Consider the following 52,695-nt stretch of genomic DNA (forward strand, 5'->3'; position numbering starts at 1 on the left):
CTCCTCCCAGGACGACGGGAACGTGCTGGCCCTGGAGCTGTACCGCAAGGGGTTCGCGGAGGGCAGGCCAGGCGTCGCGAGCGCGATCGCGGTGTTCCTGCTGCTCCTGGTGATCCCGGTGATGCTGTTCAACATGCGCAGGCTCAGGCGGGAGGTACGGCGATGACGGCGACCGCCGAAAGCACCGGCGGGGCGACGGCGGCCCGCGCGGCGGGGCCGGCCCGGACCTCGCTCGCGTCGAGGATCACCGGGCGGCTGGGCGGCGGACTGGTCCGCTTCCTCCTCGTCCTGGTCGCCCTGTTCTGGCTGGTGCCGACCTTCGGGCTGCTCCTGTCCTCGCTGCGCTCGCCGCAGGACATGAGCGCGAGCGGCTGGTGGACGGTGCTGCGCGAACCGTCGCGGCTGACCTTCGGCAGCTACCGCAGGCTGCTGGAGAACGGCGACATCACCCACTCGCTGCTGAACACCGTGCTGATCACGGTTCCGGCGACCGTCCTGGTCGTGGTGATCGGCTCGCTGGCGGGGTACGCGTTCGCGTGGATGGAGTTCCCGGGCCGGGACTGGTGGTTCCTCGGCGTGGTCAGCCTGCTCGTGGTGCCGGTGCAGGTGGCGCTCATCCCGATCGCCGAACTGTTCGGGAAGATCGGCCTGTTCGGGTCGATCCCGGGGGTGATCCTGTTCCACGTCGGCTTCGGACTGCCGTTCGCGGTGTTCCTGCTGCGGAACTTCTTCGCGGAGATCCCCCGCGAGCTGCTGGAGGCGGCCAGGCTGGACGGCGCGGGCGAACTGCGCCTGTTCGCACGGGTGGTGATGCCGCTCGGCGGGCCCGCGATCGCGAGCCTCGGCATCTTCCAGTTCCTGTGGGTGTGGAACGACCTGCTGGTCGCGCTGGTGTTCTCGGGCTCCGGCTCGCAGCCGGTCACGGTCGCCCTGCAGACCCAGGTACGGCAGTTCGGCAACAACATCGACGTGCTCGCGCCCGGCGCGTTCCTGTCGATGGTGATCCCGCTGGCCGTGTTCTTCGCCTTCCAGCGGCAGTTCGTGTCCGGGGTGATGGCGGGCGCGGTCAAGTAGCCGCGCAAAGGCGGCACTTCACGGGGGCGGGCCTTCTCGGGCCCGCCCCTTCCCGTTCACCGGGAATCCCCCACATGACGTACGGAACCGTAACCAAGTCGCTCCGTCGGCCGTTGCCGGGCAGAACGCCCGCGCCGACCGACCCATGGAAGTCCCTTGCCCAGGTTCAGTGTCATCGTCCCCGCGTACAAGGTCCAGGCGTATCTGTCCGAGTGCCTGGACTCGGTGCTCGGGCAGTCGTACTCCGATCTCGAACTGATCGCCGTGAACGACTGCTCCCCGGACGCGTGCGGGGAGCTGATCGACGCGTACGCGGCCCGCGACGCGCGCGTGAAGGCCGTGCACCTCACCGAGAACCAGGGGCTCGGCCCGGCCCGCAACGCCGGGACGGCCCGCGCGACGGGCGACTACCTGGTCTTCCTGGACAGCGACGACACCCTCGCCCCGGACGCGCTGCGCGCCATGGCCGACCGGATCAAGGAGACCGGTGATCCGGACGTCCTGGTCTACGACTACGCGCGCGCCTACTGGGACGGCCGGGAGATCCGCAACCAGGTCACCGCGCCGATGACCGAGCGGGGACCCGCGCCGTTCCGGCTGGCGGACCGGCCGGAACTGCTGCGGGTGCTGATGGTCGCCTGGAACAAGGCCTGCCGCCGCGAGTTCGTCCAGCACCACGGCTTCACCTTCCCGCCGGGCTACTACGAGGACACCCCGTGGACCTTCCCGGTGCTGATGGCGGCGGAGTCGATCGCCACGCTGGACCGGGTGTGCGTGCGCTACCGGCAGCGCAGGCAGGGCAACATCCTCGGCACCACCAGCCGCCGGCACTTCGACATCTTCGCGCAGTACGACCGGGTGTTCGCCTACGTCGGCGAGCGGCCCCAGCTCGCCGGCTGGCGGCCGGAGCTGTTCCGCCGCATGATCGACCACTACGTCACGGTGTACACCCGCCGGGACCGGCTGCCGCGCGCGAGCCGCGCGGAGTTCCTGCGCGGGGCCCGCGCCCACTACCGGCTGCACCGCGACCCCGGAAAGGTCCTGCCGCCGCGCTCACGGCTGCGGCACCTTCTGGTGCGGCACGGGATGCACCGCACCTTCGGCGCACTGCGCCTGGCCGCGGCCGTCCGCCGGACCGCGCCGAAGCCGGCCGCGCGGCTCGCCCGGGCCCTCGGGGCGGCCGCGCTGCGGCTGCACTACCGGGTGCAGCTGTGCCTGCCGCTGCGCGCCGACCGCGCGCTGTTCGGGGTGCGCGGGGACCGGGGGCACGGCGGCGACCCGGGCGCGCTGGAGGAGGCGTTCCGCGCGCACGCCCCGCACATCCGCACCGCCTGGACCGTCCGCCCCGGCCACGCGGACGCCGTCCCGCCCGGCGGCCCGCGCCCGCTGCGCCGGGCCTCGGCCGCCTACTGGACGGCACTGGCCCGCTCCAAGTACCTCGTGCACAACGGCGAGTTCGACCCGGCACTGCGCAAGCGCCGGGGCCAGATCCTCGTGCAGACCCGGGAGGGCACCCCGCTCGGGTGCGCGGGGCTGGACCTCCAGGACCGCCCGGCGGCGGCCCGGGACACCGACTTCGCGGCGCTGATGCGGGGCGTCGACCAGTGGGACTACGTGCTGTCCGGCAACCGGCACTCCACCCTGACCTGGGAACGGGTCTGGCCCGGCCGCTACACCACGCTGGAGTACGGGCACCCGCGCAACGACCTTTTCCAGCGGGCCACTTCCGCGGACGTGACCCGGCTGCGCGCGTCGCTGGGCGTCCCGGCGGGCTCGGTCGCGATCCTGTACGCGCCCGCCCACCGCGACCACCGCCGCGTCCAGCGCCCGGTGCTGGACCTGGAGCGCGTCCTGCGCCGGCTCGGCCCGCGCTTCGTGGTCCTGGCCCGTTCCCTCCCCGGCCAGGAGGGCTCCCTCGGTTCCGGCGCCCGGATCATCGACGTCGGCGCCCACCCGAGCGTGGAGTCCCTGTGCCTGGCCTCCGACGTGCTGCTCACCGACTATTCGTCGCTGATGTTCGACTACGCCGACCTGGACCGGCCGATCGTGGTGCACACCGAGGACTGGGAGGCCGTCCAGGCGGCCCGGGGCACCTACTTCGACCTGCGCGCCTTCCCGCCGGGCGCGGTCGCGCGCACCGAGGACGAGCTCATCGACATCTTCGCCACCGGCCACTGGCGCGGCTCCCGGTCCAGCCAGCTGCGGGCGGCATTCCGGGAGCGGTTCTGCCCGTGGGACGACGGACGCGCCGCCGAACGCGTCGTACGGCATCTGCTGGCGGGCCGGGCCGAGGGGCTGCCCGAGGTCGTCCCGCTCGCCGGGCGGCGGCCGGTGCCGTCGGCGGCCGCCGCCTCCGGGCGCTCGCCGCTCGCCACCGTGCCGCAACCTTCCGGTCCCCTCCCCGTCACCGGGGGCCGCTGAACACCGTTGGACCTACCGGGAGTTCCCATGCCCCTCAGCTCGACGCGGCCCACGCCGACCAGGCCCTCCACCTGGCGTCCCGCAGGGCGGCCCGGCCGCGTCCGCACGACAGAAAGAGCAGAATGCCCCGCTTCAGCATCATCGTCCCGTCCCACGGGGTCGCCGGCCGGCTCTCCGAGGCGCTGGACTCGGTCCTCTCCCAGTCCTTCGGCGACCTGGAGCTGATCCCGGTCTGCGACACCCCCGACGACGACGGCCCTCCCGGACCGGGTCCGGCCGGGGGGACGGGGGAGGCGGCCCGGGTGGCCGCCGGATACGCCGCGCGCGACTGCCGGGTGACCCCGGCCGGCTCGCCGCCGTCCGCCGGGCCGGGCGGGGCCCGCAACGCCGGGCTGCGGGCGGCGACCGGCGCGTACGTGCTGTTCCTCGACGGCGACGACCTGCTGCTGCCCGGGGCGCTCGCGGCGCTGGACGCGCGGCTGACCGAGACGGCCGGGGTGGACGTGCTCTACACCGAGCACGAGCGGACCCCCTGGTGGGAGGGCGAGCCCGGCAACCCCGCGGCCCCGCTGCTGGCCGGGGCACCGAAGGGGGCGTTCGCCCCCGGTGACGCCCCGGAGCTGACCGGCGTGCTGTTCCCGGCGTGGAGCGCCGTCTACCGCCGCACCTTCCTGGCCGAACACGAACTCGTCTTCCCCGACGGCCACTTCACCGACCTCGGGTGGGGCGGCCTGACCACGATCGCCGCCCGGCGACTCGCGGTGCTGCGCCGGCCCGTCGTACGGCACCGGCTGCGCCGCCAGGGCAGCAGGCTCAACCTGCCGGGCCCGCACCAGCACGCCCTGCTGGACCAGGCCGAGCTGGTGCTGACCCGGGCGGCCGAGAGCGGGCTGCCGGAGCCGCGCGTGCGGGCCCTGTTCGAGCAGCTGTGCGCGCACGTGCTGCGCACGGCGTCCCGGCCGGAGCGGCTGGCCGGCGGACACCGGGCGTTCTTCCGCCGGGCCGGGCGCCTGTACCGCAGGCACCGCCCCGCCGGTTACACCCCGCCGGGCGGCAGCCTCGGCGTGCAGCACCGGCTGCTGGCCACGGGCGCGTACACGGCGTTCCGCGCGCTGCGCGGCACCAACCAGGCGGCGGCCGGCGCGCTGGAGCGCCTCCCGCGTCCGCGCATGCTGCGCACCCGGCTGCGCTACGCCCGTGACCTGCGCCGCCCGCTCGATCCCCACCTGGCGGTGTTCTGCGCCTACTGGGGCCGCGGCTACGCCTGCAACCCGGCCGCGATCCACGCCAAGGCCCGCGAACTCGCCCCGCACATCCGCTCGGTGTTCCTGGTGGAGGCAGGCCAGGAGCACACCGTGCCGGCGGACGTCGAGCACGCGGTGATCGGCTCGCGCCGCGCCTGGGAATTGCTGGCCCGCGCCACCTACCTGATCAACAACGCCAACTTCGCGGAGGGCGTCGTCAAGCGCGCCGGGAGCGTGCACGTGCAGACCCAGCACGGCACCCCGCTGAAGACGATGGGCGTGGACCAGTCGACGTACCCGGTGGTGGCCGCGCGGTCCGGGAGCTTCACCAGGCTGCTGGGCCGGGTGGACCGGTGGGACTTCAACCTCTCCTCCAACCGGCACTCCACCCAGATGTGGGAGCGCGCCTTCCCCGGCTCCTACGAGCATCTGGAGTACGGCTATCCGCGCAACGACGTCTACTGCACGGCGACCGCCGACGACGTGGCCCGGATCCGGCGGGAGCTGGGCGTGCCCGAGGGCAGCACGGCCGTCCTGTACGCCCCCACGCACCGCGACCACCGCACCGGCTTCGAGTCCGGCCTGGACCTGGAGGCGTTCTGCGAGGCGGCCGGCGAGGACGTGGTCGTGCTGCTGCGCGCGCACTACTTCTACGACGGGGGCGCCGCGCGCCACCCGGGCCGGGCGGGGCGGATCCTCGACGTGTCCTCGCACCGTTCCTCGGAGGACGTGTGCCTGGCGGCGGACGTCCTGGTCACCGACTACTCCTCCATCATGTTCGACTACGCCAACCTCGACCGGCCGATCGTCGTGTACGCCGACGACTGGGAGGTCTACCGGGAGACGCGGGGCGTCTACTTCGACCTGATGGCCGAGCCGCCGGGGCCGGTCGCCCGCACGCCCGGGGAGCTGGCCGCCGTGTTCCGCGACGGCGCCCACACGGGCCCGGAGTCCACGGCGCTGCGGGCCGCGTTCCGGGAGCGGTTCTGCGAGTTCGACGACGGGCGGGCCGCCGAGCGCGTCGTACGGCGGGTGCTGCTCGGCGAACCGGCGGAGCAGGTCCCGCCGGTGATCCCGCTCGCGGAGCGCCGCCCCGCCCCCGCCGCCGCGACCCTCGTGAGGAGCTGATCCGCCGTGCCCCGCTTCAGTGTCATCGTCCCCTGTTTCAAGGTGCAGGGCTTCCTGCGCGAATGCCTCGACTCGGTGCTGTCACAGTCCTTCGGCGACCTGGAGGTGATCGCCGTCGACGACTGCTCCCCGGACGGCTGCGGCGCGATCCTCGACGAGTACGCCGGGCGCGATCCGCGGGTGCGGGTGCTGCACCTGCCGAAGAACGTGGGGCTCGGCCGCGCCCGCAACGCGGGGATGCCCCTGGCCACCGGCGACTACCTGTTCTTCCTGGACAGCGACGACACGCTCACCCCGGGCGCGCTGGAGGCCATGGCCGACCGGCTCGCGGAGAGCGCCGACCCGGACGTGCTGGTCTTCGACTACGCCCGCACCTACTGGTGGGGCGGCACCCGGCGCAACGTCCTCGCGCACGTGCTCTCGGAGGCCACCGCCGCGGGTGTCTTCACGGCCGCCGGGCGGCCGGAGATCCTGGACCTGCTGATGGTGGTGTGGAACAAGGTCTACCGGCGTGACTTCGTCGCCGGACACGGCTTCACGTTCCCGCCCGGGTACTACGAGGACACCCCCTGGACGTTCCCCGTGATGCTCAGCGCGGGCCGGATCGCGGCCATGGACCGGATCTGCCTGAACTACCGGCAGCGCAGGCAGGGCAACATCCTGTCCACCACCAGCCGCAAGCACTTCGACATCCACGACCAGTACGAGCGGGTCTTCGCCTTCGTCGACGGACGCGAGGAACTGCACGCCTGGCGGCCGTACCTGCACCGCAAGGCGGCCGAGCACTGCCTGGACATCCTGAGCAAGCCGGACCGGCTGCCGCCCGCGGACAAGCGGGAGTTCTTCCGCCGTACCGCGGAGCTGCTGCGCGGGCACCGGCCCGAGGGCGGCCGCGCGGGCGGGGCGGGCACGCTGCCCGTGGGCGGTTACGCCGGCCACCTGCTGCGGCGGCAGGCGGAGCGGGCGGCCCGGGAGGCGGCCGGGCGGGCGGGGCAGGCGCGGGCGGCCGTGGGCGCACGGGCCCGGCGCGGCTGGGCGGGACTGCACGCGCGGCGCCCGCTGGATCCGGAGCTGGTGGTGTACTCGGCGTCCTCGCACCGGGGTCTGCTCGGCGACCCGGCGGCCGTCCACCGCAAGGCGGCGGAGATCGCCCCGCACCTGCGCGGGGTGTGGGTGGTCCGGGACGCGGAGACCGCGGCGGGGCTGCCGCCCGGGACCGAGTCCGTGGTCGTCGGGTCGCGGCGCTACCTGGAGGTCACCGCGCGGGCGAAGTTCTTCGTCAACGACGTCAACTGGCCCGGTTCGCTGGCCAAGCGGCCCGGCAGTGTGCACATCCACACCCACCAGGGCACCCCGCTGAAGTACATGGGCGCCGATCTGCTGGACAAGCCGGGCGCGCGGCTCGGCTTCGACGTGCCGCAGATGCTGCGCCGGGCCGACCGCTGGGACCACAGCCTGGTCGCCAACCGCCACTCGGAGCTGGTGTGGGAGCGGGCCTACCCCTGCCACTTCGTCTCGGCGCGCACCGGCAGCCCGCGCAACGACGTGCTGGTCCGCGCGGCCGGTGACGGCACGGCGGGCGGGGCGGCCGGGCCGGCCGGATCCTCAGGGTTCTCCGGGGGCGACGCGGGGGACGGCGGGTTCAGGCGACGGCACGGGATCCCGGCGGACCACACGGTGGTGCTGTACGCGCCGACCCGGCGGGACTACCGGCGGGGCGGGCACGTGGACCGGCTCGACGTCGCCGCGTTCGCGGCGGCTCTGGGCGAGGGGCACACGCTGGTGGTCCGGCTGCATCCGACGCTCGCGACCGGTCCGGCGCGCGGGATGGGCCTGGCCGAGCTGGCGCGGCGCGGGATCGTGGTCGACGCGACGGACGAACCGCGGACGGAGGAGGTGCTGCTCGCCGCCGACGCCCTGGTCACCGACTATTCGTCGCTGATGTTCGACTACGCCAACCTGGACCGGCCGATCGTGGTGCACGCCGACGACTGGGCCGCGTTCACCGCGAGCCGGGGCGCCTATCTGGACGTGACCGCCGAGGCGCCCGGTCATGTCTCGCGCTCCGCGGAGGAGCTGGCCGGGCTGTTCGCGTCCGGCGCGTGGCGGGACGCGGAGTCGGCCCGGCTGCGGGCGGGGTTCCGGGCCCGGTTCTGCGAGTTCGACGACGGTCTGGCCGCCGAGCGGGTCGTACGGACCCTGCTGCTGGGCGAGGCGATGACGGAGCCCGCGTCGCTGCGGATCCCCGGTCCGTCCGTGGGCGGTGACGTGCTGACGCCGACGGGGCGGTGACCTTCCGGCCGCCGCCCCGTGATGGTCCGCCGGCCATCACGGGGCAGCGGTGCGGGGGTCCGCCGCTGACGGCGGGGGCGGTGACGCGCGCGGCCCCGAGGAGGCGCGGCCGCGGGTGTCACCGGCCCTTCCCGCGGACTACTCGACGACGAGGTCGACCTCGATGTTGCCGCGGGTGGCGTTGGAGTAGGGGCACACCTGGTGGGCGGTCTCGACCAGCTTGCGGCCGGTCTCCTGGTCCACGGTGTCGGGCAGCTCGACGCGCAGCGTCACCTTCAGGCCGAAGCCCTCGCCCTGCTTGCCTATGCCGACCTCGGCGGTGACGGCGGCGTCGCTGACGTCCACCTGCGCCTGGCGGCCGACGAGGCCGAGGGCGCTGCCGAAGCAGGCGGCGTAACCGGCGGCGAAGAGCTGCTCGGGGTTGGTGCCCTCGCCGTTGCCGCCGAGCTCGCGCGGCATGGCCAGGGCCAGGTCGATCCTGCCGTCGGAGGAGACGGCACGGCCCTCACGGCCGTGGGTGGCGGTGGCGACGGCGGTGTAGAGCGCGTCCATGGAAACCATCCCTCTCGGAAAATTCGTGACGTTCCGGCGGCCCCGGTGCGGTGCCGCCCTCACGACCACGAGTAGAGCACACAATTAAGTTGTGCACAACTTAATGGCCCGCACGAGCTACCCTGGAGCCATGACCGCCTCGCCGACTCCCTCGCCCGCGACCCCCGTCCCCACTGTCCACCCCGCGACGCCCGCGGCACCGGCGGACGGCGTCCCCGCCGGCGCGGAGTGGCTGCGCCTGGACCGCCAGATCTGCTTCTCCCTGCACGCCGCGTCCCGCGCCTTCAACGGCGTCTACCGCGTGGTGCTCAAGGACCTCGGGCTCACCTACCCCCAGTACCTGGTCATGCTGGTGCTGTGGGAGCGGGGCGACCTGCCGGTCAAGAGCCTCGGCGAGCATCTGCGCCTGGACTCCGGCACGCTCTCCCCGCTGGTCAAGCGGCTGGAGGCGGCCGGCCTGGTGAGCCGAGAACGCAGCACGCGGGACGAGCGGTCGGTGTCGGTACGGCTCACCGCGCAGGGCACCGCGCTGCGCGAGCGGGCGCTGGAGGTGCCGCGCCGCATCGCGGCGGCGACCGGGTTCGGCCTGGAGGAGGCCCGCGAGCTGCGCGAGCGCCTCGACCGGCTCACGGGCGCGCTGGACGCGGCGGCCCTGGAGGAGACCCCGGGCTGCAACTGAGTACGGCCGCCCGGGGACCGGGGGCCTGGTCGAGTGCGGCCGCCCCGGGGGCCAGGAGCTTGGTCGAGTGCGGCCGCCCGGGAGCCGGGGGCCTGGTCCTACGGCCGGACCCCGGGCGCTCCCGCGGACGCGCTCCGGGGCTCGCGGACGTAGAGCCGGACGGTCATGTCCCCGCTGACGGACTCCCGCACGGGGACGAACCTCCGTGCGAGGAGGTCGAGTTTGGCGCGCTCGACAGGACTGCCGGTGCGACGGCGCCCGGTGAGCAGGTTCCGGTCCGCCACGACCCACACCCGGTCGAACCCCGCCATGCGCTCCCGCAGGGCGGCGGCACCGGTCTCGCGGCCGTACAGGGTGCCCGACGCGGGTCCCGGCACCGCCAGCGCCACGTCCCGGGCGCCGCGGAACGGCCCGGGATAGGTGAGGGCCACGTTCCGCTCGGTCGCGGGCAGGAAGAGCACCGCCTCCCCGGGGGCCGTGGGGTGCGCGGCGGCGCGGGCGACGGCGGCGAGGTCGTCGGGCCGGTGCGCGGGCACCCGGTCCGCGCTCAGCAGGGGGAACTGGTGGACGGCGGCGAACACCACCAGGGCGGCACCGGACGCCGTCACGACGGGTGCGGGCAACCGGACGCGCGGACGCGCCAGGACCCGCGCCACGCGGTCGGCGCCCGCCGCCACCAGCAGCGGCGCCCCCGACAGGGCGTACAGCACGTACCGGTCGACGTAGAGCGGCGACAGCTGCGAGGCCAGCATCAGCACGGCCGGCGGCAGCACGGCCAGCGGCAGGCAGACCCCGGCACAGGTCAACCCGCCGCGGCGCGCGACGAGTCCCGCGAGGCCCACCGCGGCGAGCGCGAGGCACGTCCGGTACACGCCGTCCGTGGGCCCGAGGAACGTGCGCAGCAGCCCCTGCGCCGTCGCGGCCGTCGGCGGCCGCAGCCAGGCCAGCTGGGCCGACTGGGCGTGGGAGACGAGGGCCATCGGCAGCAGCGCGAGGACGACGGCGCCCGCCGCGCACCCCCAGCTCCGCCACACCGCGGCGCCGGCCCGGGCCAGCGCCAGCGAGGCGGCGTGGGCGAGCAGCAGCAGGACGGCGAACTCGTGCAGCCAGCAGGTGAGTCCGAGGACGGCGCCGTAGACCCGCCAGGAGCCGTCCTCCCGCGCGGCCCGTACGAACAGCAGGGTCGCCGCGGTGGCGCCGGCCGCGACCAGGGCGTAGGAACGGCCCTCCTGGGCGTAGTGGCCGGCCATCGGCGAGACCGCGTACAGCAGTCCGGCCCACAGACCGGCACGCGGGCGGATCAGCCGGGCGCCGAGTTCGGCGACCAGGCCCGCGGTCAGCGCGGCCGCGCACACCGAGGGCAGCCTGAGGACGACCTCGCCGGGGTGCAGGGGCAGCACGGCGTGCATGAGGAGGTAGTACAGGCCGTGCACGGCGTCCACGTCGTGCAGCAGCCGCCAGATCTGCGGCACCGTGCGGCGCGCGACCTGGAAGGTGACGGCCTCGTCCCGCCACATCCCGCCGCGGTCGAGCCCCCAGAGCCCGGACCCGAGCATCACCAGCGCGGGCACGCACACGACCGCCGCCCGCCGGAGCCGGGCCGGCAGGCGGCCCGGCGTCCACGGCCGGCCGCCCGGTGCCCGGCGCCTCGTTCCGTCCGCCGCGGGGGGCGGCGCGACGGCCGTTGTTCCGGCCGCCCGACGCGACCGCGCTCTCACTGGAGGCCCGACGTTCACCATGGCCCGATCTTTTGCGATTAGCCAATCTTTTCCGCTGATTGACGGCGTATCGGCGGGGATACACCATCCGCGCGGATTAGGCTGCCATGCGATGAACCGCCTCCGTGACATCCCCGGCCCGGTCCTCGCCCTCACCGCCGCCTGGCTCGCCACCCGCGCGCTGATGCTGTGGCTGCTCGTGCACTCCGGCGTGCGCCTGCTCGGCGGGGGCGCGGTGACGCGCGAGGTGTGGCGGCTGTACTTCCGCTGGTACGGCGAGCTGTCGCACGGTTCGTTCCCGGTGCACGACACCACCTGGCAGTACCCGCCGGGCGCGGGCGCGGTGCTGCTGGCGCCGGGGCTGCTGCCGTGGCTGACGTACTTCCAGGCGTTCGTGGTGCTGACGCTGGCCGCCGACGTCCTGATCACGGCGGCGCTGGCCCTCGCGGGCCGGCGGCCCGGCCGGAGCCTGCGGGGCGCCACCCTGTGGACGGGCGGCCTGCCGCTGCTGCTGCACCTGCCGCTCGCGCGCTACGACGTCCAGGTCACCGCGCTCGCCGTGCTCTGCCTGCTCACCGTGCGGCGCTTCCCCCGGGTGTGCGGGGCGCTCGGGGCGCTGGGCGCCGTTGTGAAGGTGTGGCCGGGGCTGGCGCTGCTGGGCACCCCGCCCGGGCGGACGACCCGGAAGGCGTGGCTGTGGGCGACGGCCGCCGCCGCGGCCTCCCTCGCCGTACCGGCCGTCGCGCTGGACAACCCCTTCGGCTTCCTGCGGGAGCAGGGCGACCGGGGGGTGCAGCTCGAATCGCTCGGCGGCACGGCGCTCAACCTGGCGCGGCACGCCGGGTGGCCGGGGCGGACCCGCTACCAGTACGGCGCCGTCGAGCTGGTGGGACCGTACGTGCACACCGTCGCCGCCGTCTCCCTGGCGCTCACCGCGGCCGCGTTCGGGCTGCTGGTGCTGTGGCGGGCGCGGGCGCGGCACTGGAGCCCGGCCACGCCGTACGACGCCGCGCTGACCGCGGTGCTGCTGTTCACCGTCACCAGCCGGGTCATCAGCCCCCAGTACATGGTCTGGCTGCTCGGTCTCGCCGCCGTCTGCCTGACCTCGCGGCACACCCGCCAGCGCCCGGTGGCCGTCCTGGTCCTGGCGGCGAGCGCGCTGAGCACCGTGGTCTACCCGATGTGCTACCACCAGGTCGTCACCGGCACCTGGACCGGCTGCCTGCTGATCCTGGCGCGCAACGCGCTGCTGACGGCGGCGGCCGTGCTCGCCTTCGTCCGGCTGTGGCGCAGCACGCGGCGGCCCGTCGCGGCGGCGCCGCCCGTGGCCCTGCCCCGGCCCGACGCGGTCCGGGTCCCGGACCCCGCGCTGAGCGCCTCCTGACGGCACCCGCGCACCACACCGCCCCGCTCCCCCGCTCCCGGCCCGTGGACGCCATGCACACCGCACCGCCAGACCCGCGCGACGCGCACCGCACGCACGAGACGCACCAGGCGCACGAGGCGCACGTCCCCGGGGACGGGGACGGGGACGGCCGTCCGGCGCCGCGGGCGGCCGTGGTCGTCATCGGGTACGACGACGCCGCCCACGTGGCCGACGCCGTGCGCTCGGCGCTCGCCCAGGGGGCGGCCGTCGGCGAGGTGATCGCCGTGGACGACTGCTCGACGGACGGCAGCGGCGCGCTGCTGGACCGCCTGGCCGCCGGCGAACCCCGGCTGCGGGTGGTGCGCCGGGACACCAACAGCGGTGGCTGCGGCACCCCGCGCAACACCGGGATCGACGCGGTGACGATGCCGTACGTGATGTTCCTGGACAGCGACGACGTGCTCCCGGCCGGTGCGGCGCGGGCGCTGCTGGACGCGGCGGAGGAGGAGCGCGCCGAGGTGGCGGGCGGTCTGTGCGTGCGCCGGGAGCTGCCCTCGGGACGCGAACAGCCGTGGCAGGCGGGCCTCTACGCGGCGCGCACCGTGCTGGAGTCCCCGTCCCGGCTGCCCCGGCTGGTCCACGACACGCTGTGCGTCAACAAGCTGTACCGGACCTCCTTCCTGCGCGAGCACGGCATCCGCTTCCCCGAAGGACGCTTCCTCTACGAGGACTTCGTGTTCACCGCGCGCGTGCTGGCCGCGCGGCCGCGCCTCGTGCTGATCCCGGACCGCGTGTACGTCTGGCACGTGCGCCGGTCCGCCGAGCGGCTGTCGCTCTCCCTGGACCGGGACGGCGTCGGGAACTGGGAGGCGCGCACGACGGCGTGCGCGGCGGCGTACGACGTCCTGCTCGGCTCCGGGCAGCGGGAGCTGGCGCGGGCCGCGCGGGCGAAGTTCCTCGACCACGAGCTGCGGATGTACGCCCGCGAACTGGGGCTGCGCGACACGCACCACCAGCGCGCGTGGTGGGCGCACACCCGCGCCCACCTGGCCGGTTACGACGACGCCGACTGGCGGCGGAACCCCACGGCTCCGGGACGGCTGCTCGGCCGGGTGGTGCTGGCGTCCCCCGAACCGTGCGACCTGCCCCGGCTGCGGGAGCTCGCGGCACGCCCCGCCCGCCTCCTGCCGCCGTACGCCCACGCCCCGGACGGCACGCCCGTCTGGTCGCGCGGCCTCCCGCAGGTCACCCTCGCCCCGTTCCTGACCCGGCCGCTGCCCGTGCTGCCCCTCGCGCTCGACGCGGAACTGCGCCCCCGTCTCCGCGGCACCCGCCTCACCGTGCGTCTGCACGAGCTGTACGGACGGGTGGCCGAGGCCGGGCCCCTGGAGGTGGAGGCGGAGTGGCGGCGCCGGGAGGACGGGCGCACGGCGCCGCGGACCCGGGCGGCCTTCGCCCCGCCGGGCGCCGACCCGTGGACCGCGGAGCTCCCGGTGGAGGTGGCCGCGGCCGGCGCCGGGACCTGGGACCTGTGGCTGACGGTGCGGTTCAAGGAGGGGGGCGAGCGCGTCGTCACCGCCCACGCGCGCACGGGCGCCGGACGGCTGCGCCGGTACGTCCTCCCGGACCCCCGGCACGGCGTGCTGCTGCTCCAGCCGTACGCCACCCACTCGGGCGCGCTGGCACTGCGCGTGGCCTCCGGGGCACGGGGAGTCATGACAGTCGCCCGCAACAGGCTCCGCCGCCTGCTTCACTGAGAACCGGCGGGTTCCGGCGACCACGGACCGGCCGACGACCGACTGACGAGGGGACGGCCGCACATGACCTGGCTGATCACCGGCGGCGCCGGATACATCGGGGCGCACGTCGTACGCGCGATGACCGAGGCGGGCGAGCGGGCGGTGGTCTACGACGACCTGTCCACGGGCCTGGCCGCGCGCGTGCCGCAGGAGGTCCCGCTGGTGGTCGGCTCCACCCTGGACGGCGCGAAGGTGGCGCGGACGCTCGCCGCGCACGAGGTGACCGGGGTCGTGCACCTCGCGGCGAAGAAGCAGGTGGGCGAGTCCGTGGACCTGCCGCTGCACTACTACCGGGAGAACGTGGAGGGCCTGCGCGTCCTGCTGGAGGCGGTGACGGCCGGCGGCGTGCGGTCCTTCGTGTTCTCGTCCTCCGCCGCGGTCTACGGCATGCCCGACGTGGACCTGGTCACGGAGGAGACGCCGTGCGTGCCGCTCTCCCCCTACGGCGAGACCAAACTGGCCGGCGAGTGGCTGGTCCGGGCGACGGGCCGGGCGGCCGGGCTCGCGACGGCCTCCCTGCGCTACTTCAACGTCGCGGGCGCGGCGACCCCGGCGCTGGCCGACACGGGGGTGTTCAACCTGGTCCCCATGGTCTTCGAGAAGCTGACCGAGGGCGCGGCCCCGCGTGTCTTCGGCGACGACTACCCCACCGCCGACGGCACCTGCGTCCGCGACTACATCCACGTCGTCGACCTCGCCGAGGCGCATGTCGCCGTCGCGCGGGCGCTGCGGTCGGCGCCGGGCAGCGATCTCACCCTCAACATCGGACGCGGCGAGGGGGTGTCGGTACGGGAGATGATCGACCACATCAACGCGGTGACCGGCTACGACCGCCCGCCCACGACGACTCCGCGTCGCCCCGGCGACCCGGCCCGCGTCGTGGCCTCCGCCGAACGCATCGCCGCCGAGCTGGGCTGGCGCGCCAAGTACGACGTCCAGGACATGATCACCTCAGCCTGGGAAGGCTGGACCCACCTCCACCCCTCAGCCGCCCGAACCTGACCCCACCGACACGAGACCCCCCAGCCCCCACCCCCCAAGGGGCACGAGGAACCGCGCAACCAGCCCCCGCTCCACCCACACCCCCAAGGGGCGCGAGGAACTGCGCGACCAGCCACGACGCACCCGCACTCAAAAACGCACCCCGGCCAAGCCCTTCCCAGGGGCGCAGGGAACCGCGCGACCAGCCCCGCTCCACCCACACCCCCAAGGGGCGCGAGGAACTGCGCGACCAGCCACCACGCACCCACACCCACAAACGCGCCTCAGCCAAGCCCTTCCCAGGGGCGCGGGGAACTGCGCGACCAGCCACCACGCACCGGCACCGGAACCCGCACCGGACCCCGCACGGGAACCCGCACACCCCCCCCGACCCCCCGGTCACAACGCCCTCAACGCCCCCGCCGTAGCCCGGACCAACTTCTCCAGATACCCCTTGGGCAACTTCGGCGACCGGATCACGACCGACCGCCAGTACAGCGGCCCGGAGATCAGATCGAGCGCGAGCTCGACATCGATCCCGGCCCGCACCTCCCCCCGCCGCTCCGCCGCCGCGACGATCCCGCTGGCGACCCCGTCCTGCCCGTCCCGCACCGCCTTCTGCAGCGCCTCCGCGATCTCGGGGTTACGGGCCGCCTCGGCCTGGAGGTCAGGGATGATCTGGGAGGCGACAGGGTGCCGCAGCGCACGGGAGCTGACCTCGTAGAGAAGGCGCAGATCGCCCTCCAGGGACCCCGTGTCCGGGACCGGGAAGCCCAGCACCGCCATCGCGGACACCACGTCCAGCACCAGGTGCAGCTTCGACCGCCACCGCCGGTACACCGCCGTCTTGCCGACGCCCGCCCGCCGCGCGATCCCCTCGATGGACATCCTCGCGTACCCGACGGCCGCCAGTTCCTCGAAGACGGCCGCGCGGATGGCCTCGGTCACGTCCTCCCGGAGCACGGCGGCTCCGGCGGGAGCCCGGCGGCGCGGACCCGCCGTCGATTCGTCGGCGTTGGTCGTCATGCCGACCAGCATAGGGCGTTACGACGAAACGGTTGCGTTCCGACGCTCCATGGGCCTAGTCTCACGTTGCGACGATACGGTCCCGTCCCGACGTAAGAGAACGTAAAGAGAAGCGTGCGCGAACGCCGGGCGACAGGGCCGGCCACGGCCGGCGGTGGCTCCGCGGGCCGCCGGCCGCGCATCACCCCCCTCCCCCGAGCGAAAGCAGCGGATGTGAGCCAGGTCCTCCACACACCGCCCCCGACCCAGGTCCCGGACGACGGCGACCTCGCGGCGCTGGCCGCCCGGCACGGCCTGACGGTCAGCGGGGCCCGCCCCTCCCTTCCGGAGTACATCCGTCAGCTGTGGCAGCGGCGCCACTTCATCACCGCGTTCGCCACCGCCAAGCTCACCGCCCAGTACAGCCAGGCGAAGCTCGGCCAGGTCTGGCAGGTCATGACCCCGCTGCTGAACGCCGCGGTCTACTACTTCATCTTCGGTGTGCTGCTCGGCACCAAGCGCGGTGTCCCGGACTACATCCCGTTCCTGGTTACGGGCGTTTTCATCTGGACGTTCACGCAGAGCTCGATCATGGCGGGCACCCGGGCCATCTCCGGCAACCTCGGCCTGGTCCGCGCCCTGCACTTCCCGCGCGCCGCCCTGCCGATCTCGTTCTGCCTCCAGCAGCTCCAGCAGCTGCTGTTCTCGATGGCCGCGCTGATCGTGATCCTGCTCTGCTTCGGCGTGCCGGTCTCCCTCTCCTGGCTGCTGGCGCTCCCGGCGCTGGTCCTGCAGTTCACGTTCAACGCGGGCGTGTCGATGATCATGGCGCGGATGGGCGCCAAGACCCCCGACATCGCCCAGCTGATGCCGTTCGTGCTGCGCACCTGGATGTACGTCTCCGGTGTGATGTGGAGCGTCGCCAAGCTCACCAAGCAGGACCACCTGCCGCACTTCGTGACGGTGGCGCTGGAGACCAACCCGGCCGCGGTCTACATCGACCTCATGCGGTTCGCGCTGATCGACAGCTTCCACGCCCACCAGCTGCCCCCGCACGTGTGGGCGGCGGCGGTCGGCTGGTCCCTGCTCGCCGGCGTCGGCGGCTTCATCTACTTCTGGAAGGCTGAGGAGACCTACGGCCGTGGCTGAGCAGACCCCCCTTCAGACCCCCCTGAACCCCGTGCAGGGCACGACGGCCCCGACCGTCGTCGCCGACCGGGTCGACATCGTCTACCGCGTCAACGGCACCGGCGGCGGCCGCGGTTCCGCCACCGCCGCCCTCAACCGCATCATGCGCCGCGAGAAGGCGGAGAAGGCGGCCGGCGTGCGCCGGGTGCACGCGGTGAAGAAGGTGTCGTTCGTCGCCTACAAGGGCGAGGCCATCGGCCTCATCGGCACCAACGGCTCCGGCAAGTCGACCCTGCTCAAGGCGGTCGCCGGCCTGCTCCCCGTGGAGAACGGCCACATCTACACCGACGGCCAGCCCTCGCTGCTCGGCGTGAACGCCGCGATGATGAACGACCTCACCGGCGAGCGCAACGTCCACCTCGGCGGTCTCGCCATGGGCATGTCCCGCGAGCAGGTCAAGGAGCGCTACCAGGAGATCGTCGACTTCTCGGGGATCAACGAGAAGGGCGACTTCATCACCCTGCCGATGCGCACCTACTCCTCCGGCATGGCGGCCCGCCTGCGCTTCTCCATCGCCGCCGCCAAGGACCACGACGTCCTGCTCATCGACGAGGCCCTGGCGACCGGCGACCGCTCCTTCCAGAAGCGGTCCGAGGAGCGCATCCGCGAGCTGCGCCGGCACGCGGGCACCGTGTTCCTGGTCAGCCACAACAACAAGTCGATCCGCGACACCTGCGAGCGGGTGCTGTGGCTGGAGCGCGGCGAGCTGCGCATGGACGGCCCGACCGAGGACGTCATGAAGGAGTACGAGGCCTTCACCGGCGACAAGAGCGACCGTACGGCGAAGAAGCCGGCCGCCGGCAAGGCCGGTTCGTAGGCCGCCCGGGGCCCCGACCCCGGCTCCTTCCGATGGTTTGCCCGTTCAGGCGTGGTTATCCCTTTCATCCGTCTAGTGACAGTATGTTAAGAAAGGTGCCCCTGAGCGGTCGAGCCGAAGGAGACCCCCGCGATGCCCCACCTCAGCGTGATCGTCTACGGGCCGAACACCCAGGGGTATCTGAACGAACTGCTCGGCTCGCTGGAGACGCGCCCGCTCCCCGACACCGAGGTGATCGTCGCCGCGGTCGGCGAGTGGGCGCGGGAGACGGCCGAGGGGCACGCGCCCGAGACGGTCGTCGTGCCCCTGCCCGAGGGCACGGGTGACGCGGCGGCACGGGCGGCGGGCGCGGCCCGTGCCTCCGGCCGCTGGCTGCACTTCGTACGCGCCAAGGACGGCCTGCCGGCGGGGGCGCCCCGGCTGATCGCCGAACGGACCGCCGAACTCGGCGACACGGCCGACGTGCTCCTCCTGGACCACGTCACCAGCACCTGGCAGACGGCCGCCGCCCCCTCCCGCGACGGCCGTCTCCTCGCCGGTGCGGGCCGCACCGATCTCGCCCTCGCCGACGCCGCCGACCTGCTGCGTCTCACCCCGCTGCTCGGCACCCGCGTCCTGCGCGCCGCGTTCTGGCGGGCCCAGCAGGAGCACCTCGGCACCGACGACGAGCCCCGGGCCGCCCAGGCGGCCCTGCTGCGCGCCGGCCGTGTCGCCTGCCTGAACCAGGTGGCGTACGACCACCGCACGCTGCGCCCGCAGAGCCTGCCGCCCCCTGCCGCCGCGGACCGGCTGGCGCTCGTCGGGCGTCACGAGTCGCTGCTGGCGCTCGCCGCGGACCGCCGCGCCGTCCACGCGGTGCTGTACGAGCTGATGGTCCGCGACCTGATCCGCACCTTCGCCCGCGAGGAGATGCCCGAGGCGGTGGCCCGGGAATTCTTCCGCCGCGCCTCGCTGGCCGCGGTGCGCCACCGCCCCGAGGGCCACCGGCGCCCGGCCGGTCTGGAGGGCGTCCGCCACGCGCTCCTCGAAGAGGGGGCCTACGCCCGGTACCGCGCCTTCCAGGCCGTCAACCACACCCGCCGCGCCGCCAGGAAGGCCGTGCGCACCCGCAAGCGCAGGATCGGCGCGAAGCTGCGCGACCAGCGCTACCGCAGGGCGCTCGACCGCCCGGTCGACCCGGAGCTGGCGGTGTTCGCCGCCTACTGGGACCGCGGGGTCGCCTGCAACCCGGCCGCGGTCGCCGCGAAGCTCGCCGAACTCGCCCCGCACATCCGCCGGGTGTGGGTGGTGAGCAAGGCCAACGCGGCCCTGCTGCCCCCCGGCACCGACCACGTGATCCCCGGCACCCCCCGCTACTGGGAGACGCTGGCCACCGCCAGATACCTGACGAACAACGTCAACTTCCCGAACGCGGTGGTCAAACGGCCCGGCGCGATCCACCTCCAGACCCACCACGGCACCCCCCTCAAGCGCATGGGCCTGGACCAGATGGCCCACCCGGCCGCCGCCAAGGGCATGGACTTCGCCGCCCTGATGAACCGCGTCGACAAGTGGGACTACAGCGTCAGCGCCAACAGCCACTCCACCCGCATGTGGGAGCGTGCCTACCCGGCCCGGTTCACCTCCCTCGACCACGGCTATCCGCGCAACGACGTCTTCTACACCGCCACGGCCGCCGACGTGCGCGCCGCCCGCGAGCGCCTCGGCATCGCCCCGGGCCGCAGAGCCGTCCTCTACGCCCCCACCCACCGCGACTACGAGGCCGGCTTCACCCCGCGCATCGACCTCGCCGCCCTCTCCGACCGGCTCGGCGAGGACACCGTGCTCCTGGTCCGCGCCCACTACTTCTACGGCGGCGCGGCCTCCCCGCTGACCGGTCTGCGCCGCTCCGGCAGGATCGTCGACGTCTCCTCCTACGACCCCGTCGAGGAACTGTGCCTGGCCGCCGACGCGCTGGTCACGGACTACTCGTCGATCATGTTCGACTACGCCAACCTCGACCGCCCGATCGTGATCCACGCCGACGACTGGGAGACGTACCGCACCACCCGGGGCGTCTACTTCGACCTGATGGCCGAGGCGCCGGGCCCGGTCGCCCGCACCCAGGAGGAACTCACGGAGATCCTCACCTCCGGTGCCTGGCACGACGAGAACGCGGCGAAGGCACGGGCCGCCTTCCGGGCCCGGTTCTGCGAGTACGACGACGGCCGCGCGGCCGAACGGGTCGTACGGCGCGTGTTCCTCGGCGAGCCCGAACGGGCGCTGCCCCCGGTCCTCCCGCTGGACGCCCGCACCCCCGCCCCGACCCCCGAGGAGGCCGGCGCATGACGACCCCCGACGTCACCGTCACGGTCATCGTCTACAACGACGCCGCCCGGCTGCCCCGCGCGGTCGCCTCGCTGCGCGCCCAGACCCACGCGGACATCGAGATCGTCATCAGCGACGACCACTCCACGGACGGCACGCCCGAGGTGGCCCGGAAGCTGGCGGCCCAGGACCCGCGCATCCGCTACCTGCGTCTGCCGGAGAACAGCGGCGGCTGCAGCGCGCCGCGCAACCGGGCCATCGAGATCGCGCGGGCGCCGTACCTGATGTTCCTGGACAGCGACGACGAACTCCCGCCGCGCGCGGTGGAGTCGCTGCTGGCCGCGCACCGCGAGCGCGAGGTCGACTTCACCATGGGCGCGGTGCGCCGGGTCCGGGTGGACAACGGGCGCCGCTCGACCTGGATGCCGCACCTGGTCTCCGAACGCCGCACCCTGGAGGGCATCGCGGCGGACCCGCGGCTGCTGTTCGAGCACCTGTCGACCAGCAAGATGTACGCCCGCGCGTTCCTGGACCGCCACCGGCTCCGCTTCCCCGAGGGCATCCACTACGAGGACCAGCTCTTCTCGGCGCAGGCCTACTGCCTGGCGGAGGCGTTCACGATCGTCCCGGACCACGTGTACACCTGGTACATCGAGCCGTTCGCCGCCGCCGCGTCGGCCTCCATCTCCAACCAGCGGCACAAGGTCTCCAACGTCCGCGACCGGGTGCACGTGCAGCGCCTGATCGACGAGTTCCTCACCGGCAGCGGGCACGAGGCGCTGCGCGAGGACAAGGACTACAAGTTCCTCAAGCACGACTTCCGGATGTACGCGGGCGATCTGCCCTACCGGGACGACGACTGGCTCGAAGCCTTCGCCGAGATCATGAACCCGTACCTGGAGACCCTCGCGGACGGCGCGTACGCCCGGCTGCCGCGCCCGGAACGGGTGGTCCTCCAGCTCCTGCGCGACGGCCGCCTCGCCGACGCCCGGCTCGCGGCGCGGGGCCTCGGGCACCCGGTGGCGCCGCGGCGGGTCAGCGCCGACGGCACGGGCGCGACGTTCTGGGGCGACAGCGTCCCGTCCTCGGAGCGGGCGCGCCGCGAACTGGACGTCTCCGACCTGGAGCTCGACACCCGGCCGTTCCCCCTCGCGCACTTCCGGCACGAGATCACCGGCCTCGACCGCGGGCCCGGTGCCTCGGTGCACCTCGCGGTGCGCACCTACGACCCCGGTCTGCGGCTGCCCGTCGGCCCCCAGCGGGCGGCCCTCCTGCTGGCCCCGGGGCGGCGCCGGATGACGGTCCCCTTCCGCCTGGACCCGGTGCGCCCCGGTGTCTTCGAGGGGCGGGTCCGGCTGGACCTGTCGGCCGCGCGGCTCTCCCTCCAGGGCTTCGACGGCGTCCGGCATCCCGTGCTGCGCCTGGAGCAGCAGGGCCTCGCCCACTCCGGGCTGCTGCTGGCCCCCCTCGGCTTCCCCGCCGCCACGGCCCGCGTCGACTACCGCTCCGGCGCCCTCCCCCACGACGTCACCGTCGAGCCGGAGGGCCGCAACCCCGGGCGCCTGCAGATCCGCTGGCGTCCGGTCGGCGTGACGGCCCGGCTGATCCGCCCGGTGGTCCGCAAGGTGGACCGCCCCAAGGTGCGCAACGCGGTCCGGCTGGCGGCGGGCGTCCTGAAATAGCGGCGCCCCCCGTCCCGGCGGGGATCAGCGTCTGACCTCGTACAGGGTCTGGCCGGCGGGGCCGCCCGTCACCCGGCGCAGCCAGGGGTCGGGGGCCACCGCCGTGCCGACGACCCACTGGACCCCGTACTCGCGGATCATGGCCCAGCGTCCGTCCGCCGAGGTGCCCGGCCCGAAGTACCGGGCGACCGCCGCGTCCCGCCGCCCCTGGTCCGGCAGGAACACGTCGGGATAGCCGGGGGCCACGGTGTACGGCCCGTAGGCCGGGATCTGCCGGGACGGCAGCGTGCGGGCCATCACCACGTCCCCGTACTTCACCCAGGGCGTGATCCACTGGTAACCGCCCCACGGCGGCCGGTACTTGGCGGCGACGACGGCGGGGAGCGCGTCCCTGCCGACGGCGTACCCGAGCGTCCCCGCCTGGGCCCACGCCCCCACCGCCAGCGCGGCGCCCAGCGCGCACGCCCAGCCCGTCCGCACGGCCCGCCCGCCCGCCGGGACGGTCTCCAGCGCGGCCGCGAGCTGAGCCGGGATCAGCACGGCGGGCAGCGCGCGGCCCCACGAGTAGTGGCCCGTCGCTCCGCCCGCGGCGACCACGAGCAGGCCGAGGAGGAAGAAGAGGACGAGGGGGTCGCGGCGGTCGCGGCGCAGGCGCAGGGCCAGTGCCGCCACCCCCAGCAGGGCCAGCCCGAAGCGGCCGGCGAGGTGCGTGTACAGCGACCGGTGGATGGCCTCGAGATCCGCGCCGGCGGAGAAGAGCGCGAAGAAGTCGTAGTACGGCCAGAGCGCCAGCAGCACCACGCCCATGACCAGCGCGCCGCCGACGCGGAGCAGCACCCGGCGGTCCGGCCGCGCGGAGATCACGACGGCCAGCGCGCCCAGGGTGGCGACCACGCCCGTGAACTGGTGGCACAGCAGGACGAGCGCCCACAGCAGCCCCAGGCGCAGCCACACCCCCCAGTCGTCCGCCGCGCGCTCCGCGTCCGCCGCGCCCTCCCCCGTCGCCGCGCCTGCCTCGCGCAGCACCCGTGTCAGCCACGCCCAGAGGTGGAAGGACAGGCCGAGGGCGAACACGCTCGGGTACGACACCGTCAGCGCGAGCGAGTTGAGGCCGAGGAAGCCGCTCCAGTTGAACAGCACCGGCCCCCACAGGAGGACCAGGCACAGGAACGCGAGCGCGGGCGCGACGGGCCGGGCGCTCAGCGTGCGGACGTACCGCCGGACGCCGGTGACCAGCAGCGCGAGACCGGCGAGCGCGCCGATCCGCAGCACGACGAACACCGACAGACCGGTGAGCTTGGCGACGCAGCCGAGCACCAGCATCCAGGGCGAGTAGTACGGGCTCGGTGTGTCGACGTCGACCAGCGGATTGCCGGGATGCAGCAGATCGTGCCGCAGCCGCTGCACGGTCGCCGCGTGCATGCCCAGATCACCCGCCCAGGGCAGCCGCACGATCACCAGGAGCATCAGCACCAGCACCAGCGCCGCCGCGGCCCGTGGCAGTGCCCGGACGACGCCGGCCGGGCCGGGCAGTGCGGCGCGCGTCCCGCGGGAACACCCAACTGTCACAGCGCAGACCCTATCCGAAACGGGATGAATCGCCGGAAAAGGTCAATTGCCGTTTCACCGGACAGAGCGAGGGCGCCCCGGACCGTGACCGGTCCGGGGCGCCCCTCATTCCGGTGCCGCTAGGAATGCGTGCGCAGCAGCGTCCGCATCGTCCGCATCGCCACCGACAGGTTGGCGAGGTCGAAGGTCTCCGAACCGCGGATCTCCTCCAGGGTGGCGCGCGCCCGGCCGAGGATCGCGCTGTTCTTCTCCTGCCAGTCGGCGAAGCGCTGCTCGGGCGTCGAGCCGCCGTTGCCGACCGCGAGGACGTCCGCGGTCAGCGCGGCCTGGGCCGCGTACAGGTCCTCGCGGATGGAGGCGCGGGCCATCGACTGCCAGCGGTCCGAGCGGGGCAGCTCCAGGATGCGGTCCATCAGCTCGGTGATGCCGAGGCGGTCGGCGAGGTCGTAGTACACCTCGGCGACGTCCAGCGGCTCCTTGCCCATGCGGTCGGCCACCGAGACGATGTCGAGCGCCGGGAAGGCGGAGGAGAAACCGGCGACGCGGGTGGCGAGCTCGGCCGGGACACCGGCCTCGGACAGCTCGTCGTACACGTGCTGGTACCACTCCAGGTCCACACCGCGCAGCAGCTTGGGCATCTGCTGCCACACCTGCTCGACCCGCTCCGCGAAGAACTCGACGGTCTCGGCGAGCTGGAGCGGCTGCGGCCGGTTGTTGAGCAGCCAGCGCGTGCCGCGCTCCACCAGACGGCGCGAGTGCAGCCGGATCCGGGTCTGGACGGCCGCCTCGACCGTGTTGTCCAGCTCCTCGACCGCGTCCCACACCGGGGCGGCGGAGAAGATCACGCGGGCCGCGGTCTGGGCGCGGACGATCTCCTCCAGCGAGGCACCGGTCTCCTCGCGCAGACGGTGCAGGTACGTCGTACCGCCCGTGTTGACCGTGTCGTTGACCAGCACGGTCGTGGTGATCTCACGGCGCAGCGGGTGGCTGTCGACGGCCTCGGTGAAGCGCTCGCGCAGCGCCGTCGGGAAGTAGGCGTGCAGCAGACCCCGCAGGTACGGGTCGTCCGGCAGCGAGGTGGCCAGCAGCTCCTCGGCGACCGTGATCTTCGTGTACGCCAGCAGCACGGCCGTCTCCGGGCTGGTGAGGCCCTGGCCCTGGTTCAGCCGCTCACGGATCTGGCGGTCGGCCGGCAGGAACTCCAGCGCCCGGTCCAGGTGGCCCTCGTGGACCAGGTGGCGGATGAACCGCTGCTGCGCGTGCAGCATGTCGTTGGACTGGGCGAGGGCGTTGGCCAGCGCCGTGTTCTGCGCGTAGTTGTTGCGCAGGACCAGCGCGCCGACCTCGTCGGTCATCTCGGCGAGCAGCTTGTTGCGCTGCTTGACGGTCATGTCGCCTTCCGTGACCAGACCGTTGAGCAGGATCTTGATGTTCACCTCGTGGTCGGAGGTGTCCACGCCGGCGCTGTTGTCGATCGCGTCGGTGTTGATCTTCCCGCCGTGCGTGGCGAACTCGATGCGGCCGAGCTGGGTCAGGCCCAGGTTGCCGCCCTCGCCGACGACCTTGACGCGCAGGTCGGCGCCGTCGACGCGGATGGCGTCGTTGGCCTTGTCGCCGACGTCGGCGTCGGTCTCCGCCGACGACTTCACGTAGGTGCCGATGCCGCCGTTCCAGAGCAGGTCCACCGGGGCCTGGAGGATCGCCTTCATCAGGTCGGCCGGGGTCATCTTGGAGATCTTCTCCTCGATGCCCAGCGCCTCACGGATGTGGTGGTTCAGCGGGATCGCCTTGGCGCTGCGCGGGAAGATCCCACCGCCCGCCGACAGCAGCGAGGTGTCGTAGTCGGCCCAGCTGGAGCGGGGCAGTTCGAACAGGCGGCGGCGCTCGGCGTAGCCGGTGGCCGCGTCCGGGTTCGGGTCGATGAAGATGTGCCGGTGGTCGAAGGCGGCGACCAGGCGGATGTGCTCGGAGAGCAGCATGCCGTTGCCGAACACGTCACCGGACATGTCGCCGATGCCGACGACCGTGAAGTCCTCGCTCTGCGTGTCCACGCCCAGCTCGCGGAAGTGCCGCTTCACGGACTCCCAGGCACCGCGGGCGGTGATGCCCATGCCCTTGTGGTCGTAGCCGGCCGAACCGCCGGAGGCGAAGGCGTCGCCCAGCCAGAAGTCGTACGACTCGGCGACCCCGTTGGCGATGTCCGAGAACGTCGCCGTGCCCTTGTCGGCCGCGACCACCAGGTAGGTGTCGTCGCCGTCGTGCCGCACCACGTCCCGCGGCGGCACGACCTCGCCGGCCACCATGTTGTCGGTGATGTCGAGCAGGGCCGAGATGAACGTCTTGTAGCTCGCGATGCCCTCGGCCAGCCACGCGTCCCGGTCCACGCCCGGGTCCGGCAGCTGCTTGGCGACGAAGCCGCCCTTGGCGCCGACCGGCACGATGACGGTGTTCTTCACCATCTGCGCCTTGACCAGGCCGAGGATCTCGGTGCGGAAGTCCTCACGCCGGTCCGACCAGCGCAGGCCGCCGCGCGCGACCTTGCCGAAGCGCAGGTGCACGCCCTCGACGCGGGGCGAGTACACCCAGATCTCGTACGCCGGGCGCGGCGCGGGCAGGTCCGGAATGGCCTGCGGGTCGAACTTCATCGACACGTAGGCGTGCGGGCCGCCGCCCTGCGACTCCTGGAAGAAGTTGGTGCGCAGGGTCGCCTTGATGACGGTCAGGAAGGAGCGCAGGATGCGGTCCTCGTCCAGGCTCGCGACCTGGTCGAGCGCGGCGTCGAGCTCCTCCAGCAGCGCGTCGGTGATCTCCAGGCCGGCCTGCTGCCGCTCCGGGGACATCCGCGCCTCGAACAGCGAGACCAGCAGCCGGGTGGTGTGGACGTTGTTGCGGAGGGTGTCCTCCATGTAGTCCTGGCTGAAGGTGGAACCGGCCTGGCGCAGGTACTTGGCGTAGGCGCGCAGCACCATCGCCTGCCGCCAGGTCAGCCCGGCGCTGAGCACGAGGGAGTTGAAGCCGTCGTTCTCCGCCTTGCCGGTCCAGGTCGCGGCGAACGCCTCCTGGAACCGCTCGCGGCCGTCCTCGCCGAGGTAGTCGCCGTTGCCGCCGGCCGACGGCTTGGGCATGCGCAGCCCGAAGTCGTAGATCCACGCGGTCGTGCGGTCCGAGCGGCGCAGCTCGTACGGCCGCTCGTCGATCACCTCGACGCCGAGCCGGTTGAGGACCGGCAGCACGGCCGACAGGGAGACGGCGCCGCCCTTGCGGTAGATCTTGAAGCGGCGCTCGTCGGGAGCGGCGCCGACCGGCTCGTACAGGCTGAGGGCGAAGTCGTTGCCCTCCTCGTCGCTGAGCCGGTCCAGGTGGACCAGGTCGGCGACGGCCGCACGCGGGGTGTGGTCGGCCTTGTAGCCCTCGGGGAAGCCGCCGCCGTAGCGGCGCAGCAGCTCGGCCGCGCGCTCCTCGCCGCACTCGGCGGTGAGCGCCTCGGCGAAACCGTCGGCCCAGGAGCGGGCGGCCTCGACCAGGCGGGCCTCGATGCGCTCCTTGTCGGTGTCCGACAGCTCGGGCAGCTCGGTGCCGGCGGGGACCCGCACGACGAAGTGCAGCCGGGACAGGATCGACTCGGTGTTCCAGGCGGTGAAGTCGACGCTGATGCCGCCGAGCTCCTCCTTCAGGATGTCGATGATCCGCAGCCGGACCCCGGTGGTGTAGCGGTCACGGGGCAGGTAGACGAGGGCCGAGTAGTAGCGGCCGTACTCGTCCTGGCGCAGGTACAGCCGCAGCCGGCGGCGCTCCTGGAGGTACAGGACGCTGGTCGCGATGGGCTGCAGCTCGACCGGCGAGGTCTGGAACAGCTCGTCGCGCGGGTAGGTCTCCAGGATCTGGAGCAGGTCGCGGCCGTCGTGGCTGTCGGGGGAGAACCCGGCGAGCTCCAGGACCTCCTCGACCTTGCGGCGGATGACGGGCACGCGGCGCACCGACTCGGTGTACGCGGCGGAGGAGAACAGGCCGAGGAAGCGGCGCTCGCCGACGACGTTGCCGTCCGCGTCGAACTTCTTGACGCCGACGTAGTCCAGGTAGGACGGCCGGTGCACGGTGGCCCGGCTGTTGGCCTTGGTCAGCACGAGCAGCTTGTGCTCGCGGGCCTTGGCGCGGGCGTCCGCCGGCAGCCGCTCGAAGGAGGCGCTGACGGGGTGCTGGTCGTCCAGGGAGTGGTGCGGGTCCGAGCGCAGTATGCCGAGACCGGTGCCGGGCACGGCGGCCAGGCAGTCGTCGCCGCGCAGCTCGTACTCGCGGTAGCCGAGGAAGGTGAAGTGGTCGGTGGACAGCCAGCGCAGCAGCTCGCGGGCCTCCTCGACCTCGGCCGCGGGCAGGTCCGCGGGCCGGGGCTCCGCCGGCAGGCCGTCGGCGATCCGGACCGCCGCGTCCCGCATCTTCTCCCAGTCCTCGACGGCCTCGCGGACGTCGGACAGGACGCGCAGCAGGTCGGCGGTGATCTGCTTCAGGTCGGCGCGGTCCGTCTCCCGGTCGATCTCGACGTGGATCCAGGACTCGATGTGCGCGTCGTGCGGGAGCTCACCGGTGGGCCGGTGCGGCAGGACCTCGATCAGCTTGCCGGTCAGGTCCCGGCGGACGACGAACTGCGGGTGGATGACGACATGGATGCCGCGTCCCTGCCGGGTCAGCTCGTTGGTCACCGAGTCGACGAGGAACGGCATGTCGTCGGTGACGACCTCGACCAGGGTGTGGCTGGAGGTCCAGCCGTTCTCCTCCACGGTCGGGGTGTGCACCCGGACGTTGGCGGTGCCCTGGGGGCGGTTCTCCGCGAGACGGTAGTGCGAGACCGCGGCGCCGAAGACGTCGACCGGGTCGCGGTCGGTGAGGTCCTCGGGCGCGGTGTGCAGGTAGTAACGCCGGAGGAACGCGAGCACGGAGTCGCTGTCGGGGGTGCCGCCGGTGCCCTCGCTCGTCGTCCCAGTCGGTAGGTGCCCCCCGACCGGGCTGTTCTCAGCTACCCGGGCGGCCCGATCGAGCAGCTCGGCCTTGGCTTCGTCCAGCTTGGTCTGCATTGTCCTCTGGCTCCTGTCGCGCGCCGTTGCGAGACGTAGAAGGAAGTACGGAGTCTTCCCCTCCGGCATGACGCCACGGCCCGGGGTGTCCGGTCGGTTCCGACGCTATGCCGCGAGGTGAGATGAGCGGTGGGATTTCGGCCAATGTCGACGTATCCGCCGGACACGGCGCCGGGATCGGCGCTGCCGGGTCCCGGACCGCCCTCGGCGTACCGGGGGCTTCGGCGCCCCCGTCCCGCCCGCGAGGACCAGCGACCGCCGCCCGGTCACGGAGGTACTCCGTGCAACCCGGGCGCAGGGCAGGAGCGGAAGCGCCCCCGCGAGATATCGCGCTGATCACGCCACAAGGCTATCGCTCCTCACCCCGGGCACGTCATGAGCCGTATGTGTACAAAACCGGGGGGTGAAGTTTGACGTTCTGCACAGGGGTGGGCCGGGGCCCTGTGGCGTATCCGGTGAGGCCGGCGGGGGGAGTGCGCGGCGTACGGATGGCGCGCGGCCGCTCGCGCGTACGAGCCGGGGCGGGAACGGTGCCGGGTTTCGGACACACGGGCGCGGGCGTGCGCATGGGTCGCGCCGGGGCATCGGGGGTCGCACCCTGAAAGCGACGGGCCCTCTTGGCAAGCGCGTCACGGCGAGGCACGTTGCCCGGGACAGCGCCCGTCCCCCGCGGAGGGGCCGTGCCCGCGCAGGAGGAACGACATGCCCGCGAAGATCCTCATCATCACCGGCGACGCAGCGGAGTCCCTGGAGGTCCTGTACCCCTACCAGCGTCTGCGCGAGGAGGGCTACGACGTCGACATCGCGGCCCCCACCCGCAAGACGCTGCGCTTCGTCGTGCACGACTTCGAGCCCGGATTCGACACCTACACCGAGAAGCCGGGCTACACCTGGCCCGCCGACCTGGCCTTCTCCGAGGTCGACCCCGGGGAGTACGCGGCCCTCGTCATCCCCGGCGGCAGGGCGCCCGAGTACCTGCGCAACGACCTCGAACTGCGCAAGATCCTCAAGGCCTTCTTCGACGCCGACAAGCCGGTCGCCCAGATCTGCCACGGTCCGCTGCTCACCGCCGCGATCGACGGCCTGCGCGGACGCCGGGTCACCGCCTATCCGGCCCTGGAGCTCGACATGCAGGCGGCCGGGGCGCACTTCGACGACGCCGAGGCCGTCGTGGACGGCACCCTGGTGTCGGCCCGGGCGTGGCCGGATCACCCCGCCTGGATGCGCGAGTTCCTGAAGGTCCTGCGGACGAAGGCCCCGGCGGACTGACCACCGCGGCGACGGCCGGGCCGGCGGTCCGCCGACGGGCCCGGGCGGGCGTGGCCCGACCCCGGCGTGACGTGGCCCGGCAGGGGCCGCGTCACGCCCCGCCCGCCCGCGCTACGCCGACACCCGGTGAGCCTCGGCCACCGCCTCGGCCAGGGTGTCCACCACCGGCACGCCCGCCTTCTCCAGGCTGGCCCGGCTGTGGGAGCCCCCGGTGTACAGCACGGCCCGCGCCCCCACGTGCAGCGCGGCCACCGCGTCGTCCGCGGCGTCGCCGATCACCACGGTCCGCTCGGCCTCGACCGCCCCGGTGAGCGCCGTCAGCGCCTCCAGGTGCCGGACCATGTGCTCGGCCTTGCTGCCCCCGGACGGCCCCGTGCGCCCGTCGACCCGGAGGAACTGGCTCTCGATCCCGAAGCCGCGCACGAGCGGCACCAGCTCCTCGTGCCCGTACATGCTCAGCAGCGACTGGCTGTGCCCGGCCGAACGCCACTGCGCGAGCAGATCCGCGGCCCCCTCGGTCAGCCCGCACCGCACCCGGTGCGTGGCGTAGTGCCGGTGGAAGGCGCCGTCCATCCGCTCCCACTCGGCCTCGGACGGCAGGCGGCCCAGCAGCCGCTCGTAGAACCTGGGCACCGGTACGCAGTACAGCGTCCGGTACTGCTCCAGCGTGATCGGTGTCAGCCCCAGCTCGGCGAAGGCCGCGTTCGTCGCCCCGATGATCGCGTCATTGTCGTGGAACAGGGTTCCGTTCCAGTCCCAGACGATGTGCGCGCGTCCGTGCTTCCCCATGCCCGAAACCGTACCCGCCCCCACCGACAACAGCGGAGATGGCCGAATAACAGCAGGTCAGCCGAGGTCGGACGGGAACGGGCGAGGCCAGGTCACGCCGGGCGAGGCCGCGCGGGGACGGGCGGAGTCAGGTCACGCCGGACGAGGTCAGGTCACGCCGGGCGGGGACGGGCGAGGTCAGGCGAGCCGGACCAGGCCGGGGATCTCCTGCGTGGCGTACCACAGCAGCTCGTGGTCCTCGGTCTCGTCGACGAGGAACTGCGCGTCGTCGTCGCCGCCGTCGGCCGCCTCCAGCGCCCCCGCCGCCGCGGTGACGTCCTCCTCGGCGTCGTCCGCGTCGGCGTGCACCGCGGCCGCCTTGGCGAGCGGCAGCGCGCCGGCCACCGTCACCTCGCCGGGACCGCGGGAACCGTCACCGCTGTCAGGGCCCGCGGAGACGGCACCGTCGGGCACGTCGGCGGCGACCACGATCCGCCGCCGCACCGCGTCGGGGTCGGCCGCCAGCAGCCGCAGCGAGGCCAGGGCGGCGCGGCCGAGCGCCGCGTACTCCAGCTCCTCGATGTCGTCGGAGACGAACCACTCGCGCAGCGCGGGCGTGACCGCGTACGCCGTGAAGGGTCCGCTCCCCAGCTCACCGGTCCTGTACGCCTCGGCGAGACCGGGGAGGGTCAGGGGGACGTAGACGCGCATGGCTGGCCGCTCTTTCCTGGTCACCGACGGGCCTTCAGGATACGTGCGGCCGTCCCCTTTCGGGTTCCCGGCCGCTGTCCCGCCGGCGTCCACCCCGCACCCCTCGGTTCACCCGGTGCCGCCCCGCGCTCCCGGGGATTCCGCGGCCCCGCGTCACCCGGATAAGTGAACCTCCCCGGCCCCGCGGCTCCGGCCCCGTCCTCCTTGCCGTCCCGGTCGCGGCCCCCGTACAAGATCCCCACCAGCGAGTTACCGCCCGGTATCGACCGGGCCAGCCGAACGGGGACCCCATGAACAAGGTCATGAGCCGCACGCCCCTGTCACCGCCGCGCCCGCGCCACCGCCCGCCGACCCGCCACGACCCGCGCCGGCCCGGCGGCGCCCCGCCCCGGACGCCCGTCCGGGGCCGGACCGGGCCGGCGGCCGCCCCCGCGGGCGCCCGTACGCCCCTCTCGGCGCCGACCGCGGCCGCGGCGGACCTGCGACCCACCGATCTGTTCGCCGACCGCCTGCTGGCCGTTCTGAGCGGTCAGCGCCCCGTGCACTGGATGCTCCGGTACACCGCGGGCCGCGCCTACGACGACCTCGCCCGCCTCGCCGAGCACAGCCCCCTGCGCACCCGCGGCCCCCGCCCCGTGGTCCGCGACATCGGCTACTACGTCCCGGCCGCGGGCGCCCTGGAGGTCTTCGCCCGCATCGCCGCCGGCGGCCGGCTGCGCGCCATGGCCTTCCGCCTCGAACAGGGCCCCGACCTGCGCTGGCGCTGCACAGCGGTGGAACTGGCCCCGAGGAATCCCTGAACCGCCCGGCACGCGCACCCCGCACACACGCCGAAGGGCCGGGCCCCCGAAGGGAGACCCGGCCCTGTCACGGCGCAGGCGCCGCGGCCGACTACTTCTTGCGGCGGCGGCCGCCCTTGGCCTGACGGCGGCGCTCGGCCCGCGTCAGTCCGTCGGCCTCGGAGCGGACGGGCTCGTCGTCCTCGAGGTCGCGCTCCAGGATGCCGCCCTCACCATCGACGGTGGGCGCGGAGAAGTGCAGGTCACGCCGCTGCGGAACGTCCAGACCCTTGGCCCGGATCTCCGGCCGCGCACCGGCCTGCGCCGGGACCGTGTCCTGGACGCCCTCGGAGACCGGCTCGGCCTCCTCGACCGGCACCTCCTCGACCTGCTGCTCGACCTGGACCTCCAGGTTGAACAGGTAGCCGACGGACTCCTCCTTGATGCCCTCCATCATGGCGGTGAACATGTCGAAGCCCTCGCGCTGGTACTCGACCAGCGGGTCCTTCTGGGCCATCGCGCGCAGGCCGATGCCCTCCTGGAGGTAGTCCATCTCGTAGAGGTGCTCGCGCCACTTGCGGTCGAGGACCGACAGCACGACCCGGCGCTCCAGCTCACGCATGATCTCGGAGCCGAGCTGCGCCTCACGGGACTCGTACTGCGCGCGGATGTCGTCCTTGATGGACTCGGAGATGAAGTCGTCCGTCAGACCGGCACGGTCGCCGGCGGCCTCCTCCAGCTCCTCGATGGTCACCCGCACCGGGTAGAGCTGCCGGAAGGCGCCCCACAGCCGGTCCAGGTCCCAGTCCTCGGCGAAGCCGTCGGCGGTCTCGGCGGTCACGTACGCGTCGATCGTGTCGTCCATGAAGTGCTGCACCTGCTCGTGCAGGTCCTCGCCCTCCAGGACCCGGCGGCGCTCGCCGTAGATGACCTCGCGCTGGCGGTTGAGGACCTCGTCGTACTTCAGGACGTTCTTGCGGGTCTCGAAGTTCTGCTGCTCGACCTGCGACTGCGCGGACGCGATCGCGCGGGTCACCATCTTGTTCTCGATCGGCACGTCGTCCGGCACGTTGGCCATGGCCATCACGCGCTCGACCATCGCGGCCTTGAACAGACGCATCAGGTCGTCGCCCAGCGACAGGTAGAAGCGGGACTCGCCCGGGTCGCCCTGACGGCCGGAACGGCCGCGCAGCTGGTTGTCGATACGACGGGACTCGTGCCGCTCGGTGCCGAGGACGTAGAGGCCGCCGATCTCCTCGACCTCCTCCTTCTCCGCCTTGACCGCCTGCTCGGCGTTGGCCATGGCGGCGGGCAGCGCCGCGGCCCACTCCTCGATGTGCTCCTCGGGGTCGAGGCCGCGCTGGCGCAGCTCCGCCTCGGCGAGGTCCTCGGGGTTGCCGCCGAGCTTGATGTCCGTACCGCGGCCGGCCATGTTGGTGGCGACGGTGACGGCGCCCCTGCGGCCGGCCTGGGCGACGATCGACGCCTCACGCTCGTGGTGCTTGGCGTTGAGCACCTCGTGCTGGATGCCGCGCTTGCTGAGCTGCTGCGAGAGGTACTCGGACTTCTCGACCGACGTGGTGCCGACGAGGATCGGCTGGCCCTTCTCGTGCTTCTCGGCGATGTCGTCGACGACCGCCTCGAACTTGGCCACCTCGGTGCGGTAGATCAGGTCGGACTGGTCCTTGCGGACCATCGGCTTGTTGGTCGGGATCGGGACGACGCCGAGCTTGTAGATCTGGTGGAACTCGGCGGCCTCGGTCATCGCCGTACCGGTCATGCCGGAGAGCTTGCCGTAGAGGCGGAAGAAGTTCTGCAGGGTGATCGTGGCGAGCGTCTGGTTCTCGTCCTTGATGTCCACCCCTTCCTTCGCCTCGATCGCCTGGTGCATGCCCTCGTTGTAGCGGCGGCCGGCGAGGATACGGCCGGTGTGCTCGTCGACGATCATGACCTCGCCGTCGATGACGACGTAGTCCTTGTCCTTCTTGAAGAGTTCCTTGGCCTTGATGGCGTTGTTCAGATAACCCACGAGCGGGGTGTTCACCGACTCGTAGAGGTTGTCGATGCCCAGCCAGTCCTCGACCTTGGCGACGCCGGCCTCGTGGATGGCGACCGTGCGCTTCTTCTCGTCGACGTCGTAGTCGCCGGTCTCCTCGAGACCCTTGAGGGGGTTGCCCGCCTCGCCCTTCTTCAGGCGCGTGACCAGCTTGGCGAAGTCGCCGTACCACTTGGTGGCCTGGTCCGCGGGGCCGGAGATGATCAGCGGCGTACGGGCCTCGTCGACCAGGATGGAGTCGACCTCGTCGACGACGGCGAAGTTGTGGCCGCGCTGGACGAGCTCGTCCTGGGCCCACGCCATGTTGTCGCGCAGGTAGTCGAAGCCGAACTCGTTGTTCGTGCCGTAGGTGATGTCGCACTCGTACTGCTCGCGGCGCTGGGCCGGCGTCATGTTGGCCAGGATGCAGCCGACGCTCAGGCCGAGGAACCGGTGAACGCGGCCCATCATCTCGGAGTCGCGCTCGGCCAGGTAGTCGTTGACCGTGATGAGGTGGACGCCGTCGCCGGACAGGGCGTTGAGGTACGCGGGCAGGGTGCCGACGAGGGTCTTGCCCTCACCGGTCTTCATCTCGGCCACGTAGCCGAGGTGGAGGGCGGCGCCACCCATCAGCTGCACGTCGTAGTGACGCTGGCCGAGGACGCGCTTGGCGGCCTCGCGGACGGTGGCGAAGGCCTCAGGGAGCAGGTCGTCCAGGCTCTCACCGTCGGCGTACCGCTGCTTGTACTCATCGGTGAGGGCACGCAGCTCGGCGTCGGAGAGGTCGACGAAGTCCTCTTCGATGGAGTTGACCTGGTCCGCGATGCGGTGCAGCTTGCGCAGGATCTTGCCTTCGCCTGCACGCATGATCTTCGAGAGGACGGACACGGGGGCTGGTCTCCTTGCCGGTCGGGCCTGGGACGGTCGGTTTTGCGTCTGACTTGACTGAGCAACGGCCATCGTATGCGAGGACCCGGCCGCGCCGGGAGGCCTGTCGCCCCGAGGACCGCCTCTGCCTGGACAACGCGCGGCCCCCGCGGATGGTGCCGCACGGGCACGAGGAATTGCGCGAAATGTGATCACCCGCTCACGGATGACGAAAAGCCATGGCGGCGCGCGGCCCGCGCGAGCAGAATCGGCCGATGGAACCCGTCACCCTGACCACCGGCCGTCTCCGCCTGCGCACCGTCGGCCCGTACGACGCCGAGGCGGTGTACGCGGCCGCCCAGGATCCCGACATGCAGCGCTGGATCCCCGCCTTCCCCTCCCCCTATCTGCGCGAGCACGCGGAGGCGTTCACCGGTCAGCTGGTGCCGGAGGGCTGGGCGAACGACTCGACCTACACCTTCGGGGTCTTCCTGCCCGGAGGAGAGCTGGCGGGCATGCTGAGCGTGATGATGCGTGCGCTCGGGGTCGGCGAGGTCGGCTTCTGGGCCGCCAAGGAGCACCGCGGCCACGGCTACATCACCGAGGCCACGCTGGCCGCGGCCCGCTGGGCCTTCACCGAGCTGTCCATGGACCGGCTGGAATGGCGCGCCGAGGCCGGCAACCTCCCCTCCCGCGCGGTGGCCGAACGCGCCGGTTTCGTCTTCGAGGGCACCTTCCGTTCGGCCCTCAACAACAACGGCGTGCGAAGGGACTGCTGGGTGGCCTCCCTGCTCCCCTCCGACCTGGAGCTGCCGTCCACGGCGCCGTACCTGCCCGCGCGCGTCTGAGAGCCGGGGGCGTCTGGGGGCCCGGCTGCGGGGGCGGGGGGCGCGTGGCGGGCCTGGCGCGCGGGGGCGGGAAGCCAGCGCCGGGACGCGGCCTGTTCCGCGGTCCGTTCCGCGGTCCGGAGGGAAACCGCAGCTCACAGCATGCTGTCAGTGGGGCCGTCTAGGGTCCGTCCATGACCACCCTTCCGCGCCCCGCACTCGACCTCACCGCGGACGACGCCCGCCGTATCGCCCTGCGGGCCCAGGGCTTCCTCGGTGTGCCCGACCGGCGGGCCGGTGTCCGAGGGGTCCTGCGCCGTCTCGGCGCGGTCCAGCTCGACACCATCTCGGTGCTCGCCCGCTCCCACGAGCTGATCCCGTACGCGCGCCTGGGCGCGGTCGGCCGCAAGGAAGTGGAGTCCGCCTACTGGCAGGCCCCCTCCGCCGGCACGCCCGCGGCCCGTCCGCACGCCTTCGAGTACTGGTCGCACGCCGCGTGCATCCTCCCGGTCGAGGAATGGCCCCACTTCGCCTTCCGCCGCCGCGCCTACCGCACCCGCCCGCACTGGAACCACCAGCTGCCCGACGGCGCGTACGACCAGGTCGTCAAGCAGCTGCGCGCGGAAGGCCCGCTGACGGCGACCCAGTTGGGCGGCGCGAAGAAGACCAGCGAGTGGTGGGACTGGTCGGGCACCAAGGTCGCGGTGGAGCGGGCCCTGATGTACGGGGAGGTGGTGTGCGTCGAGCGCCGCGGCTGGAAGCGGGTGTACGACCTCGCCGAGCGCGCCGTCCCGGCCCCGCTGCTGCACGACGAGCTGGACGACACCGAATGCCTGCGCCGCCTGGTCCGGCTGGCCGGCGAGGCGCTGGGGGTCGGCACCCGCGCGGACATCGCCGACTACCACCGCCTGAAGGGCGAACAGGTGGACGCGGTGATCGCCGACTCGGGGCTGGTGCCCGTCGAGGTCGAGGGCTGGGGCCGGCCCGCCTGGGCCGATCCGGCCGCCCTGGCGGCCCCGCCGCGCGGCCGGCACCGGACCACGCTGCTCTCCCCGTTCGACTCGCTGATCTGGGACCGGGCCCGCACGGAGCGGATCTTCGGCTTCACCCACCGGCTGGAGGCCTACGTCCCCAAGCCGAAGCGGGTGTACGGCTATTTCGCGATGCCGGTGCTGGCGGGCGGCGCGCTGGTCGGCCGCGTCGACCCGGCCCGCGAGGGCGGCACCCTGGTGGCCCGGCAGGTCACCCTGGACGGCCCGAAGGCCGTCCCCGCGGTCGCCCAGGCGCTGCTGGAGGCGGCGGCCTGGGTGAACTGCACGGACGTCCGCGTGGAGCGCGTGGACGCGCCCGGCCTCCGCGAGCCCCTCACCAGGGAACTCGCCCGCGCCCTGGGCTAGCGAGCGCCTCTCCGGCGCCCGGGTCCCCGCCTCGGGCGCCAGGAGCCGGCCCCCGGCGTCGGGCGCCGGGCGTCAGCGGATCTCGAGGATCTTCTCCCGCATCGCGTAGACCACCGCCTCCATCCTGGAGTGCAGCTGAAGCTTCTCCAGGATGTTGCGCACGTGGTTCTTCACGGTGTTCTCGGAGATGAACAACTCCTTGGCGATGTCACGGTTGTTCATCCCCGTGGCGACGAGCTTGAGCACCTCCAGCTCGCGGTCGGTCAGCCGCGGTGCGGGCACCAGCCGACGCTCGTCGGTGCGCTGGATCATCGACTTGAACTCGGTGAGGAGCTTGGAGGCCATGGAAGGGCTGATCTGCGACTGCCCGTCGGCCACCGCGCGGATGGCGGTGGCGACCTCGTCGGTGGAGATCTCCTTCAGGAGGTAGCCGGTCGCGCCCGCCTTGATGGCCTCGTAGAGGTCGGCCTCCTCGTCGCTGATCGTCAGCATGATGATCTTCGCGCTGGGGGCGACCTCCTTGATGGAGGTGCAGGCCTCGATCCCGCCGCGCCTGGGCATCCGCACGTCCATCAGCACGATGTCGGGCAGCAGATCGGCCGCCTTGTCGACGGCCTCGGCGCCGTCCCCCGCCTCTCCGACGACCTGGATGTCCTCCTCGGCCGCGAGCACGATCTCCAGGCCGCGCCGGAAGAGCGCGTGGTCGTCCACGACCAGGACTCTGATCGGCTCGTCGCGCGACGAGCCCGTCCCGGCACCCGGGCCGTCGACACCGTCGCCGGCGTTCGCGTCACGCATCGGTCCGAAGGTGTCCGCCATCGTTCCTCCCCCTGAAGGCTGTGGCCTGTGGTCCTGTGCCATCGCCAACCCAAGGCAGCGGCTTACCGGTTGGGCCGGTCCGGTCATGATTTCATGCCCGGACGGCACCGCGGCGACCCGCGCGGCGCGAAGCGGTCGCACATCGGTGCCCCTGGGGGCGCACACGCGCTCCAGGGGCACCGGCTCCGCTTCGGCCGGACAGGCTCAGCCGCCCAGCATGCCGCCTGCCGCGGGCTGGCGGACCTCCGCGATCATCGGGTCGGTGTTGAGGTGGATGACGCCGTAGTCGTAGGCGTGCCGCCGGTAGACGACGCTCGGCTCCTTCGTCTCGGCGTCGACGAACAGATAGAAGTCGTGGCCGACCAGTTCCATCTCGTAGAGGGCCTGGTCAAGGCTCATCGGGGAAGCGACGTGGGTCTTCTCGCGGACGATCAGGGGGCCCTCCCCCTGGACCTCCAGCGAGCCGATCTTCTTGGTCGGCACACCGTTCGTCTCCGTCTCCTGGACGGGGACGCCGTTGGGCTGGAGCGTCGCGACGCCCGGGACGACGTCGGGCACCTCCGCCGCGGGGATCCGCCGCGAACCACGGCGCACGACGCGCTTGTCGTGCTGCTTGCGCAGCCGGGCGTCCAGCTTCTCCGCGGCCATGTCGAGTGCCGCGTACGGGTCGCTGGCCGCCGCCTCCGCCCGGATCACCGGGCCGCGGGAGCGGAGCGTGATCTCCACTCGGTCACAGCGGCCGGCCTGTCGGGGGTTGGGCTCCTTGGACACCTCGACGTCGAGGCTGATCACCTTGCCGTCGAGCTTCTGGATCTTCTCCAGGTTCAGCTTCTCGGCCACGTGCTTGCGGAACCGCTCGGGCACCTCGGTCTTGCGGCCCTTGACGACGATGTCCACGCAGAACTCCGTTCCCGGATAGCCCCGCTCCATCTGCGGAGCATCTCCCTTTCGCACCAGGCCCCGGGATACCGGGACCTCGGACTCGGCGACTTCCACCTCCTCCTCCCCCATGGGCAAGATCTCCACCCCGCCGGCGGGGTGATTGCGGAAATCCCGCAGCGCAGCATTCGGGTACGGGAGGTGTGGCCTGGGCCTTTCCTCTTCACCGAACATATCTCGCCCGGAGGGATGTCGTCACCCTCTACTCTCGCGTACCTCCGTTCAGGTGAATTGACTCCCTCGCTACCTGCAACGATGCAGGTTCGTCCTCAGTTCCTGTTTATTTCAAAGGAATCAGGTGGAGCGGCGATCACGGCCGCCCGGGGAGCTTCTCCGGCGACTTGCGGCACTCTCATTCCCGGTGCACCATGCACCCGCTTCCCCCTTTCCGATCGTGACCCTGTCGACTGTTCCCACCTACCTTCCCGAGTTACGGCTTCGTACACTGCGCCGTTCACCCGATCTTGAATCCGGTGCCGTCTTCCGGCCGCCTCCCGGAGGGCTCTGGCCGCCTCCGCGAGACTGGCGCCCGTGGTGATCAGGTCGTCCACCAGCACGACCCGGCCGCCGTCGAGCAGCCGCGCCCCGCCCGCCACCACCTCCAGCGCGCCGGCGAGGTTCTCCCGCCGCTCCCGCGCGCCGAGACCGGCCTGGTCCGCCACCCTCCGCCGCTGCCGCAGCACCGGCACCACCCGGGCCGGCGTCCCGGCGGTCCGCAGCCGCCCTGCCGCCGCGAGGGCCATCCGCCGTACCGGGTCGTGTCCCCGGGCCCGGACGGCCCACCGTGCCGAGGGCACGGGCACGAGCAGCACGGGTCCGGCCGCCGGTCCCGCCCCGGCCGCCGCTCCGGCCCCGCACGCCCCGGCCGCCGTGTCGGGGTGGCTCCGTTCTCCGCTCGTCAGCCCCGCGCGCACGGCCCCCGCCAGAGCCGCGCCCAGGGCTCCGGTGAGCGTCAGCGCGCCGCGCTCCTTGTGCGCGAGGAGGAGGGCCCGCACCTCCTGCGCGTAGGGCGCCGCGGCGTGCACCACCGGCAGCCCGGCCGGTTCGGGCACCGGTCGCACCCGGCGCGGCGCGCCGCCGCCCAGCGCCGCCCGGCAACGCGGGCAGAGCACCGTCCGGGGTGCCCCGCAGCCTCCGCATTCGGCCGGCAGCACCAGGTCGGTGAGGTCCTGCCACCACCCCCGCATGTCCACCACTGTGCCCCGGTCCGGGGCCGCCTGCCACCCCTGTGGACAACGTCCTGTGGACGGCTGGGGAAAACGCTGTGCGGCCGTCACTCGCATGAGTGACGGCCGCACAGGATCGCCTTGTTCCGGGCGCCGGGAAGGGGCTCTCAGCCCGGATAGACCGGGGCCGTACCGTCCTTGTCCACCTTCTGCCACTGGGCGCCCGACGGGAGTCTCACGATCCCGTCGTCGTCCGAATAGGCCACCAGCGGCACCCGTTCGTCCTCCGAGGAGGCGATCGCCTTCACCCCCGACAGCGCGGCGGGCGCCGGACCGTCCAGCGTGGAGCCGTCGACCTGCACGTACCGCATCTGGTGCACGCCTCCCTGCTCACGGCCGACCACGACCAGCCTGCTGTCACCGGCCCAGGACACGGCGTTGAACAGTTCCATGCCGGGCGCGGCCGGATGCGGATCGACCACCGCGGGAGGCTCCCCCGACCTGTCGTCCCGCACGATCAGACCGATGAGCAGCGCCTGCTTGCCGCCCTTCGTGTCCACGACCAGCGCGACCCGCACCCCGTCGGCGGCCACCCGCACGTCCCGGATGCGCCCGGGCAGCTCCGGCAGAGTGACCTCCACCGGCTTGCCCGCGCCCTGCTCCACGACGTACAGCCGCTGACGGCGGGGGTCGAGGTCGGCGACCCACAGGTCGCCGCGCGCGTCCCAGCTCGGCCTGGTCAGCCGGTCCGCAGCCGGGTCCAGGCCCTGGCTGGTGACGACCGGTTCGCCGAGCGAGGCCCCCGCGGCCAGCGAGGTCACGTACATCGCCTTGCCGTCGGCGCCCACGCTCGCCACCGTGCCCTCGTCGCGGGAGACCGCCACAGACCGCAGCGGCCGGGTGCCCTCACCGAGCGCGCCCGGCACCGGCGCGCTGTTCGTCGCGGTGGTTCCGGTAGGCAGCCGGACCAGCCGGTGCTTTCCGTCGAGGAAGTACAGGTAGTCGGGGCTCTGTGCGGCGGCGTGCCAGGCCGCGGACTTGGCGCGCGTCTCCGTCAGATCGCACAGCCGGTGCCCGCCGGGCCCCCGCAGCGCGACCGACTCCAGCGTCGGCGTCAGGTTCCGCAGCGTGAACAGCAGTTGGGTGGCCATCTCCTCGCACCGGGCCCGCCCCACCCGGGACGCCTTGGCGTTCAGCGGCACCGTCAGGCCGTTCTCGTCGTCCGGGGCCAGACCCGACACGCCCCGCTGCAAGGCCGTACCGGTCGGGAAGCTCGACCTGACCACCGGTGCCAGCCGTGTGGTGGGTCCCTGGAGGAGCGAACGCACCACCTGGGTCAGGGCGTCGACCTTGCTGCGCACGAACACCGGGTCGGCGACCGCGACCGGCTGTCCGGTCGCGCCGACCCGGGTGTCGCTGGAGAAGTAGTACTTGTCGACGGACGTGTAGTTCCGCTGGAAGTCCGACTTGCCCATGACGACGCCCTCGGGCGGTACGTCGATGCGCCACTGCTCGGTCTTCGGGTCCTGCGTGAGGTGCACCCTGACCCGGTAGGAGCCGTCGGCGGGCGCGTACGCCTGCCGACCGTCCACCGTGGCCACCCGGTCGCCGGCCAGGACGTACGTACGGTTGCCGCCCCGCTCCCGGCCGTCCTGCGTGGCATCGGAAGGGGTGCTCGGCCCGTTGGCGAGGACGGTGGTGGCGCGCTCGGGGTGCCAGGCGCGCGCGGCGGCGGGGGTGAGGTACTTGCGGGCGGTGCCGTAATCGGGCTCGTCGCTGGTCAGTGCCTCCAGGAAGCCCTGGAGGATCGCGCCGGGCTGAGCGCCCTCGGCGGGCGGCATGGCGAACACCCGCACGCCGGTGTCCTGCCGCGGTGTGGACTCCACATTGCGCAGGTCGCCGCTGTCCGGCATCGAGGCGCAGCCGCCCAGCAGGACCATCCCCAGAGCGGCGTAGGCCACCGCGCGACCCGGTCCGGACCGGGCCCCCCCTTCGCGGTCAGCGCCCACGAAATACCTCCCCTGGCTCGGTCGTCTTCTCGTGGCCGGCCGGTTCCGGGCGCTCCGCGCGCGGGTCGGACTCGGGAGCGGCGGGCCTGTCGTCGGTGCTCCGGCCGCCGCCCGCGGGCCGGGGCACCACGCGCGCGCCGCCCGTGCCGGGCAGTGCCGCCGGGTCGGCCGTGGGGGTGACCGCGCCGTTGCGCGGCGGCAGCGGCGGTACGTTCCCGCCGCCCTGCTGCACCGGGACGGTCGCCTGCTTCAGCTGGCCCCCGCGGGGCGCGCCGGTGCCGTCGCCGCCGCGGTTGCGCCGCGAGTCCTTGGGCTCCAGGGGGATCGGAGAGCCCCGCAGCGGCTCGTCGGCGGTGCGCGGCAGCGTCAGCCGGAACTGCGAGCCGCCGCCCGGCTCGCCCCAGGCCTGCAGCCAGCCGCCGTGCAGCCGGGCGTCCTCCAGGGCGATGGACAGGCCGAGACCCGTGCCGCCGGTGGTACGCGCGCGTGCCGGGTCCGCCCGCCAGAAGCGGCTGAAGACGCGGCTGGCCTCGCCGGGCTTGAGCCCGACGCCGTAGTCGCGCACGGCGATGGCCACCGCGCCCCCGGCCGCGGCGAGCTTGACGACGACGTCCTTGCCGTCGCCGTGCTCCACGGCGTTGACGACGAGGTTGCGCAGAACACGCTCGACGCGACGGGCGTCGGCCTCGGCGACGACGGGCTGCTGGTCGCCGATGACGCGTATGCGGCTGCCCTTGCGCTCGGCGAGCGGCTCGGCGCCGCCGACCACGCGCCGCACGACCTCCCTGAGGTCGATCGGCTCGGCCTCCAGGGCCGCCGCGCCCGCGTCGAAGCGGCTGATCTCCAGCAGGTCCGCGAGCAGCGACTCGAACCGGTCCAGCTGGTCGGCGAGCAGCTCGGCGGACCGGGAGGTCACCGGATCGAAGTCCTCACGGGCCTCGTGGATGACGTCGGCGGCCATCCGGACGGTCGTCAGCGGGGTCCGCAGCTCGTGCGAGACGTCGGAGACGAACCGCCGCTGCATCCGCGACAGGTCCTCCATCTGCTGGATCTTCATCTGGAGGCTCTGCGCCATCTTGTTGAAGGCCTCGCCCAGGCGCGCGATGTCGTCCTCGCCGGTGACCTTCATCCGTTCCTGGAGCCGGCCGGCGGAGAGCCGCTCGGCGATCCCGGCCGCCATCCGCACCGGCGTGACGATCTGCCGCACCACCAGCCACGCGATGGCGCCGAGCAGCACGACGACGAAGAGGCCCGCGGTCGCGAGCGTCCCCTTGACCAGGCTGAGGGACTTCTCCTCCTGCGTGAGCGGGAAGAGGTAGTACAGCTCGTAGGGGTGGCCGTTGGGGTCGTTGAGCTCCTTGCCGATGACCAGCGCCGGCTGGGACTCCTTGCTGTTGTTGTAGACGATCCGGCTGTAGCTCTGCGCCGCGGTCGTGCTGCTGTTGATCCGCTCGCGCAGATCGCCGGGCACGCTGTCGGTGGGGCTGACGTAACCGGAACCGCGCGGGCTGCGTCCGCCGCCGGTGTCGTCACCGGCGGGCAGCGTCACCACGTCGAAGGCGCCCGCGCCACCGCTGGAGAGCGAGTCCACGAGGTCGCTCATCCACTGGATGACGCTCTGCGACTGCTGTCCGTCGGCGGCCGTGACGTCACCCGTGCCGTTGACGGAGGCGCCCGCGGCCGCCTCGTCCGCCTTCTGCCGGGCCACGGCGAACCCGCCGGTGGCCTGGCTCTGCGACGCCCGCGCCTTCGCGTCCAGCAGGCCGTTGCGCACCTGCCCGATCACGACGAAGCCGAGCAGCAGGACGACGCCCAGGGACATCAGCAGGGTGGTGGCCACCACCCTGAGCTGGATGTTGCGCCGCCACAGCCGCATGACGGGCAGCAGCGGCCGGCGCACCCAGCGCAGGAGCAGGCGGATGACCAGGCTGCGCTGGACCCCGCCCCGCAGCAGCCCGCCCGCGAAGAGGCGTCCCCAGCGCGACCGTGCCGCCTTACGGCCGACAGGCCGCCCCGGACGGGCCCCGGGCACGCCGGAAGCCGAAGCGACACTGTCCTCGGACATGGTCAGCTCGGTCCGGCCTTGTAACCGACACCGCGGACGGTCACCACGATCTCCGGCCGCTCCGGGTCCTTCTCGACCTTGGAGCGCAGCCGCTGCACGTGCACGTTCACCAGGCGGGTGTCGGCGGCGTGCCGGTAGCCCCACACCTGCTCGAGCAGCACCTCACGGGTGAACACCTGCCACGGCTTGCGGGCGAGCGCGACCAGCAGGTCGAACTCCAGCGGGGTCAGCGCGATCGACTGCCCGTCCCGCTTCACGGAGTGCCCGGCCACGTCGATCACCAGGTCACCTATGGTGAGCTGCTCCGGCGCCGGCTCCTCCGACCTCCGCAGCCGGGCGCGGATCCGCGCCACCAGCTCCTTCGGCTTGAACGGCTTCACGATGTAGTCGTCGGCGCCCGACTCCAGGCCCACGACCACGTCGACGGTGTCGCTCTTGGCGGTGAGCATCACGATCGGCACCCCGGACTCCGCCCTGATCAGGCGGCACACCTCGATGCCGTCACGGCCGGGCAGCATCAGGTCGAGCAGCACCAGATCGGGCTTGCTCTCCCGGAAAGCGGCCAGCGCCTTGTCCCCGTCGGCTACGAAAGACGGCTCAAAACCTTCACCACGCAGCACAATGCCGAGCATCTCGGCCAGTGCGGTGTCGTCGTCGACGACAAGGACTCGTCCCTTCATAAACGACATCATCCCATTCTCATAACGGCGCCAGAGCTGCTGGTGAGCGAGGTCACTGGCCTGTGACGATAGTCGTACGGCGCCGTCACTGTCTGCCCGCGTCCCCCCGGCATGGGCCGGGGCCCGGGGACACAGGGCGACACAAGGGACACAGAGCGAGGCGGACGCGGGCGGAGACGGAGGTGCGCGGTCCGGCGCACCGGAGCGGCGGCGCCCCTGGCGTCCCGCCGGACCGCCGCGGGTGGAGGCGCGGGACGGTGACGCCTCCCCCGTGGATCAGCGCGCCACCGGCCCCGGTCCGTCGGCGTCTCAGTCCGTCGGCGTCTCAGTCCGTCGGCGTCCGGCGGGCCTTCCCGCACAGGTCCGCGAGCGCTTCCGGGGTCACCGGGGAGACCACACCCTCCTCCGTGACGATCGCCGTCACCAGTTCGGGCGGTGTCACGTCGAACGCCGGGTTGTACGCCTGGGTCCCCAGCGGTGCCACCGCGATCCCGCCGCCCGCGCCCGTCACCGGCACCTGCGGTGTCGCGATCTCGGTCACCTCGTGCCCGGGGCGCTGCTCGACCTCGATGGAGGCGCCGTCCGGCGTCCCCGGGTCCACCGTCGTCACCGGCGCCACCACGACGAAGGGCACATGGTGGTACCGCGCGAGCACCGCGAGCGGATAGCTGCCCACCTTGTTCGCCACCGAACCGTCGGCGGCGATCCGGTCCGCCCCGATGAGCACGGCGTCCACCTCGCCCGCCGCGAACAGCGAACCAGCCGCGTTGTCGGTGAGCAGGGTGTACGTCATGCCGCTGCGGGCCGCCTCGTACGCCGTCAGCCGGGCGCCCTGCAGCAGCGGACGCGTCTCGTCCACCCAGAGCCGCCTGAGCTGCCCGGAGCGGTGCGCGGCGAGAGCCACCGCGAACGCCGTCCCCTCCCCGCCGGACACCAGCGAACCGGTGTTGCAGTGGGTCAGGATCCGGTGCGCGCCGCCCGGCAGCAGCTCGTCCAGCAGCGCCAGACCGTGCGCGGCCATCCGGGCGCTGGCCTCGGCGTCCTCCTGGTGCAGCGTCCGTGCCGCGGTCAGCGCGGCCGCGGCCGCGGCCGCCGTCGCGGTGTCGCCGCTCCCGGCGAGGGCCTCCCGGTACGCGGCCTCGGCGCGGCGCACCCCGACGGAGAGGTTCACCGCGGTCGGGCGGGCGGCTTCGAGCGCCCGCGCGGCCTCGTCCACGTCGAAGCCCCGGGCGGCGGCGAGCGCGACACCGTACGCGCCGGCGATGCCCAGCACCGGCGCCCCTCGTACGGCGAGCGAGCGGATCGCCTCCACCAGCGCCGACGCGTCCGTGCACACCAGCTCGACCTCTTCGGCCGGGAGCCTCGTCTGGTCGAGAAGGACCAGGACAGGGCCTTCGGGTGGTTCCTCCCATCGCAGCACGGGTATCGCTGTCGGCCTCTTGTCGTCGCCCGTCGGCGGGTACTGGTCAGCCATGCGGTGAGTCTGCCCCGTACGCGCCGGAGCATTGGCCGGACAATTGAAGGAGCACCGCGTTCACGACGGCCGGTCGCAGGGTGACCTGCCCATGGCACGATGGCTGCCAACCTGCCTCCGCGCGCGCGGAAGGGCACCAAGAAGGAGCTTCGATGACTGACACTCCGGGCTGGGCCTCGCCCGGATCCACCCCGCCGTCCGAGGGGCGGGAGCCCGACGACCGTCCCGGCCCCGCCGAACCCTCCGGCCGTTCCGACCAGGCCGGGCCCGCCGGCCCCACCGGAGCCGCCGAGCCCGCGGCACAGCCGGACACGGAGCCCCGGGAACCCGACTCCAAGTGGTCCGAGACGCAGCCGCCCGCAGGTCAGTGGTCGGCGCCCACGGCTCCCCCCGGCGCCGGCCACACCCCGCCGCCCGCCGGCTGGGGCGGCCAGGCTCCGGGCGGACCGGCGGGACCCGGGGGTCCGGCCGGTCCCGGAGGCCCCGGAGGTCCCGGAGGCGGCTGGGGCGGTCCCGGTCCCGGCGGCTACGGGGCCTGGGGCGGCGGCTGGGGCGGTCCCCCGCCCGCGGCCAAGCCCGGCGTGATCCCGCTGCGGCCGCTCGGCGTCGGCGAGATCCTCGACGGCGCCGTGTCCACCATGCGCACCTACTGGCGCACGGTCCTCGGCATATCGCTGACGGTCGCCGCCGTCACCCAGGTGGCGACGATGCTGCTGCGCGGCTTCGTCCTGAACGACACGTTCTCGCCCCAGGGCCCGTTCAACGATCCGAGCGCCACACCGACCGAAGTGCTGCGCGGCGCGGCCGACGCCATGCTGAGCAGCCTGGTCATCGTGGTGATCTCCGTGATCGGCACCATCATCGCCACCGCCATGCTGACGGCCGTGACCAGCCGCGCCGTCCTCGGCAAGCCGGTCGGCGCCGGCGAGGCCTGGCGCGAGGCCCGCGCGCAGATCCCGAGGCTCCTCGGCCTGCTGGTGCTGCTGGGCCTCATGGAGGTGGGCATCCTCGCCGTCGGCTTCGCGCCGGGCGCCATCGCGCTGGCCGTCGGCGGGAAGACTCCGCTGGCCCTCCTGCTGTTCGTGTTCGGCGTCGGCGCTGCCCTCGTCGTCATGCTGTGGCTGTCGGTGCGCTTCTCCCTGGCGTCGCCGGCGCTGATGCTGGAGCGCCAGAGCATCGTGAAGTCGATGGGCCGCTCCGCGAAGCTGGTGCGCGGCTCCTGGTGGCGGGTCTTCGGCGTGCAGCTGCTCGCCGGGCTCATCGCCAACATCGTCGCCTCGATGATCGTGATCCCCTTCACGCTCGTCGCGGCCGCGGTCGGCGGTGACGGTATGAACAGCCTGCTGGGCACGACGCCTCAGCACGTCAGCTGGCCGTTCCTGATCATCAGCGGCATCGGCGCGATCATCGGCAGCATGCTCACGCTCCCGATCACGGCGGGCGTCGGCGTACTCCTCTACGTCGACCAGCGCATCCGCCGCGAGGCACTCGACCTCGAACTGGCCCGCGCCGCGGGAGTCCAGGACCACGGCACCGCAGCCGCTCCCGGCCCCGTCCCAGGGAGCTGATGGGGTGAGCCTGACGGGGGGAACGCTCACGGCGGTGCCGGCTCTGTCCGGCACCGCCCCCTCGGCCGTGCGACTCCTGTCGCACGCGGCGGTGACGGCCTGGCCGGCGGACGCCGGTTCCGGCGACGGGCCGCCGGTGACCGTCCCGCGCGAGGCCGCGCGTGAGGCCGCGCGCCGCGAGCTGGCCAAGCGGATGTACCACGAGAGCGATCCCAGCCTGGTCCAGCGCGCTCTGAACGCGGTCTGGCACTGGTTCGGCCGGACGCTCGGCGCGGCGTCCTCGGTGACCCCGGGCGGCACCGTCGGCCTGGTCGCGGTGATCCTCGTCGTCGTCGCCGTCCTGGCCGCCCTGTGGTGGCGCCTCGGCACTCCGCACCGCCCGGCCGCGTCCGCACCGGCCCTGTTCGACGAGCGCACGCGCACCGCCGCCGACCACCGCGCCGCGGCCGAGGCGCACGCCGCCCAGGAGCACTGGAGCCAGGCGGTCCAGGAACGCATGCGGGCCATCGTCCGGTCCCTGGAGGAACGGACCCTGCTCGACAGCCGGCCCGGCCGCACCGCCGACGAGGCCGCGGCAGAGGCCGGCCGCTTCCTTCCCGCGCACACGGACCGGCTGCGTTCCGCGGCCCGGCAGTTCGACGACGTCACATACGGCGGCCGCAGCGCGAGCGAGCAGTCGTACCGGCGCATCGCCGAACTCGACCGCGACCTGGAACGCACCCGCCCGGCCCTCGCGGACAGCACCGCCGACACGGCCCACGACACCGCCCAGGGGGCTGCCGGATGACCGCCGGGCCCACCGCACCGCCGACCACCTCCACCGCGCCCACCACCCGCCAGGTGTGGACGCGGACGCGCGGGATCCTTCTCGCCCTCGTGCTCCTGCTGGCCGCGGCCGTCGCGATCGCCGTCGTCCGCTCCCAGGCCCGGCACGGTGAGCTGGACCCGCGCTCCTCCGACCCGTACGGCAGCCGCGCGGTGGCCGAACTCCTCGCCGACCACGGGGTCTCCACGCGCGTGGTCACCTCCCTCGCCGCCGCGCGTTCCGCGGCCGGTCCGGACACCACCCTCCTGGTCGCCGCGCCCGACCTGCTGACCCACCGCCAGCAGGCCGGTCTGCGTGCCGCGACGGCCTCCTCGGGCGGCCGCACGGTCCTCGTGGCCCCCGGCGCCTCCGCCGTCGAGCGCCTCGTGCCCGGCGTCGCCGCGGACCCCGTCAGCAGCACCCGCTCGGCGCTCGCCCCCGGCTGCGCGCTGCCCGAGGCCCGGCGCGCCGGCCGCGCCGACACCGGAGGCATCCGCTACACCGCCGCCGGCCTCGGCGCCGACAGCTGCTACCCGAGCGCGCGCCTGGCCACCCTGATCCGGGTGCCGGACGCCTCCGCGGGCGGCGACACCGTCGTCCTCGGCTCCCCCGACATCCTCTTCAACGAACGGCTCGACGAGCAGGGCAACGCCTCGCTCGCCCTCCAACTCCTCGGCTCCCGGCACCATCTGGTCTGGTACCTCCCCTCGCTCACCGATCCGTCCGTCGCCGACGACGGCGGCCGGAAGAACATCCTCGAACTGCTTCCGTCCGGCTGGCTCTGGGCCACCCTGCAACTGTTCGTCGCCGCGGCCCTCGCCGCCTTCTGGCGGGCACGCCGTCTCGGTCCTCTCGTGCCCGAGAGACTGCCCGTCACGATCCGCGCCTCCGAGACCGTCGAAGGCCGCGCCCGCCTCTACCGCAAGACCGACGCCCGCGACCGCGCGGCCGATGCCCTGCGCTCCGCCACCCGCATCCGGCTCGCCCCTCTCGTCGGCGTCCCCGTCGCCCAGGCGCACGCACCCGAGGCGCTGCTCCCCGCTCTCTCCTCACACCTGCACGGCGACGGGCAGTCCCTGCGCTCCCTCCTCTTCGGGCCGCCGCCCGGGGACGACGCGGCCCTCGTCTCGCTCACCGACCAACTCGACGCCCTCGAAAGAGAGGTACGCCGTTCATGACGGATCCGACCCCTGACGACGCCGGGACCACCGGGGACGCGGCCGACGCCCGCGACTCCCTGGAAGCTCTGCGTGCCGAGATCGCGAAAGCCGTGGTCGGCCAGGACCCCGCCGTGACCGGCCTCGTCGTCGCCCTCCTCTGCCGCGGACACGTTCTCCTAGAAGGAGTCCCTGGAGTGGCCAAAACGTTGCTCGTGCGCGCTCTCGCGTCCGCGCTGGAACTCGACACCAAGCGCGTCCAGTTCACGCCGGACCTGATGCCGAGCGACGTCACCGGCTCCCTCGTCTACGACGCCCGCACCGCGGAGTTCTCCTTCCAGCCGGGCCCGGTCTTCACCAACCTCCTCCTGGCGGACGAGATCAACCGCACTCCGCCGAAGACCCAGTCCTCCCTCCTGGAGGCCATGGAGGAGCGTCAGGTCACCGTGGACGGCACCCCGCGTCCGCTGCCCGACCCCTTCCTGGTCGCGGCCACCCAGAACCCGGTCGAGTACGAGGGCACCTACCCGCTGCCCGAGGCCCAACTGGACCGGTTCCTGCTCAAGCTGACGATCCCTCTGCCCTCGCGGCAGGACGAGATCGACGTCCTCACCCGTCACGCCTCGGGCTTCAATCCGCGCGACCTGCGAGGGGCCGGCGTGCGTCCCGTCGCGGGCCCCGCGGACCTGGAGGCGGCCCGCGCCGCCGTCGCCAAGACGGCCGTCTCCCCGGAGATCACGGCCTACGTGGTGGACATCTGCCGCGCCACCCGCGAGTCGCCCTCGCTCACGCTGGGCGTCTCCCCGCGCGGCGCCACAGCGCTGCTGGCCACCTCGCGCGCCTGGGCGTGGCTGACGGGCCGTGACTACGTCATCCCGGACGACGTGAAGGCCCTGGCGCTGCCCACGCTGCGCCACCGGATCCAGCTGCGCCCGGAGGCGGAGATGGAGGGCGTGACCGCCGACTCCGTCATCAACGCCGTCCTCGCCCATGTCCCGGTCCCCCGCTGATGGCGTTCACCGGACGCGCCGCTCTCCTCGCGGCCCTCGGTTCCGTCCCCGTCGGTGTCCTGGCACCGGGCTGGACGGGCCTCCTCGCCGTCGACGGGACGCTGGCGCTGGCCTGTGCCTGCGACTTCGCGCTCGCGGCTCCCGTACGGCGTCTTGTGCTGACCCGCTCGGGCGACACCTCCACGCGTCTCGGCGAGAGTGCCGACGTCACGCTCTCCGTCACCAACCCGTCCGGCCGGCCGCTGCGCGCACGGCTGCGGGACGCGTGGCCGCCCAGCAGCTGGCAGCCGGGCAGCGAGGCGGAGAGCGCACGGCACCGCCTCACCGTGCCGCCCGGCGAACGCCGTCGTGTGACGACCCGGCTCCGTCCCACCCGCCGCGGCGACCGTCAGGCGGACCGCGTGACCATCAGGTCCTACGGCCCCCTGGGGCTCTTCGCCCGGCAGGGGAGCCACAGGGTGCCCTGGACCGTGCGGGTCCTGCCCCCGTTCACCAGCCGCAAGCACCTGCCGTCGAAGCTCGCCAGGCTGCGTGAACTCGACGGCCGGACAAGTGTGCTGACGCGTGGTGAGGGCACGGAGTTCGACAGTCTGCGCGAGTACGTTCCCGGGGACGACACCCGGTCCATCGACTGGCGGGCCACCGCCCGCCAGTCCGCGGTCGCGGTCCGCACCTGGCGTCCCGAGCGGGACCGCCACATCCTTCTGGTCCTGGACACCGGCCGCACGTCGGCCGGCCGGGTGGGCGACGTGCCGCGTCTCGACGCCGCTCTGGACGCGGCGCTCCTCCTGGCGGCGCTCGGCTCCCGCGCCGGCGACCGGGTGGCATTGCTGGCGTACGACCGCCGGGTGCGCGCCCTGGTCCAGGGGCGCTCCGCCGGGGATGTCCTGCCGTCGCTCGTCGAGGCGATGGCTGCGCTGGAGCCGGAGCTCGTCGAGACGGACGCCCGCGGTCTCGCGTCGGCCGCTCTCCGTGCGGCGCCCCGCCGTTCCCTGATCGTCCTGTTCACGACGCTCGACTCGGCGCCGGTGGAGCAGGGCCTGCTGCCGGTGCTCCCGCGGCTGACCCAGCGCCACACGGTTCTTGTCGCCGCGGTGGCCGACCCGCATGTCGCGCGCATGGCGGAGGGCCGGGGCGATGTCGAGGCGGTGTACGAAGCCGCAGCCGCGGCGCGGGCCCAGGGCGAGCGTCACCGCACGGCGGAGCAGCTGCGTCGGCACGGGGTGACGGTGGTCGACGCGACGCCGGAGGATCTGGCGCCGGCACTGGCGGACGCGTATCTCGCCCTGAAGGCGGCGGGCCGACTCTGACGTCCTTTCCCCGTATCCCTTTTCGGAGGCGGCGGACGGGAAAAACAGGTCCGGAACGCAGAAAACCCCCGCATCAACGATGCGGGGGTTTTCCCTAAAATTTGTTCGGCGGCGTCCTACTCTCCCACAGGGTCCCCCCTGCAGTACCA

The 52,695-nt window shown here is 73.2% G+C and carries 37 protein-coding genes (1 of these 37 running past the window's edge); 22 read left to right on the forward strand and 15 right to left on the reverse strand.

Annotation, left to right across the window (positions count from 1 at the left end):
• The 5 genes from ACIPRD_RS28010 to ACIPRD_RS28030 form a co-directional block, all read left to right on the forward strand.
• Positions 1 to 166 carry the 3' end of a carbohydrate ABC transporter permease gene (locus tag ACIPRD_RS28010; RefSeq protein ID WP_401566953.1) on the forward strand. 1,181 nt of this gene lie to the left of the window's left edge, so the window shows 166 of its 1,347 coding nt (coding positions 1,182-1,347); the start codon falls outside the window, past its left edge; it ends in the stop codon at positions 164 to 166.
• A complete protein-coding gene (locus tag ACIPRD_RS28015) occupies positions 163 to 1,074 on the forward strand; it encodes a carbohydrate ABC transporter permease (protein WP_356396598.1) in 912 nt (303 codons plus the stop codon). The genes ACIPRD_RS28010 and ACIPRD_RS28015 overlap by 4 nt, the downstream gene beginning before the upstream one ends.
• 156 nt (positions 1,075 to 1,230) lie before the next feature.
• Positions 1,231 to 3,495, forward strand: a complete 2,265-nt coding sequence (locus ACIPRD_RS28020) for a CDP-glycerol glycerophosphotransferase family protein (RefSeq protein WP_401566955.1) — start codon at positions 1,231 to 1,233, stop codon at positions 3,493 to 3,495.
• Positions 3,496 to 3,617: 122 nt separating this feature from the next.
• Entirely contained in the window at positions 3,618 to 5,867 is a 2,250-nt protein-coding gene (locus tag ACIPRD_RS28025) for a CDP-glycerol glycerophosphotransferase family protein (RefSeq protein ID WP_401566958.1), read from the forward strand.
• Between the two features lie 6 nt (positions 5,868 to 5,873).
• Positions 5,874 to 8,159, forward strand: coding sequence for a CDP-glycerol glycerophosphotransferase family protein (locus ACIPRD_RS28030; RefSeq protein ID WP_401566961.1), 2,286 nt, complete (start codon positions 5,874 to 5,876; stop codon positions 8,157 to 8,159).
• Positions 8,160 to 8,297: 138 nt separating this feature from the next.
• On the opposite strand, the gene ACIPRD_RS28035 is transcribed toward ACIPRD_RS28030, so the two are convergent.
• Positions 8,298 to 8,711 (reverse strand): organic hydroperoxide resistance protein, encoded by a 414-nt coding sequence (locus ACIPRD_RS28035; protein WP_356396586.1) that lies wholly within the window; start codon positions 8,709 to 8,711, stop codon positions 8,298 to 8,300.
• 130 nt (positions 8,712 to 8,841) lie between these two features.
• On the opposite strand from ACIPRD_RS28035, the gene ACIPRD_RS28040 reads away from it, so the two are divergent.
• A complete protein-coding gene (locus tag ACIPRD_RS28040) occupies positions 8,842 to 9,390 on the forward strand; it encodes a MarR family winged helix-turn-helix transcriptional regulator (protein ID WP_401566964.1) in 549 nt (182 codons plus the stop codon).
• A 98-nt stretch (positions 9,391 to 9,488) separates the two neighbouring features.
• Here ACIPRD_RS28040 and ACIPRD_RS28045 read toward each other — a convergent pair whose 3' ends face one another.
• The gene (locus ACIPRD_RS28045) at positions 9,489 to 10,961 is read right to left on the reverse strand and encodes a glycosyltransferase family 39 protein (protein WP_401566967.1); all 1,473 of its coding nucleotides are present in this window, start codon (positions 10,959 to 10,961) and stop codon (positions 9,489 to 9,491) included.
• Positions 10,962 to 11,220: 259 nt separating this feature from the next.
• Here ACIPRD_RS28045 and ACIPRD_RS28050 point away from each other — a divergent pair, with 259 nt between their 5' ends.
• The 3 genes from ACIPRD_RS28050 (at position 11,221) to galE (ending at position 15,275) form a co-directional block, all read left to right on the forward strand.
• On the forward strand, positions 11,221 to 12,492 hold the full coding sequence (locus ACIPRD_RS28050) for a glycosyltransferase 87 family protein (RefSeq protein ID WP_401566969.1): 1,272 nt from the start codon (positions 11,221 to 11,223) through the stop codon (positions 12,490 to 12,492).
• 53 nt (positions 12,493 to 12,545) lie between these two features.
• Positions 12,546 to 14,231 (forward strand): glycosyltransferase family 2 protein, encoded by a 1,686-nt coding sequence (locus ACIPRD_RS28055; protein WP_401566971.1) that lies wholly within the window; start codon positions 12,546 to 12,548, stop codon positions 14,229 to 14,231.
• 63 nt (positions 14,232 to 14,294) lie between these two features.
• Complete coding sequence (galE, locus tag ACIPRD_RS28060) at positions 14,295 to 15,275, forward strand: UDP-glucose 4-epimerase GalE (RefSeq protein ID WP_356396572.1); 981 nt, start codon at positions 14,295 to 14,297, stop codon at positions 15,273 to 15,275.
• A 378-nt stretch (positions 15,276 to 15,653) separates the two neighbouring features.
• Here the strand turns inward: galE and ACIPRD_RS28065 are convergent, their stop codons facing one another.
• Positions 15,654 to 16,292: a TetR/AcrR family transcriptional regulator gene (locus tag ACIPRD_RS28065; RefSeq protein WP_401566975.1), complete on the reverse strand. Its 639-nt coding sequence runs from the start codon at positions 16,290 to 16,292 to the stop codon at positions 15,654 to 15,656.
• A gap of 201 nt (positions 16,293 to 16,493) precedes the next feature.
• On the opposite strand from ACIPRD_RS28065, the gene ACIPRD_RS28070 reads away from it, so the two are divergent.
• The 4 genes from ACIPRD_RS28070 (at position 16,494) to ACIPRD_RS28085 (ending at position 22,253) form a co-directional block, all read left to right on the forward strand.
• Complete coding sequence (locus ACIPRD_RS28070; protein ID WP_356396567.1) at positions 16,494 to 17,408, forward strand: ABC transporter permease; 915 nt, start codon at positions 16,494 to 16,496, stop codon at positions 17,406 to 17,408.
• Positions 17,401 to 18,264, forward strand: coding sequence for an ABC transporter ATP-binding protein (locus tag ACIPRD_RS28075; RefSeq protein WP_401566978.1), 864 nt, complete (start codon positions 17,401 to 17,403; stop codon positions 18,262 to 18,264). The genes ACIPRD_RS28070 and ACIPRD_RS28075 overlap by 8 nt, the downstream gene beginning before the upstream one ends.
• Before the next feature lie 132 nt (positions 18,265 to 18,396).
• A complete protein-coding gene (locus tag ACIPRD_RS28080; RefSeq protein WP_401566981.1) occupies positions 18,397 to 20,592 on the forward strand; it encodes a CDP-glycerol glycerophosphotransferase family protein in 2,196 nt (731 codons plus the stop codon).
• Complete coding sequence (locus ACIPRD_RS28085; protein ID WP_401566984.1) at positions 20,589 to 22,253, forward strand: glycosyltransferase; 1,665 nt, start codon at positions 20,589 to 20,591, stop codon at positions 22,251 to 22,253. The genes ACIPRD_RS28080 and ACIPRD_RS28085 overlap by 4 nt, the downstream gene beginning before the upstream one ends.
• A gap of 24 nt (positions 22,254 to 22,277) precedes the next feature.
• On the opposite strand, the gene ACIPRD_RS28090 is transcribed toward ACIPRD_RS28085, so the two are convergent.
• Together ACIPRD_RS28090 and ACIPRD_RS28095 are read right to left on the reverse strand one after the other, a co-directional pair.
• The gene (locus ACIPRD_RS28090) at positions 22,278 to 23,720 is read right to left on the reverse strand and encodes a hypothetical protein (protein ID WP_401567067.1); all 1,443 of its coding nucleotides are present in this window, start codon (positions 23,718 to 23,720) and stop codon (positions 22,278 to 22,280) included.
• Positions 23,721 to 23,941: 221 nt separating this feature from the next.
• The gene (locus ACIPRD_RS28095; protein WP_401566987.1) at positions 23,942 to 28,891 is read right to left on the reverse strand and encodes an NAD-glutamate dehydrogenase; all 4,950 of its coding nucleotides are present in this window, start codon (positions 28,889 to 28,891) and stop codon (positions 23,942 to 23,944) included.
• A gap of 702 nt (positions 28,892 to 29,593) precedes the next feature.
• On the opposite strand from ACIPRD_RS28095, the gene ACIPRD_RS28100 reads away from it, so the two are divergent.
• Entirely contained in the window at positions 29,594 to 30,160 is a 567-nt protein-coding gene (locus ACIPRD_RS28100; RefSeq protein ID WP_356396556.1) for a DJ-1/PfpI family protein, read from the forward strand.
• Positions 30,161 to 30,271: 111 nt separating this feature from the next.
• Here the strand turns inward: ACIPRD_RS28100 and ACIPRD_RS28105 are convergent, their stop codons facing one another.
• Positions 30,272 to 30,949: a haloacid dehalogenase-like hydrolase gene (locus ACIPRD_RS28105; protein ID WP_356396554.1), complete on the reverse strand. Its 678-nt coding sequence runs from the start codon at positions 30,947 to 30,949 to the stop codon at positions 30,272 to 30,274.
• Positions 30,950 to 31,126: 177 nt separating this feature from the next.
• Complete coding sequence (locus ACIPRD_RS28110) at positions 31,127 to 31,639, reverse strand: DUF6912 family protein (RefSeq protein ID WP_401566989.1); 513 nt, start codon at positions 31,637 to 31,639, stop codon at positions 31,127 to 31,129.
• Between the two features lie 290 nt (positions 31,640 to 31,929).
• Here ACIPRD_RS28110 and ACIPRD_RS28115 point away from each other — a divergent pair, with 290 nt between their 5' ends.
• A complete protein-coding gene (locus tag ACIPRD_RS28115; RefSeq protein ID WP_401566992.1) occupies positions 31,930 to 32,439 on the forward strand; it encodes an Rv3235 family protein in 510 nt (169 codons plus the stop codon).
• Between the two features lie 91 nt (positions 32,440 to 32,530).
• On the opposite strand, the gene secA is transcribed toward ACIPRD_RS28115, so the two are convergent.
• Positions 32,531 to 35,341, reverse strand: a complete 2,811-nt coding sequence (secA, locus tag ACIPRD_RS28120; protein ID WP_356396547.1) for a preprotein translocase subunit SecA — start codon at positions 35,339 to 35,341, stop codon at positions 32,531 to 32,533.
• Between the two features lie 254 nt (positions 35,342 to 35,595).
• On the opposite strand from secA, the gene ACIPRD_RS28125 reads away from it, so the two are divergent.
• Together ACIPRD_RS28125 and ACIPRD_RS28130 are read left to right on the forward strand one after the other, a co-directional pair.
• A complete protein-coding gene (locus ACIPRD_RS28125; RefSeq protein WP_356396545.1) occupies positions 35,596 to 36,168 on the forward strand; it encodes a GNAT family N-acetyltransferase in 573 nt (190 codons plus the stop codon).
• A 173-nt stretch (positions 36,169 to 36,341) separates the two neighbouring features.
• Positions 36,342 to 37,544 carry a winged helix-turn-helix domain-containing protein gene (locus ACIPRD_RS28130; RefSeq protein ID WP_401566996.1) on the forward strand — a complete coding sequence of 401 codons (1,203 nt, stop codon included), beginning with the start codon at positions 36,342 to 36,344 and terminating at the stop codon, positions 37,542 to 37,544.
• Between the two features lie 72 nt (positions 37,545 to 37,616).
• On the opposite strand, the gene ACIPRD_RS28135 is transcribed toward ACIPRD_RS28130, so the two are convergent.
• From ACIPRD_RS28135 to mtnA, 7 genes are all read right to left on the reverse strand, one after another.
• Positions 37,617 to 38,363 (reverse strand): response regulator transcription factor, encoded by a 747-nt coding sequence (locus tag ACIPRD_RS28135; protein ID WP_356396539.1) that lies wholly within the window; start codon positions 38,361 to 38,363, stop codon positions 37,617 to 37,619.
• Positions 38,364 to 38,567: 204 nt separating this feature from the next.
• Positions 38,568 to 39,260 carry a ribosome hibernation-promoting factor, HPF/YfiA family gene (gene hpf / locus ACIPRD_RS28140; RefSeq protein ID WP_356398981.1) on the reverse strand — a complete coding sequence of 231 codons (693 nt, stop codon included), beginning with the start codon at positions 39,258 to 39,260 and terminating at the stop codon, positions 38,568 to 38,570.
• Positions 39,261 to 39,571: 311 nt separating this feature from the next.
• Positions 39,572 to 40,489, reverse strand: a complete 918-nt coding sequence (locus ACIPRD_RS28145) for a ComF family protein (RefSeq protein ID WP_401566999.1) — start codon at positions 40,487 to 40,489, stop codon at positions 39,572 to 39,574.
• A gap of 146 nt (positions 40,490 to 40,635) precedes the next feature.
• On the reverse strand, positions 40,636 to 42,477 hold the full coding sequence (locus tag ACIPRD_RS28150) for an LpqB family beta-propeller domain-containing protein (RefSeq protein ID WP_401567002.1): 1,842 nt from the start codon (positions 42,475 to 42,477) through the stop codon (positions 40,636 to 40,638).
• The gene (mtrB, locus tag ACIPRD_RS28155) at positions 42,467 to 44,542 is read right to left on the reverse strand and encodes an MtrAB system histidine kinase MtrB (protein WP_401567004.1); all 2,076 of its coding nucleotides are present in this window, start codon (positions 44,540 to 44,542) and stop codon (positions 42,467 to 42,469) included. The genes ACIPRD_RS28150 and mtrB overlap by 11 nt, the downstream gene beginning before the upstream one ends.
• Before the next feature lie 2 nt (positions 44,543 to 44,544).
• Positions 44,545 to 45,234 (reverse strand): two-component system response regulator MtrA, encoded by a 690-nt coding sequence (gene mtrA / locus ACIPRD_RS28160; RefSeq protein WP_187279108.1) that lies wholly within the window; start codon positions 45,232 to 45,234, stop codon positions 44,545 to 44,547.
• A gap of 313 nt (positions 45,235 to 45,547) precedes the next feature.
• Positions 45,548 to 46,696 (reverse strand): S-methyl-5-thioribose-1-phosphate isomerase, encoded by a 1,149-nt coding sequence (gene mtnA / locus ACIPRD_RS28165; protein ID WP_401567006.1) that lies wholly within the window; start codon positions 46,694 to 46,696, stop codon positions 45,548 to 45,550.
• A 152-nt stretch (positions 46,697 to 46,848) separates the two neighbouring features.
• Between mtnA and ACIPRD_RS28170 the strand changes: the two genes are divergently transcribed.
• Genes ACIPRD_RS28170 through ACIPRD_RS28190 form a run of 5 tightly spaced genes read left to right on the forward strand, consistent with a single transcriptional unit; the run spans position 46,849 to position 52,546 of the window.
• Positions 46,849 to 48,264, forward strand: coding sequence for a hypothetical protein (locus ACIPRD_RS28170; protein WP_401567009.1), 1,416 nt, complete (start codon positions 46,849 to 46,851; stop codon positions 48,262 to 48,264).
• Positions 48,265 to 48,268: 4 nt separating this feature from the next.
• Positions 48,269 to 49,051, forward strand: a complete 783-nt coding sequence (locus ACIPRD_RS28175; RefSeq protein WP_401567012.1) for a DUF4129 domain-containing protein — start codon at positions 48,269 to 48,271, stop codon at positions 49,049 to 49,051.
• Positions 49,048 to 50,247, forward strand: a complete 1,200-nt coding sequence (locus ACIPRD_RS28180; RefSeq protein WP_401567015.1) for a DUF4350 domain-containing protein — start codon at positions 49,048 to 49,050, stop codon at positions 50,245 to 50,247. The genes ACIPRD_RS28175 and ACIPRD_RS28180 overlap by 4 nt, the downstream gene beginning before the upstream one ends.
• Positions 50,244 to 51,236 (forward strand): AAA family ATPase, encoded by a 993-nt coding sequence (locus ACIPRD_RS28185; protein ID WP_401567018.1) that lies wholly within the window; start codon positions 50,244 to 50,246, stop codon positions 51,234 to 51,236. Before ACIPRD_RS28180 ends, ACIPRD_RS28185 begins: the two co-directional genes overlap by 4 nt.
• Entirely contained in the window at positions 51,236 to 52,546 is a 1,311-nt protein-coding gene (locus ACIPRD_RS28190) for a DUF58 domain-containing protein (protein ID WP_356396512.1), read from the forward strand. The genes ACIPRD_RS28185 and ACIPRD_RS28190 overlap by 1 nt, the downstream gene beginning before the upstream one ends.
• Positions 52,547 to 52,695 lie beyond the last annotated feature (149 nt).

It is taken from the genome of Streptomyces sp. NPDC090108 (genome assembly GCF_044747185.1).
Lineage (GTDB): Bacteria > Actinomycetota > Actinomycetes > Streptomycetales > Streptomycetaceae > Streptomyces.

Bases quoted from the DNA above. Each gene is read 5' to 3' on its own strand.
- ACIPRD_RS28190 (WP_356396512.1), top strand. From the start codon at position 51,236: ATGGCGTTCACCGGACGCGCCGCTCTCCTCGCGGCCCTCGGTTCCGTC.
- ACIPRD_RS28145 (WP_401566999.1), bottom strand. From the start codon at position 40,489: ATGCGGGGGTGGTGGCAGGACCTCACCGACCTGGTGCTGCCGGCCGAA.
- ACIPRD_RS28180 (WP_401567015.1), top strand. From the start codon at position 49,048: ATGACCGCCGGGCCCACCGCACCGCCGACCACCTCCACCGCGCCCACC.
- ACIPRD_RS28100 (WP_356396556.1), top strand. From the start codon at position 29,594: ATGCCCGCGAAGATCCTCATCATCACCGGCGACGCAGCGGAGTCCCTG.
- ACIPRD_RS28040 (WP_401566964.1), top strand. From the start codon at position 8,842: ATGACCGCCTCGCCGACTCCCTCGCCCGCGACCCCCGTCCCCACTGTC.
- ACIPRD_RS28080 (WP_401566981.1), top strand. From the start codon at position 18,397: ATGCCCCACCTCAGCGTGATCGTCTACGGGCCGAACACCCAGGGGTAT.
- ACIPRD_RS28115 (WP_401566992.1), top strand. From the start codon at position 31,930: ATGAACAAGGTCATGAGCCGCACGCCCCTGTCACCGCCGCGCCCGCGC.
- ACIPRD_RS28185 (WP_401567018.1), top strand. From the start codon at position 50,244: ATGACGGATCCGACCCCTGACGACGCCGGGACCACCGGGGACGCGGCC.
- ACIPRD_RS28055 (WP_401566971.1), top strand. From the start codon at position 12,546: ATGCACACCGCACCGCCAGACCCGCGCGACGCGCACCGCACGCACGAG.
- ACIPRD_RS28025 (WP_401566958.1), top strand. From the start codon at position 3,618: ATGCCCCGCTTCAGCATCATCGTCCCGTCCCACGGGGTCGCCGGCCGG.
- ACIPRD_RS28095 (WP_401566987.1), bottom strand. From the start codon at position 28,891: ATGCAGACCAAGCTGGACGAAGCCAAGGCCGAGCTGCTCGATCGGGCC.
- ACIPRD_RS28085 (WP_401566984.1), top strand. From the start codon at position 20,589: ATGACGACCCCCGACGTCACCGTCACGGTCATCGTCTACAACGACGCC.
- ACIPRD_RS28035 (WP_356396586.1), bottom strand. From the start codon at position 8,711: ATGGACGCGCTCTACACCGCCGTCGCCACCGCCACCCACGGCCGTGAG.
- galE (WP_356396572.1), top strand. From the start codon at position 14,295: ATGACCTGGCTGATCACCGGCGGCGCCGGATACATCGGGGCGCACGTC.
- ACIPRD_RS28130 (WP_401566996.1), top strand. From the start codon at position 36,342: ATGACCACCCTTCCGCGCCCCGCACTCGACCTCACCGCGGACGACGCC.
- ACIPRD_RS28105 (WP_356396554.1), bottom strand. From the start codon at position 30,949: ATGGGGAAGCACGGACGCGCGCACATCGTCTGGGACTGGAACGGAACC.
- mtnA (WP_401567006.1), bottom strand. From the start codon at position 46,696: ATGGCTGACCAGTACCCGCCGACGGGCGACGACAAGAGGCCGACAGCG.
- ACIPRD_RS28015 (WP_356396598.1), top strand. From the start codon at position 163: ATGACGGCGACCGCCGAAAGCACCGGCGGGGCGACGGCGGCCCGCGCG.
- ACIPRD_RS28125 (WP_356396545.1), top strand. From the start codon at position 35,596: ATGGAACCCGTCACCCTGACCACCGGCCGTCTCCGCCTGCGCACCGTC.
- ACIPRD_RS28110 (WP_401566989.1), bottom strand. From the start codon at position 31,639: ATGCGCGTCTACGTCCCCCTGACCCTCCCCGGTCTCGCCGAGGCGTAC.
- ACIPRD_RS28090 (WP_401567067.1), bottom strand. From the start codon at position 23,720: ATGCTCCTGGTGATCGTGCGGCTGCCCTGGGCGGGTGATCTGGGCATG.
- ACIPRD_RS28170 (WP_401567009.1), top strand. From the start codon at position 46,849: ATGACTGACACTCCGGGCTGGGCCTCGCCCGGATCCACCCCGCCGTCC.
- mtrA (WP_187279108.1), bottom strand. From the start codon at position 45,234: ATGATGTCGTTTATGAAGGGACGAGTCCTTGTCGTCGACGACGACACC.
- ACIPRD_RS28135 (WP_356396539.1), bottom strand. From the start codon at position 38,363: ATGGCGGACACCTTCGGACCGATGCGTGACGCGAACGCCGGCGACGGT.
- ACIPRD_RS28065 (WP_401566975.1), bottom strand. From the start codon at position 16,292: ATGCTGGTCGGCATGACGACCAACGCCGACGAATCGACGGCGGGTCCG.
- ACIPRD_RS28050 (WP_401566969.1), top strand. From the start codon at position 11,221: ATGAACCGCCTCCGTGACATCCCCGGCCCGGTCCTCGCCCTCACCGCC.
- mtrB (WP_401567004.1), bottom strand. From the start codon at position 44,542: ATGTCCGAGGACAGTGTCGCTTCGGCTTCCGGCGTGCCCGGGGCCCGT.